Raw genomic sequence first — 56,025 nt, forward strand, 5'->3', positions numbered from 1 at the left:
AGAACGCAAAGCCCGAAAGGGCGACGTCCGTGGCGGGGCACGGTCAGAGCACAAGACCCGTCGACAGGCCCGACCCGGCCGGCACTTCCCGCCTGCCGGAGCCCGCGACGAGCCTGCCGGTCCAGGCCCAGCCGCGCTCCCGCTCCCGGCTGGTTCTCATGGGCGTTATTCGTCCCGAATAACGCCCATGAGAACCAGCCGAAGAGCGTGAGTCGCGGCGGGTGCCTGCCGTGCGACGGGCTCGCGTGAGAACCAGTCGGGCGGGCGTCGTCCGCCGGGCGGGCGTCACTTGACGACGTAGCGGGACAGGCCGTCGATCAGCAGGTCGAGACCCCATTCGAAGCGCTCCTGCACCGTCCCCGACGTCATCGCGTCGGGATGCGCCCGCAGGTAGGGGAACCGGTCGTCGGGCAGCCCAGCGAAGTACTCCTTCAGCTCCGCCCTGACCTCCTGCTCCACCTGCTCCTTGGTCTGCTCGAGGTGCCGCATCTGCGCGCGCCAGATCGAGTTCTCGTACGCGTCCGCCGTGACGTACAGGAAGATCCGCTCGATCGCCCACGAGCCGTAGTGCGGCGGCAGCCCGCCCTTGATCGCCAGAGCGAACATCCACTCCGAGGCGCGCAACGCGTTCGGCCCGGTGGGGATCATGGCGAGCGCGACCTGGGCCAGGTCGTTGTGCGCCTGCAGGATCTCGTGGGTGTGCAGCATCAGTTCCTTGATCTGCTCCTGCCAGCGGTCGGGCTCGTGGGGCGGCAGCTGGATCTCGCCGCAGATCCGGTCGAACATCAGCCGCAGCAGCTCGTCCTTGTTGGACACGTGCGCGTAGAGGCTGGACGGGCCGGTGCCGAACTCGGCGGCGACGCGGCGGGTGCTGACCGCGTCGATGCCCTCGGCGTCGGAGATGCGCAGCGCGGCGTCGATGATCTGCTCGCGGTCGAGCTGCACGCGGGCGGGCCGCCGTTCGGGGATCGGCTGCCAGGGGGAGGTCTTCATCGCGTTCTAATTTAGTTGACATGAACAGTGTTCGCCACTAAAACAGTGTTCGTGACAACGAACAGTGTTCAAACAGAGCGGCTCACGACGGAGCCGTATCGCTATCGGTGGGTCGCGCTCTTCGTGATCCTCGCGGTCGAGGTGATGGACCTGCTCGATTCGCTGGTCACCACGATCGCCGGCCCGGTGATCCGGGCGGAGCTCGGCGGGTCGTACAGCTTGATCCAGTGGCTCGGCGCGGCGTACACGCTGGCCATGGCGATCGGCCTGCTCACCGGCGGACGCCTGGGTGACATCTACGGTCGCCGACGGATGTTCCTGATCGGCGCGGCCGGCTTCAGCCTCGCGTCGCTGGCCTGCGCGCTGGCCCCGATGCCCGGCTTCCTGGTCGCCGCGCGGGCGGTGCAGGGCCTGTTCGGCGCGCTGATGCTGCCGCAGGGCCTGGGCATGCTGCGCGAGATGTTCGCCCCGGCGGAGCGGGCCAAGGCGTTCGGCGCGTTCGGCCCGGTGATGGGCCTTTCCTCGGTGGGCGGCCCGATCCTGGCCGGCTGGCTCGTCGACGCGGACTACTTCGGCGCCGGTTGGCGGATGATCTTCTTCATCAACCTGCCGATCGGGGTCTTCGCGGTGATCGGCGCGCTCCGGTTCCTGCCCGAGTCCCGCCTGGAGCGGGCGCCCCGGCTGGACTGGCTCGGTGTGCTCTTCGCCGCCGGTGGCGCGTTCCTGCTGCTCTTCCCGTTGGTGCAGGGGCGTGAGCTGGACTGGCCGGTGTGGACGTTCGTCATGCTGGCGCTCGGCGTGGTGGCGTTCGGGCTCTTCGGGGCGTATGAGGCCCGGCGCGACAAGCGCGGTCTCGACCCGCTCGTCACCCCGAGCCTGTTCCGCAAGCGGGCGTTCACCGGCGGGCTGGCGCTGGGCCTGATGTTCTTCGCGTCGCTGATCGGGACCAGCCTGGTCTTCACCTTCTACCTGCAGATCGGGCTGGGATACACGCCGCTCAAGGCGGGTCTGACCACGCTGCCGCAGGCGCTCGGCATGGTGGCCGGTTTCATCGTGGCCGGCGCCGGGCTGGCCGAGAAGCTGGGGCGCACGCTGCTCCAGATCGGCACGCTGGTGATGGCCCTGGGGACCGTGGCCTTCGCCGGCACCGTGCACCTGGCCGGGGCGGACATCACGCCGTGGCATCTGATCCCGGCCCTGCTGCTGCTCGGCATCGGCATGGGCCTGGCGATGGCGCCGTTCTTCGGCATCGTGCTGGCCGGTGTCGACGACGAGGAGAGCGGGTCGGCCTCCGGGGCGATCACCTCGGTGCAGCAGCTCGGCGGGGCGTTCGGCATCGCGGTGCTCGGGACCATCTTCTTCGCGCTGCTGCCGGGTGCGGTCGGCCACCACGTGGACTCGTCGGCCGGCCAGTTGCCGGGGATGCCACCGGCGGCGGTCGCCGGGCTGCGCGCCTGCCTGACCGACCGGGTGGCCGAGGAGAACCCGGACGTGACCCCGCCGTCCTGCCAGGGACTCCCGAGCGGCGGCCCGGACCTGTCCGGCTATGTCGGCGAGCAGATCCGTGCCGGGTTCGAGGACACCACGGTCCGTACCTCGGGGGTGTCGCTGCTGCTCCTGATCGCCGCGTTCGGGCTGACCTTCCTGATGCCCCGCCAGGGCAAGCCGGAGGATCCTCACTTGGGGTAGACGACCCCCGATCGCCCGCTGTAGAGGTGGCGGGTGCCGTCGGGCTCGTAGCCCGTGTTGGGCGCGTCGAGCCAGACGATGTAGGCATCGCCCGGGGTCAGCCCGGTGATCGTCGAGCTGACCGTGCAGCCGGTGCCGGCCGGGACATTCTTCCAGGGCGGCTCCGGCTGCGGGCCGCTGACCAGCTTCTGCGGCACCGCGGTGATCCGGTAGTTCGAGTCGTACTGCCGGGGCCACTCGACCTTGAAACCGCCGGAGATCGGGGTCACCTCGACCGGGATCAGCACCTCCTCGGTGCGCGTGAACGTCTTGCTGCAGCTCGGGTCCGGCGACCCGGACAGGGTGGCGGCGCCCATCCGCGGCCGCGATCCGAACGGGGACGGGGTCGGGGTCGGCACCGCGCTGCCCGTGACGATCAGCTGCCAGGTGTCACCGGGGCTGGGCGACGCCGAGGTCTCGGCCTTGCCGTCGCCGCACCCGGCGGCCAGCAGCCCGAGCGCCGCCGCTGCGATGAAGGATCTGAGGTGCCGCACACCTAACGGTTCGGCCGCTCACCCACGATCACTTAGCGGCGGGGCGAACCGCCATCCCGCGGCGAGCAACCGGTCGACCGCCTGGATCGCGCCGGTCAGCCGCTCCCGGTAACCGCCGGTCAGCTCGATCCACGGCACCCCGCGGGTCGCGAGCTCAGCCCGGAAGCGCCCGGTCATCCACTGCCGCAGGTGCTCGCCGTCACGCAGCCCGTCGTCCTCGAACGGCACGCCGGCGTCGTCGGTGAGCAGGTAGAGATCCGGGTCACGGACCAGCTCGCGCACCTTCGCCGAGGTGCTGCCCAGGTACCGCTCCTCCCAGATGGTGGTGGCGAACGCGTCGGTGTCCCCGAAGAGCACCGGCGATCCGGTACGGGCCAGCGCGTCCTCGGCCGCGGCCTGCTCGACGGCGACCGTCACGAAGTCCTCCCGGTCCCAGACGACGTCGAACACTGTCGCGCCGGGACTGCCGCGGCGCAGCTCGGCGAGCTTGCGCTCGGTCAGCTCCCGGCCGAACTCCGGCACCCAGGCGGTCGCCGACCACACTCCGCCACGGGTCCGGTAGTGCCGGGCCAGCGCGCGGGCCATGGTCGTGGTGCCGGTCGACTCGGCGCCGAGGACGATCACGCGGCGGGCCAGCCAGGCACGGGCGCCCGGGCCGAGATGCTCCCAGTGGGCGACCGGGTCGGCCCGGATCGCGGTGCCGGAGACCGGGATCCGCTCGCGTCCCGGGTCGACCAGGACCGGCTCGGCGCCGAACCGGCGGGCCAGCTCCGCGCCGTACGCCTCGGAGGAGAACACCGCGTCGACCGGTTCCGGCCCGGCCGCCTCCCGGAACACCGCCACGTGCAGGTCCCAGACGGCCGGGTCCGAGTAGTCGATCGGGTGGTCGTCGTACACCCCGGCGAACCGGACGTGCGGCTCGTGCGCCTCCCGCAGCCACTGCAGCCGGAGTTCCAGTGGAATGCTCTCCCGCGACGACGGCGCGACCACCACCGTCACCCGCTCGCAGGCGCTCGCGGCGGCACGGATCAGGGCGTGGTGACCGGCGTGCGGCGGATAGAACTTGCCGACGACCAGGCCATGACGGAACGTCACGCGGTCACCGCCCGGCGCCACGAGCGCAGGCCCAGCACGCAGAGGGTGAGGAACACCACGTACAGGATCGCGGTCAGCCAGAGGCCCTTGTAACCGTAGAGCGGGATGTAGATCAGATCGGCGGCGATCCACAGCCACCAGCTCTCCAGCAGCTTGCGCGTCTGCCCGTACGTCGCCAGCAGCGAGAGTGCCGTCGTCAGCGCATCCGCCAGCGGGACCGTCGAGCCGGTCAGCCGATCCAGGAACAGCCACAGTCCGCCGGTCAGCAGCACCCCGGCCGCCGCGAGGCCGAGCCATTCGACGCGGGTGGTGGCTCGCACCACCGGACTCGTCCGGTCCACCCCGCCGTGGAGCCAGGCCCACCAGCCGTAGAAGCCGAGGATCACGTAGACGACCTGCAGGCCCATGTCGGCGTAGAGCCCGGCGGTGCCGAACACCAGCATCAGCAGCAGGACGTTGAGGATGCCGAGCGGCCAGTTCAGGATGTGCCGGCGGACCAGCAGCCCGACGTTGAGCAGGCCGGTGGCGAAGCCGAGCACCTCGGCCCAGGTGGTGCCTGCCCCGAAAGCGGTCAGCGCGATGCTGTTCAACCAGTCGATCATGGGGACAGCATCGCCGAGGAACCGGTCACTCGGGGAGCAGGCGGTGGCCGGCCATTTCCAGCTCACCGTCGTGGACGAGGGTGAGCTGGGTGCTCAGGCCCGACGCGTCGTCGTGCAGGACGACCGCGTCGCCGTCGATGCGGTAGGTGCCGTGCGGGCGACTGCGCCGCCCGGCGACCTCACCGGCGTACGTCCCATCCGTCCTGATCCGCAGTTTGATCATCCCGTCCGAGCTTCGCCAGGCGCCGACCACCGCCGCACCGGTGATCACCCGGGGGCGTTGCGGGGCCACGCCGAGGCCGTCGTCGGTGGTGCGGCCGAGAGCGATGGCGAGCATCGCGGCGGCGTCCAGGATCGTGGTGTCGACTCGCGGAGGGCTGGAGTGCATGACCCTCTCGTTCGGCCCGCGCGTCGGCCGCCGCCAGAAGTCCCTGAGTTGTTTCTAGGTTGCCGCACCGCCCCTGAGCGAGCCGAGCACCGCAGCCGCCATCTTCTCCAGGTAGTCGTCGCTGACCGGCTGCCGGGCGACCGCGAGCCGCCAGTAGAGCGGGCCGAGGATCAGGTCGACCGCGACGTCCGGATCGGTGCCCTCGGGCAACTCACCACGCGCGATCGCCTGCCCGACCAGCTTCTCCCCCACCGACTGCTGGTGCAGGCGCAGCACCCGCTGGAGCGTCTCGGCGATCTGCGGGTTCCGCGCGGCCTCGGCCATCAGGTCGGGGATGATCTGCGAAGCAACCCGGTGCTGCAGCGCACGACTGACGATCATCATCAGCAGGTCGAGGTCGCTGGCGAAGCTGCCGGTGTCGGGCACCGGCACCTTCCTCCCGGCGACATCAGTGATGATCTCCAGTACCATCTCAAGCTTGTTGCTCCAGCGTCGGTAGATCGCGGTTTTGCCGACGCCGGCTCGGCGGGCCACGGCTTCGATGGAGAGACGGCCGTAACCGACCTCTGCCAACTCGCTCATGACCGCGTTACGAATCGCCACGGTGATGTCATTTCGGAGCACCGCCGCTCCGGCCGGTGCGCGCTTCACTGTCGCCACCGGGTAACTATAGCGCTACGACGTAACGGTTGCGTTCCGCCGCATCGTCGGATACCGTTCCTCCGACGTCGATACGAACCCGTACCATCGGCGTCGGCGGACGCCTGTCATGCTTCTACCTGTGCGTGAAGGCGAAACACCGGAGTCCGCCGCCTCGTACCGGCAGACGAGATCGGAGCACCACCCCATGCCAGACACAGCGGTTGCCGATACCGCTCCCGCGGTTCCCCTCAAGGAGCTCGCGCGACGGCACGGCCTCAGCTCTTCCGGACGGCTGGTCGGACCGTTCGAGTACCTCAAGCAGCTCTGGGGTTACCGGCACTTCATCACCGCCCACGCCAAGGCGAAGACCGTCTCCGCGCTGGGCACCACGCACCTCGGGACGCTGTGGCAGGTTCTCACCCCGGCCCTGAACGCGTTCGTGTACTACATCATCTTCGGCGTCATCATCGGCACCGGCGCGAACAGCACGAACTTCGTCGCGTACCTCTGCATCGGTGTGTTCGTCTTCGGTTTCACGCAGACCGTGGTGGGCCAGGGCGCCAACGCGATCACCGGAAACCTCGGCCTGATCCGGGCGCTGCACTTCCCCCGGGGCAGCCTCCCGCTGTCGACCGTGCTGGTCGAGATCCGCAACTTCGTCACCGCGCTCGGCGTGCTGGTGATCATCGTGTTGTTCACCGGTGAGCGGCCGAACGTCGAGTGGCTGCTGGTCATCCCGGCGCTGCTGCTCCAGTCGCTGTTCAACATCGGCCTGGCGCTCTTCTTCGCCCGCCTGGGCTCCCGGATGCGCGACGTCAAGCAGCTGATCCCGTTCATGATGCGCTTCTGGATGTACGGGTCGGCCGTGCTCTACCCGGTCACCCGCTTCACCGAGCACCTGCACGGGTGGAAGCTGCACCTGATCGAGGCGAACCCGATGCTGGTCTTCATCGAGCTCTACCGGCACTCGCTGATGGAGAACGTGACGCTGGCCGGCAGCCCGCGACTGCTGTGGACGGAGGCCGTGATCTGGGCCTTGTTCGCGAGCGTCGGCGGCTTCCTCTACTTCTGGCGCGGAGAGAAGGGCTACGGTCGTGGCTGACAGCGAGAAGATCCCCACCGTCGTCGCGGACGACGCGCACATCGTCTACAAGATCGTCGGTGCGATCGGGGCGAACCAGACGAGCCCGCTCTCCGCCCTCAAGCGGATCGTCACCAAGACCAACTCGACGAATGTGCGCGAGGTGCACGCGGTCAAGGGCGTCAGCTTCGTCGCCTACCGCGGTGAGGCGATCGGCCTGATCGGCAGCAACGGCTCGGGCAAGTCGACCCTGCTGCGCGCGGTCGCCGGTCTGCTGCCGGTGGCCAAGGGCGCGATCTACGCGGCCGGCCAGCCGTCGCTGCTGGGCGTCAACGCCGCCATGATGAACGACCTGTCCGGCGAGCGCAACGTCGAGCTGGGCTGCCTGGCCATGGGGATGACCCCGGCCGAGGTGAAGGAGCGGAAGCAGTCGATCATCGACTTCTCCGGGATCAACGAGCGCGGCGACTTCGCCTCGTTGCCGATGCGGACGTACTCGTCCGGCATGGGCGCCCGGCTGCGCTTCGCGATCGCCGCGGCCAAGAAGCACGACGTGCTGCTGATCGACGAGGCGCTGGCCACCGGTGACGCGAAGTTCCGCCGCCGCAGTGAGGCCCGGGTCCGCGAGCTGCGGAAAGAGGCCGGCACGGTGTTCCTGGTCAGCCACAGCGAGCAGTCGATCCGGGACACCTGCGAGCGGGTGCTCTGGCTGGAGTCCGGCGAGATCCGCGCCGACGGCCCGACCGAGGAAGTGCTCAAGGAGTACGAGAGCTACATGAAGAAGTAGCCGTTGCACGAGAAAGAGCCCGGGCCGTCGGCCCGGGCTCTTCGTGTATCAGGTGACCGACAGATGCACGTGGTTCGTATGGTCCGTCGACGGTGTGCCGCCGGCGCCGCTGTACGACTTCCACCCGCTGCTCGGCAGCCAGATCCGTTTGAACCAGATCACGTAGAGCACGCCGAGCTTGTCCGAGTTGTGGATGAAGTAGTTGGCCAGGTTCGTGCCGTACGTCTTGCTGCTGCCGGTCGCCACCCCGCCGAAACCGTCCTTGTCGGCGGCGAAGTCACAGGCCCGGCCCTTCGGGTGCTCGCCGCTGTTCTGATGCCGGAAGCACGCGACGTAGCGGGTGAAGCCGTCCTTCTGCGCCTGCTTCATGGCGAAGAGCAGTCGCGGGGTGATGCAGCCCGTGGTGGTCGGGTCGTCCTCGGTGCAGCCGCCCGAGAGGCTGCCGGAGGGGCTGTCGGCGTCCGAACTGGCGCCACCGGAACTGCCCGAGTCGTCGTCGCCGCTGTCGCCGCCCTGGTTCGCCGCTTTGAGCGCCTGCTCCGCCTGGGTCTTGCGCTTGGCCATCACGTTGAGCTGCCGCTGCTGGTCGAGGACGGTCGCGTCGATCGCCGTCTTCGCCTTGGCCTGGTTGTCCCGGGTGGTCCGCAGGTCGGTGATCGCCTGGTTCTGCCGCTCCGCGACGGTGGTCAGCAACTGGGCGCTGTCCAGGAAACCGTCCGACGTGTCCGCGCTGAGCAGCGCGCTCAGCGGGCCGAGGCGGCCCATCGTGTACGCCTGGGCGGCGTACTTGTTCAGCGCCTGCTGCTGCGGGCCGATCTGGGCGTCCAGTTCCTTGAGCGTGGCGGCCAGCTTGGTCTGCTGCGTCTTCGACGTCTGCAACTTGGTCTTGGCGGTGACGTAACCCTTGGAGGCCTCGTCGAGTTTGTCGAGCAGGGACTTGGAACCGCCCTCGCCGTCGTCGCCGGACTCCCCGGGCGCGGCGAGGGGCCGGGGTGCCGCGAACGCCGGTGTTCCGGCGCCGGCAATCCCGCATGCGGCGACCAGCAGCGCGAGAACTGCCACCCATCGTCGCCGCGCAGTCACATGCTGCACTGGCTGTTTCCTTCCGTCGGCCGCCGGCCGGGTTAGCTGACGGGTTCGGGACGAAGGAAATCCCTACCGCTGGCGCGGATTCACCCCGGAAGAAATGTGGATCCCCGGCTCGCTCGGTGTTGCGATTAGGCGGCGGTTCCCGGGTGGGAACCGGGACCGACCATACCCACTCGATCGAAGAATCGACAGTTCTCGTACCCATCGCCATGGAGCGGTCACGAGCGGTGACACCATTACGGAAAGTCGTTGACAGGTAACGGTTTTGACGGTTTCTCCGACCCTGATGCCGAGTGATATCTCAGGTAAACTGGCCGCCGGTCCTGCCAGGACGGCACCGCCCCCGAGTTGCCGGCAGGCCGCCGCCCAATCGCCGAAAGGCGAGCCGGGGAACCAGGTAGTTGGGGTGAATCCGCTTTACGCGGTAGGGATAGCTTCCGTCCCGAACCCGTCAGCTAACTCGGTCGGCGGTGACTAGGAAGGATTGTTGATGACCGCACGTCCCCGCCGGTGGCTGATGCTTGCCCTGGCGCCGCTCGTGGCAACCACGATATTTGTGGCGCCCGTCACGCCGGCACTCGCCGCACCCGGCGGCAGCTCGTCGACCCCCGCGGAGGGTGACGAAGGCGACGACCTCTCCGCGCAACTCGAGGTGACCAACCGGCGGTTCGTGAACGCCAAGGCGGCCTACGAGACCTCGGTCAAGAACCAGAAGGCGCTCGTCGCCAAGAAGGCGGACGCCGAGAAGCGCCGGGACGCTCTGGTCCCGGAGGTCAACGCCATCGCCCGCCAGCAGTACGAGTACGGGAGCATCAGCACGCTGAGCTTCCTGCTCCAGGCCGACGACTCGTCCGACTTCATCAAGAAGGCCGTGTCGCTGGAGGAGATCAACAAACTCCACGACGCCAAGCTGAACGAGCTGAACAGCGCACTGGCGACGATCACCGACAGCGAGACCAAGCTCGCCGCCGAGGTGAAGAACCAGAAGAACCAGCTCACCATCCAGCAGAAGCAGCGCGACTCGGCCAAGAGTCAGCTCGAGCTGCTCGGCGGCGGGACCGGCATCAACAAGACGATCACCAACGGATTCGTCGACGCCGTCTCCAAGGTCGCGTCCCCGGCACCGCGCAACTCCGAGGGCGGCTTCTCACCGGAGTCCTGCAATCAGAAGGACCCGACCACCGACGGCTGCATCACCAAGCGCACCCTGCATCTCTATCAGGAGACGAAGAAGGCCGGCTTCAACAGGTTCGTCGGGTGCCACCGCGACGGCGGCCCGTTCGAGCATCCGAAGGGCCGCGCCTGCGACTGGTCACTGCAGAAGAGTGGCTTCTCGGCAGCGCACAACGACGACATGATGCGGTATGGGAACGACCTCACCGCCTTCCTGGTGCGTAACGCCGACAAGCTCGGGATCTACTACGTGATCTGGTACAAGCAGATCTGGTTCCCGGCGACGAACGACTGGCACGCCTACCACGGGCCGAGTGACCACACCGACCACGTGCACGTGTCGCTGTTGTAGCGCTCCACCACAGCACCGAAAAGCCCCCCGGCCGCGTGGCCGGGGGGCTTTCTCGTTCGTACCGATGAATCCTGGTCGTGATCTGTCAGTGGTGCGGGGTGGCCCGGCGAACCGGAGCACGGCCTGCGGGCTGCACCGGCGAGGGCCCGACCGGCCCGGCCGACGGGATCGGCATGGTCACCGGGCGCACCTGGGTGACCTCGATCTCCTTGCCGTGGTGCTGCAGCGTCAGCCGCGCCGAGCCACCACCGTTGCGCAGGGAGTAGGTGACCTCGTCCGCGGTGACGTTGACCCGCAGGCGCAGGCCCCGCCAGAGCAGCGAGAAGTCCAGGTTGTTGATCCGGCTGGGCAGCCGCGGCGCGAACGCCAGCTGACCGTTGAAGTCGCGCATGCCGCCCAGGCCGGCGACCAGCGCGATCCACGAGCCCGCGAGGGACGCGACGTGCACACCGTCCCGCGCGTTCTGGTGCAGGTCGTGCAGGTCCATCAGGGCAGCCTCGCCCAGGTAGTCGTGGGCCAGCTCGAGGTGGCCGGTCTCGGCCGCCATCACCGCCTGGATGCACGCCGACAACGACGAGTCCCGGACGGTACGGGCGTCGTAGTACGCGAAGTTGCGGGTCTTCTCCTCCGGGGTGAACGCGTCGCCCCGGATGTACATCGCCATCACCAGGTCGGCCTGCTTGACGACCTGCTTGCGGTAGAGATCGAAGTACGGGTAGTTCAGCAGCAGCGGGTAGGCCTCCGGCGGAGTGTTCTCGAAGTCCCACTCCTCGAGCCGGGTGAAGCCCTCGCACTGCTGGTGGACGCCGAGCTCCTTGTCGTACGGGATGTGCACGGCGGCCGCCGCGTCCCGCCAGGAGGCGGCCTCCTCGTCGTCGACCCCGAAGCGGCGGGCCAGATCCGGGTGGCGTTTGCAGGCCTCCACCGCGGTCATCAGGTTCTGCTGCGCCATCAGGTTGGTGTAGATGTTGTCGTTCACCACGGCCGTGTACTCGTCGGGCCCGGTGACGCCGTCGATGTGGAACCGCCCGTGCCGGTCGTGGTGCCCCAGCGAGCGCCACAGCCGCGCGGTCTCCACCAGCAGCTCCAGGCCGACCTCCCGCTCGAAGTCGTAGTCGCCGGTGGCCTGCACGTACCGCCGGACCGCGTCGGCGATGTCAGCGCCGATGTGGAATCCCGCGGTGCCGGCCGGCCAGTAACCGGAGCATTCCTGGCCGCGAATGGTCCGCCACGGGAACGCGGCGCCCTGCAGGCCGAGCGTCTGCGCCCGCTCCCGGGCCAGGTCCAGCGTCGAGTGCCGCCAGCGCAGCACGTCCGCCGCGGCCGAGGGCTGGGTGTAGGTGAGCGCGGGGAGCACGAACGTCTCCGCGTCCCAGAACGTGTGACCGTCGTAGCCCGGGCCGGTCAGGCCCTTGGAGCCGATCGGGCGCTGCTCCGCCCGGGCGCCGGCCTGCAACGTGTGGAACAGCCCGAAACGGACCGCCTGCTGCACCTCCGGGTCACCCTCGACGCGCACGTCGGAGTGGTCCCAGAACGCGTCCAGGTACTCCCGCTGCTGCTGGACCAGACCCTCCCAGCCGTCCAGGCGGGCGCTGGCCAGAGCCGCGCCGACCTGGTCGCGCAGGGCCGGCAGCGAGCGGACGCTGGACCAGCCGTAGGCCGCCAGCTTCACCACGCGCAGCTTCTGCCCCGGCTCCAGGCGACAGGCCACCGTGGTGCGCAGCCAGTCGCCGTGCCCCTCGGTGGTGATCGCGTGCCGGCCCGGGGTCTCCACCAGGTGCTCCATGGCCGCGGCCATCCGCAGGTCACTGACCTTGGTGCGGTGCACGAGCAGACCGCCGGAGCGCTGCTCCAGCATCTCCTCCGCCTGCAGCGGCTGGGCCAGCACCGCGGCGACCCGCGGGTCCTTGCTGCTCGGCGGCAGCTGCTCGTTCGCCACCAGCTCGGACTGCAGGATCAGCCGGGCCGACTCGTCGAGCGGCTCCACCTCGTAGAGGAAGGCGACCACCGCGCGCTGGGTGAAGGAGACCAGGCGCACGGTCTTCACCCGCACGCCCTTGCCGGACGGGGAGACCCACTCCACGACCCGCTCCAGGGTGCCGGCCCGCAGGTCGAGGCAGCGCTCGTGGGAGCGCAACTCGCCGTAGCGCACGTCGAACGGCTCGTCGTCGACCAGCAGCCGCATCAGCTTGGCGTTGGTGACGTTCACCATGGTCTGGCCGGACTCGGGGAAGCCGTAGCCACCCTCCGCGTGCGGCAGCGGCCGCAGCTCGTAGAACGAGTTCAGGTACGTCCCCGGCAGGCCGTGCGGCTCGCCCTCGTCCAGGTTGCCCCGTATCCCGATGTGCCCGTTCGAGAGCGCGAACACCGACTCTGACTGGGCCAGCAGGTCCAGGTCCAGCCGGGTCTCCCGGATGTGCCAGGGGTCGACGGGGTAGGCCCGTTCACGGATCACGGTCGTGCCTCTTCTTGGAAGTGAATTAGAGAAGTTCGGAAAGATCGGTGACTACGACGTCGGCACCGTTCTCGCGCAGCGCGTCGGCCTGGCCGACCCGGTCGACGCCGATCACGACGCCGAATCCGCCGGCGCGGCCGGCGGCCACGCCCGCCTGAGCGTCCTCGAAGACCGCACAGCTCTCCGGCGGGAGGCCGAGCAGTTTCGCCCCGTGCAGGAACGTGTCCGGCTTCGGCTTGCCGGGCAGGCCCAGCTCGCGGGCGACGAGCCCGTCCACGCGGGCCTCCAGGAGGTCGGCGATGCCGGCCGCCTCGAGCACGTCCTTGCAGTTGGCGCTCGCCGACACGACCGCGCGGCGCAGGCCGGCGGCCTTGGCGGCCTTCAGGTACTCCACCGAGCCGGGGTAGACCCTGACGGCGCCTTCCTTGATCTTCTGGAGCACGAGGATGTTCTTGCGGTTGCCGACGCCGTTGACGGTGTCCTGGTCGGGATCGTCGTCGGGAGAGCCCTCGGGCAGGGTGATGCCACGGGAGGCGAGGAACGTGCGGACACCGTCGGCCCGCTGGCGGCCGTCGACATATCGGTGATAGTCGACTCCGGAATCGAACGGCACAAACGGTTGATCATGCCGTTCGGCCCACGACTGCAGGAACGTGTCGAACGTTTGTTTCCACGCGGCACTGTGTACAAGGGCGGTGTCCGTCAGCACCCCGTCAAGATCGAAAAGGCAAGCGGTCACCTGGGAAGGAAGTCCGAGCACGCGCCCAATGTAGTCGCACCCGCCGCAGGACGAGAGGCGAAGGGCTCCTTCACATTTCCTGGGTGTTTCATAAGCCTGTCACGCTGCGGTTTCAGCTCTCAGCTCAACGCTCCGAGATCCATCCGCAGGCCGATCGACGTCCCGATCGGGCCGGTCGCGGTGGTCACCTCGTCGCACAGCTGGTGCGCCAGCCACAACCCACGTCCCCCGATCTCGTCAGTGCCGGGGAGCAGATCGCCGTCCATACACTCCTCCGGGATGCCCGGGCCGGAGTCGGTCACCACGCACCAGACCGAGCCGGACTCCAGCCGCAGCACGATCCGGCCGTGGCCACCGGCGTGCAGGACCACGTTGGTGATCACTTCGTTCACCGCGAGCACGTAGCCGGAGAGCCGATCGCCGGTCACCCCGACGGTCGGCAGCAGACGTGCGACCTCGTGCCTGAGGAGGGCGATGTCGCCGTCGGAGAAGGTGCGGTCCATCAGCACCAGGGACAACTGCCGTGGCGGGGCGGCATCGACCCTCGGCTCCCCATTCGGAGCCGAACGCACGGTCTGGCCGATCCTGTCCTCCACCGTCGTGCAGCCTACGCGCTGTGGCCGCCCGGTGGCACTAGGCATCTGCGATCCCGCCCGGAAGTGGGCTCCCTCGTTCACCGATCCGTCCCGCATCCTCGTTTTCCCAAGACCCTTCATTTCCCGGTACGTCGTTGTCACGGCCAGTCCGTGAGCCTCCGCGCCACCTCTGCGCGCTCAGCGGCGGCTCACCCCGGCCCGTCGCGGCCGGCGCCGCCCGGTCCTGATCGGGGTGGCCGTCCCGGTCAGCGCCAGCCCACGTCGATGCGGTCGCCGCGCTCGTCGAAGAAGTGCAGCGCGTCCATCTGCACCGACACGGTCAGCGGATGTCCCGGGTTGACCGCCGGGTACGGCGCCAGCCGCACCGAGAGCTCGGCCGGCTTCCGGTGGTGACGGCCCGGGTCGTTCAGCACACTGACCGGCGCGCTCTTGTCCTCCGACGCCGCGGCGGACGTGCTCTTGGTGAGCCGCTGCAACGCCCCGCCGAGCCGCCTGAGCGCGCCCGTGGAGGACGGCCGCCCGGGAGCCGTGCCACCGATCTCGTCGACCACGATCGCGGTGGCGCCGACGTCCAGGTAGGCCAGCGACTCGTGGCCGTGGTGCTCCAGGTAGCGAATCCGGCCGTGCAGAACGGCCCCGGGTGTGTCGGGCGTGACCGGGGTGAGCGCCTCGGCCCGCACCCCCACCACGATCCGATCGCCGTGATAGCGCGCCACGGCCCGTGAACGCGGGTCGGACCAGGACAGATAGAGGTTCTGCTCACCGAAGTTCAGCGCGACGTAGCGGTCCAGGTGCACGTAGACCTGCGCTTCCAGCAGGTTCATCCGCGGCGAGCCGAGGAAGGCGGCGACGTAGAGCGTTGCCGGGCGCCGGTAGACCTCGGTCGGCGTGCCCAGGTCCTGCAGCACCCCGCGGCGCATGATCGCCAAGCGGTCCGCCATGGTCAGCGCCTCGGCCTGGTCGTGCGTCACGTACACGGTGGTCACCCCCAGCTCACGGGTCATGCTGGTGATCTCCGCGCGCAGCTCGGCACGCAGCCCGCTGTCGAGATTGGAGAGCGGCTCGTCCATCAGGAAGACCCCGGGGCGACGGACCATCGCCCTGCCCATCGCCACCCGCTGGCGCTGCCCGCCGGAGAGCTGGCTGGGGCGGCGGGCGAGCACCTCGCCGATGCCGAGCGCGCCGGCCACCGTGCCGACCCGGTCCGACCGCGGGCCGGGCTCGACGCCGGAGAGTTTGAGCGGGAAGCCGATGTTGTCGGCAACGCTCATGTGCGGATAGAGCGCAAAGTCCTGAAACACCATGGCGATGCTGCGGTCGCGCGGAGGTACGTCGAGCACCGGCTCGCCGTTGAGCAGAATGTCCCCGCCACTGGGGTCCTCCAGGCCGGCGATCATGCGAAGCACGGTCGACTTGCCGCAGCCCGAAGGGCCGAGCAGGACCATGAACTCGCCGTCCTGGACGTCGAGCGACACATGATCGACGGCGATCGTGCCGTCCGGCCAAATCTTGGTGACGTCCTTGAGCGCGACGGTGGACACCGTCAACCTCCCCGATCGACTGTGATTCCGATCCCACGACGGTCGGCAATCGGGTAATGACTTTGCGAGTGCCTTCGATGCTTTGCCATCGGGCGAACGTGCCATTCGCGGATAGTGATCAATCGATTACGGAGATCGGAACTTCCCGGATTTCTGTGCACGTTCCCAGCAAGAACCGACATTTGATCCCACTTCTGTTGACACCGGCTCGCGCCCGGTCGCCACCGTTCCCGCCGAGCCTGAGTAAGCGCCCGGCCGGCGCCGGGAAGCCGCGGTCCGCCGTTCCGGGCCGCCCAGGGGAGCCCACGGCCCGCGCCCGGCCGCCATGTTTCCGGCCGGCCCGAGGGAACGCAGCCGCAGCGCGGCCCGGCAGGCCCACCCGACGGGGGTTAACCACGAGCGACATCCGGGTACGGGTTTCCCCTACGGGAACGCGGTCGCCGCTCTCCGCCTCGCGAATGAGGGACGGCGGCCCGGCCGTACCTACCGTCGAAGTGGTCCAGGGCAGAACGCCCCGGCCACCACTGAAGGAGTGGATTCACGTGACCCGCGCCCTCACCCGCCCACGCGACCGCATGATCGGCGGCGTCTGCGCCGGCCTGGCTCGCCGCTTCGGCCTCTCCACCGGCGTGGTCCGCCTGGCCTTCGTCCTGTCGTGCCTGCTGCCCGGGCCGCAGTTCATCGCCTACCTGGTCCTCTGGGCACTGATGCCCAGCGAGTGACCCGGGAAGCGCCTGGTCCCCCGCCACGAACCGCGACCGACCCGGAAACGGCGGACCGGCCGGCGATCGTCATCGATCCTGATGAGTAAATCGCCGGCCGAGCGGGCACATATCCGGTAAGCGACAACGGACCGCGGATCCACGGCACTTCGGACCCCGCGGCCGCCCGAGATCTCCCGGCCGGGCGGAAGCCGGGCTGGCAATCCCGGCCGGGACCCACCTGATCGGCCCGCGCCGATCTCAAGAGACGTGAATCGCGACCCGGCCACCACCGAGACGCGGTTCCCGGCGCCGCCGCCCTAACCCCCGAGGGCGGCGGCGTCATCTTTTCTCCGGCTCGGGCTGGGCATCGTGATCGCGATCATGCGGCCCTGCGAACCGCCTGCGGCCACCGCGAAGTCCGGTCGCCCGAGGAGCAGCCGACGGCCGCTGGTCCGACCCGAACAGCATCCTCACGCCGCTGACCCGTCCCGGCGACGGGTCAGCAGCCGCAACGACCATCAGGGATTCGTGAAGGTGACCTTGACCGACGTGTAGCCCAGGCGTGCGAACAGGCTCTCCAGCATGAGCTGCGTGTTCTGCTGCGCCCGCTGATCCAGCCCACTCGACTTGGCCGCCTCGGTGATCTTCTGCTGCGCCATCTCGTACACCCGCTGCTGTTTGGCGGTGTCGCTGCGGAAGGCGTCACCGATGCTGGTCAGCAGCCCGCGATCCTCCTCGACCACGTAACTCTTCGACATGTCGAGCGCCGCCTGCGACTGCTGCGGCGGCGGCAGGGTCAGCTCGACGGTCTTCTTCTCGTTGTCGACCTTGAGCGCGTCCCCGCTGAGGGCGCTGAAGTCGATGTAGGTCTCCACGGTGCCCGACCCGACGAAGAGGATTCGCCGGTTTACCAGGAAGTCCGGGATGTTCTCCTTGTTCTGCTGGAGGTCGACGATTACCTGGAAGGTGCCGTCGGCCGCCACGTAACGGTGGAGGTCGCGCATCGACTCCAGCAGCACGGGCTGGCTGCGGTCGACGGTCTGGTCGGAGAACGGGTTGTCGAAGGAGGGCAGCACGTTCATCGCGCGCAGCCCGAAACAGGACGCGACGATCAAGGCGAAGACGAAGCCGATGAAGATCAGCAACCGTGCGAAGAAGCTCGGCCTGTGCTCGGGCGCAACGGCCGGAGCAACCGGCTCGGCCTCCTCGGGCACGGCCGGGTACTCCGACGTCGGCTCTTCGACATCCGGTGAGTGGGCCATGTCTCAACGGTACGGAGGGGGTACGACAATGCGCATTTCGAGTCCCCCGCCGCCCGCGTCTAGCGCGAAAAGGCGTTCAGTCCGGTCAGCTTCTGGCCGATCGACAGCTGGTGGATCTCCGAGGTGCCCTCGTAGGTCAGGACGCTCTCCAGGTTGCTGGCGTGCCGCATCACCGGCAGCTCCCCACGGATCCCGTTGCCACCGAGGATGGTCCGGCACTGCCTGGCGATCTCGATCGACTCCCGTACGTTGTTGAGCTTCCCCACGCTGACCTGCTCGGGCCGCAGCGGTTTCCCGGTGGCGTCCCGCAGCCGGCACAGATGCAGCGCGAGCAGGAACCCCTTCTGCAGCTCCAGCGACATGTCGGCGAACTTGGCCTGGGTCAGCTGGAAGGCGCTGATCGGCTGCCCGAACTGCTCCCGCCCGGCGGCGTAGTCGAGCGTCGCGTCCAGACAGTCCCGAGCCGCGCCGAGCACCCCGAAGATGATGCTCAACCGGGCCTCGGTCAGGCAGGAGAGCGGCGCCATCAGGCTGCGCGCGGCGGGCAGCCGGGCGCTCTCCGGCAGTCGCAACCCGTCGAGCACCAGCTCACCGACGCTGGAGGCGCGCAGCGACATGGTGTGCCGGAACTCCCGGGTGGTGAGACCGGGCGTGCCGGTCGGCACCACGAACCCGGCGATGCCCTTGTCGGCGCGGGCCCAGATCACCGCGACGTCGGCGATCGGCGCGTTGAGGATCCAGGTCTTCACCCCGTCCAGCACCCAGTCGTCCCCGTCGCGCCGGGCGCGGGTGGACATCCCGGTCGGGTCGGAGCCGTGATCAGGCTCGGCCAGGCCGAAGCAGCCGATCGACCGGCCCGCGGCGAGGGCGGGCAGCCAGCGGTTCTTCTGCTCGTCGGATCCGTAACGCCAGATCGCGTACATCACCAGGGATCCCTGCACCGACACCAGGGAACGGATCCCGGAGTCGGCGGCCTCCAGCTCCATGCACGCCAGACCGTAGGAGACGGTGGAGACGCCGGCACATCCGTACCCGGTCAGATGCATGCCGAAGAGGCCGGCCTTGCCCAATTCCAAGGCAAGATCGCGAATTGGCGGATTGCCGTTCTCATACCACTCGGCCACGTCCGGGCGAATATGATCATTCGCTACCTGGCGGGCCAGAGCGCGCGCGGCGCGCTCGTCGTCACTCAGCAGGTCGTCAAGATCCAGCAGGTCAAGCGGTCGAACAACCATGCATGTCAAATTAACGGAGACTTCAGCCCTCTACGACCAATACACGGGCATGAATCTGATTGCGCTGCTGGAGCGCAGCGCGTAATGCACGGTGCAAACCGTCCTCGAGATAGAGGGCGCCCCGATACTCCACGACGTGCGGGAAAAGATCACCGTAGAAGGTCGAATCCTCGGCGAGCAGCTTGTCGAGCGCCAGCTCGCGCTTCGTGGTGATCAGCTCGGCGAGCCGGATCGGCCGCGGCGGGATCTCCGCCCACGCCTTGAGCGTGGTGTGGTGATCAGGGTACGGGGCGCCGTCCCGGACCGCTTTGAAGATCACGGCGGCTGCCCCTTTCCCTGCAAACGTCTTCGTAAGATGTCCAGCCTAGCCGCGATGCGAATCAAGCCTCCGCGGCCGGAGCCCATCGGCCATGATGCACCACCTCGTCCACCGGACGGTGGCCGCGCTTGAGTGACGGAGACAACTTGTCGTCTCTCCGATAGCCCACGCTCAGCACGCCGACCGGATTGAACTCCGCCGGTACCCCGAAAGCGGCCCGGAAATCCGGGATCCGCACCGGCGGGATGCCGAAGAAGCACGAGCCGAGCCCTTCGTTCACCGCGGTCAGGTGCATCAGCAGCGCGGCGAAGCCGGTGTCGACGTCCCAGTACGGCACCGGCCAGCGTGACTCGTCCCGATCCGTCCAGCCCTTGTCCTTCTCCGCGTAGCGATCCAGGTAGACCGACTTGTTGGAGAGCGCGACCACGATCAGCGGGGCGGTCCGCATCCGTTCCAGCCAGCCGCCCGCCTCGAACTCCGGTGAGGCCGTCACCGACCAGTAGAGTTCGCGGTCCGCAGGTTCCGAGAGGACCAGGAAGCTCCAGCCCTGGGAGAAGCCGGCCGACGGCGCGCGCAGCCCGTGGCGGACGATCTTGTCGATCAGCTCGGGTGGCACCGGGCGCTCCGGGTCGTACTCACGAATCATCCGGCGGCGCCGGACCACCTCGTCGAACTCCATCAGGCGCGGATCCCCCACGAGGTGGTCCAGGTCTCGCCCGGCGCCAGCACGATCAGGTCCCGGCCGGAGCGGAACGCGTCCGGCGGGCAGGTCATCGGCTCGACCGCGACGGACCGGCGGTGCCGCTCGCCGTGCAGCGTGTCGCCGGTGAAGACCTGCCAGTACTTGAACTTGTCGTCGGCCCAGACGGTGATCTTCGCGTCCGGGTCCGGGCCCGCGAGGACGACCTCGGTGATCCCGTCCGGCCCGAAGTCGATGTCACCGAACGTGGTGTCCAGGATCGCGGCGCCGATCTTGCGCGGCTCGGAGTAGTCGAACTCCGTCCCGGCGACCTTGACCGCGCCGAGCGGGAGCAGCCGGTTGTCGGCGAGCAGACGGGTCCTGGCCGGCACCCGGAGCACGGTGTCGTCCACCGAGACGCCGGGAAGGCGCAGGTAGGGGTGCACCGAGTAACCCCACGGCGCGTCCGACTCGCTGGTGTTCACGACGTCCTGCACGCAGCGCAGCCCGTCGGCCGAGACCGACCAGTGCGTCCGCAGGGTCAGCCCCCACGGGTAGCCGACCTGCGGCGGAAGGTCGAACTCCAGCGTCACCGACGACGGGGTCTGCTCGGTGGCGTGCCAGCGCGACCAGTTCACCAGACCGTGGATGGCGTTGTGCCGGGCCGCCTCGGAGAGCGCCAGCTGGTACGTCTGCTCCTGGAACGTGTAGCGCCCGTCGCGGATCCGGTTCGGCCACGGGGCGAGGATCTGGCCGGCGGAACCCGGGGATATCTCGTCCGGGCCGAAGCCGTCGAGCAGCTCGTCGCCGCCGGACGAGAAACTGCGCAGCGTGCCTCCGACCTCGGCCAGGACGGCGCTCCGGCCGTCCGCCTCGATCGACCACTGGACCCCGGATTTCGCGGCTCTGTCTGTCATACCCGCGACACTATCGCTCGGCGTTCTCCGCAAGTTCCGGGACGGGCCGGTAACGGATCAGCGCCGGGACGGCCAGCGCCAGCACCACGGCCAGCGCCGCGGCCAGCAGCCCACCGGCCACCCACGAGGTGGTCACGCCGGTGAACTGGGCGGTCGCGCCGGCCCGCAGGTCACCCAGACGGGGGCCGCCGGCCACCACCACGGTGAAGACGCCCTGCAGCCGCCCGCGCAACCGGTCCGGCGCGAACGTCTGCATGATCGTCTGCCGGTAGACCGCGCTGACCAGGTCGGCCGCGCCGGCCACGGCGAGCAGCACGACCGCCAGCCAGAGCTGGTGGGCCAGGCCGGAGAGGGCGATCGCCACTCCCCAGCCGACGACCGCCACGGTCAGTGCGAGCCCCTGCCGGCGTACCCGGCTGATCCAGCCCGAGGTGAAGCCGGCCAGCACCGAGCCGATCGCGATGGCGCTGAACAGCCAGCCGGCCGCGGAGACGCCGCCGAACCGGTCCTCGGCGACAGCCGGGAACAGCGCGCGGGGCATGGCGAAGACCATCGCGATCAGGTCGACCGCGAAGGAGAGGAGCAGCACCGGCTGGGTGACCAGGAACCGCAGGCCGACCAGGATGCCGCGCAGGCCCGCCGTCGGTTTCTCGCCCGAGTCGTCCGGCTCGATCGGCGGGATGGCCGGCAGCCGCCAGGTGGCCCAGAAGGTCACGGTGAAGAGCAGGGCATCCACCGCGTACGCCGCCGCGACGCCGGTGCCGGTCGACCAGATCCCCATGATCACGCCGGCGACCAGCGGACCGAGCACGCCACCGGCCGTGGTGGTCGTGTAGTTCAGGGTGTTCGCCGCCGGGACCATCTCCGTCGGCACGATGCGCGGGATGATCGACTGCCGCGCCGGGGAGCTGATCGCGAAGCCGATCGACTGGACCGCTGTCAGCGCCAGGAGCAGGTGCGGACTCCGTACCCCCAGAATCGCCTGCGCCAGCAGGCCGAGAGTGACCACCCAGGTGAGCGCTGAGCTGGTGAGCAGCAGCCGACGCCGGTCGACGACGTCGGCGACCGCGCCACCCCAGAGCCCGAAGACCAGCAGCGGCACGAGGCCGGCCACGCCGAGCAGGCCGACCCAGAACGACGAGTGCGTGATCGCGAACATCTGCACCGGGACGGCCACCGCGGTGAACTGGAAGCCGAAGAACGACGCGCCGTTGCCGATCCACATCCGGCGGAAGGTGGTCACCCGCAGCGGGGAGGTGTCGATCATCCAGGACTTGCGTCGTTTGTCGTCGACCACACTCACGGGGCGAGCCTCTCCACGATCCAGTCCCCGTCGGCGTCGCGGTACCTCAGGCGGTCGTGCAGCCGATTACTGCGGCCCTGCCAGAACTCCACGGTCTCCGGGATCACCCGCAGACCACCCCAGTGCGGTGGCGCCGGCACCGGCCCGTCGCCGAACCGCTGCACCGCCGCCGCCAGCCCGGCGTCCACCGCGTCCCGATCCGGCAGCACCCGCGACTGCGGGCTGGCCCACGCGCCGAGCTGCGATCCGCGCGGGCGGGAGGCGAAGTACTCCTCGGTCTCGGCACGGGACACGCGTTCCACCCGGCCGGAGACGATCACCTGGCGCTGCATCGGGAACCAGGGGAAGACCAGGCTCGCGTACGGGTTGTCAGCCGCCTCGGTCCCCTTCCGCGACCCGTAGTTGGTGAAGAACACGAAACCCGCCGAGTCGTACCCCTTGAGCAGCACTGTCCGGGATGACGGGCGGCCCTCCGCGCTCGCTGTCGACACGATCATCGCGTTCGGCTCGGGCAGGCCGAACGCGGTCGCGTCGGCGAACCAGGCCGCGAACTGGGCGGTCCACTCCTTCGCCAGCGAGCTCTCCAGCAGCGGCCCGTGCTCGGTGTAGTCGCGGCGCATCGCCGCGGGGGACGGCGGATCGGATGGCATCGGGGGTACTTCCTTTCGGCTGCAAGCACGTTAAGTCCGCAACTGCCCGGTGTCAGTTGAACCAGGATGGGTGTCATCGAGAGCACAACGCCCACGGGTCGACCGCGCAGTCGCCCGGGAGGCAGGATGAATCACTCACCGCAGCTCACGTCTCCCAGGGAGTGCCGTGTCCGACTTCAAGCCGGGGCTCGAGGGCGTCACCGCGTTCGAGACCGAGATCGCCGAGCCCGACCGGGACGGTGGCGCCCTGCGGTACCGCGGCGTCGACATCGAGGATCTGATCGGCCAGGTCTCCTTCGGCAACGTCTGGGGCCTGCTGGTCGACGGCAAGTTCGGGCCGGGGCTGCCGCCGGCCGAGCCGTTCCCGGTGCCGGTCCACTCCGGCGACATCCGGGTCGACGTGCAGTCCGCGGTCGCGATGCTCGCGCCGTACTGGGGGCTCGACCAGCTCCTCGACATCACCGACGAGCAGGCCCGCAAGGATCTGGCCCGGGTCTCGGTGACCGCGCTCTCCTTCGTCGCCCAGGCAGCGCGTGGGCTGGGCCTGCCGGCCGTCCCGCAGAAGGACATCGACAAGGCCGAGACCATCGTGGAGCGGTTCATGCGCCGGTGGCGCGGCGAGCCCGACCCACGGCACGTCAAGGCCGTCGATGCGTACTTCATCTCCGCCGCCGAGCACGGGCTGAACGCGTCCACCTTCACCACCCGCATCGTGGCCTCCACCGGCGCCGACGTGGCCGCCTGCATCTCCTCCGGGATCGGTGCGCTCTCCGGCCCGCTGCACGGCGGGGCGCCCACCCGGGTGCTGAGCATGCTGGAGTCGGTCGAGCGCAGTGGCGACGCCGAGGGATATGTGAAGGACGTGCTCGACCGCGGCGAGCGGCTGATGGGTTTCGGTCACCGCGTCTACCGCGCCGAGGACCCGCGAGCCCGGGTGCTGCGCCGGATCGCGAAGGAGCTGGGCGCCCCGCGCTACGAGGTGGCCGCCGCCCTGGAGAAGGCCGCGATGGCCGAGCTGCGCGAGCGCAAGCCCGGCGGTGAGCTGTGGACGAACGTGGACTTCTGGGCCGCCGTGGTGCTCGACTTCGCCGAGGTGCCGGCGCACATGTTCACCTCGATGTTCACCTGCGCCCGGGTGGCCGGGTGGAGCGCGCACATCCTGGAGCAGAAACGGCTGAACCGGATCCTGCGCCCGAGCCTGCAGTACGTGGGCCCGGCTCCGCGCAAGCCGTCGGACGTCGAGGGCTGGTCCCAGCTCACGCATAATGTGTGACCGTGGCTGACATTCGGATCCCTGACGCGATCAAACCAGTCGACGGCCGATTCGGCTCCGGGCCGAGCAAGGTCCGGCCGGAAGGCGTCGAGGCGCTATCCGCGGTCTCCCGTACCTTCATGGGCACCTCGCACCGCCAGAAAACGGTGAAGGAGCAGGTCGCTCGCCTCCGCCGGGGTCTCGCCGAGTTCTTCTCGATCCCCGAGGGGTATGAGGTGATCCTGGCCAACGGCGGCACCAGCGCCTTCTGGGAGGTCGCCACCTTCGGCCTGATCCGTGACCGGGCCCAGTTCGCCGAGTTCGGTGAGTTCGGCGCCAAGTTCGTGCAGGCCGTCACGGACGCGCCGTTCCTGGCGCAGCCCACCGTGCACAAGGCGCCGGCCGGCCAGGCCGCGTTCCTGACCGCCGAGGCCGGCGTCGACGTCTACGCCTCGGTGCAGAACGAGACCTCGACCGGCGTCTCGGTCCCGGTGCGGCGGGTGGCCGGCGCCGACCCGGGCGCGCTGCTGCTCACCGACGCCACCTCCGGCGGCGGCAGCCTCGACGTCGACCTCACCGAGACCGACGTCTACTACCTGGCCCCGCAGAAGGCGCTCGGCTCGGACGGCGGGATCTGGCTGGCCCTGATGTCCCCGGCCGCGATCGAGCGGGCCTACGAGATCAAGGCGACCAAGCGGTACATCCCGCAGTTCTTCGACCTGGTGACGGCGATCGAGCAGTCCCGGCTGGAGCAGACGTACAACACGCCGGCGCTGGCCACGGTCTTCCTCGCGGCCGAGCAGGTCGACTGGATGAACGCGCAGGGCGGCCTGTCCTGGGCGGTCAAGCGCAGCTCCGAGAGCGCCGCCGAGATCTACGGCTGGGCCGGCCGCTCGTCGTTCGCCGAGCCGTTCGTGACCGATCCCGCCCTGCGCTCCTCGGCCGTGGCCACCATCGACTTCGCCGAGGGCGTCGACGCCGCGGCGATCGCCAAGGTGCTCCGCGCCAACGACATCGTGGACACCGAGCCGTACCGGAAGCTGGGTCGCAACCAGTTGCGGATCGCGCTCTACCCGACCGTCGACCCGACCGATGTGGCGGCGCTGACGACCTGCATCGACTACGTCGTCGAGCGTCTCTGACACCAACTGGGTGACGTGGCTCATTGCGGGGGTAAGGCGTAGTCCGTACCAAGGAAAAGGGCCGGTCGGAGACTGAAGATCATCTCCGCTGGTCAGACACTTTCACGGCGTGGCTTACCCCCATTGAGTGACCTGGGCGCGTACCGTGTTCCGAAACGCGCCCGGGTAACTGACTCTCGGGAGCACAGGCCAACGCGACGAGACGGAGGCAACGCATGCGGCCGGTACGCTTCGTCGCCCTCTCCGAGGATGGACAGGCCCTCGTGCTCGCCGATGAGGTGGGCCGGCTACTCGCGCTTCCCCTGGACGACCGGGTGGCGGGAGTGCTCACCGAGGGTCCAGCGGCGCCGGGCACAGCGGTCGCGGTGATCGCCGCCCCCGACGCCCCGCCCTCCCTGTCCCCGCGAGACATCCAGGCCAAGATCCGCCAGGGCGAGTCCGCCGAGGATGTCGCCCGCATCGCCGGCGTCCCGGTCGACCGGGTGCTGCGCTACGCCGGGCCGGTGCTGCAGGAGCGGGCCATGCTGGCCCAGCACGCGCGCCGCACCCGGCTGAAGACGTCCGATTCCGGTCAGCCGCTGGCCGAGGTGGTCGACAGCCGCCTCGCGCAGCACGGCATCGACACCGAGAAGATCTCGTGGGACGCGTTCCGTAAGGACGACGGCACCTGGCGGATCGTCGCGACCTGGCCGTCCGGCAAAGCCACCGCCCAGGCCATCTGGGATCTGGACAAGGGACGCCAGGTCGTCGCCCCGCACGACGACATGGCGCAGTATCTGTGCGCCGAGCGCCCCACCCAGATCCTCGGCCAGGAGCCGGCCCCCGAGCGTGGCGGCCACGGCCTGCCCGGCCCGGCCCGCAGCTCCGAGCCGACCCGCGGCGGCCACGGCCTGCCCGCGGCAGACTCGCCGGCCCGTCCGACCCGCGACCCGATCCGGGCCGGGCGCGACGCTCTGCTCGCCTCTCTCGACCGTCCGCTCGAGGGCCAGTCCGGCCGCGGGCTGGAGCCGGTCTCCCCGGCCGGCCGGCGCCCGGTCGCCGGTGGTGCCGCGGCCCTGCTCGGCGGCGGTTCCGGCTCGGCCTTCGACGACGACGCCGACCTGCCCAAGGAGGTGCCGGCCGTCCCATCGCTGGCGGTCCTCCGCCCGCGCCGCACGGTCGGGCAGAACACGCAGGCCAGCAACGAGGGCGAGGAGAGCAAGCCGCGCAAGCGCCTCCCGAGCTGGGACGATGTGCTCTTCGGCGGCGGCCCGGCAGCGCGGGAGTCCTCCTGAGCCGACTCTTCGTGGCCGTCTACCCTCCGGTGGCGGCCCGCGAGGATCTGCTGCGCCGCCTGCCGTCCGGGGCGCGATTGACACGTCCCGCCAAGTGGCACGTCACGCTGGCCTTCCTGGGAGAGCTTTCCCGCGGTACGGACGAGGTGGCCGACACCCTGGCGACCGTCCCCGCACCCCCGGCGTTCCCGTTGCGACTGTCCGGTGGTGGCCGCTTCGGATCAGTCGTGTGGGCGGGGCTGACCGGGAACCGCAAAGCGCTCACCTCCCTACGGGAATCGGTCCGGCTCGCCTTGGACAACGCCGGGTTCCCCATCGACCCGCGCCCGTTCCGTCCGCACTTGACGGTCTCCTACCGCGCGGAGCCCGGCGTTCTCCCCGCACTGGAGTCCTACACCGGCCCGTCGTGGCCCGTGACGAGCTTCGCCCTGGTCGAGAGCGTCCTCGGCAACTACCACACCCTCCACGAGTGGCCCCTGCCCACGTCGCCCACCACGTGAACCAGCCGCTCCCCACGCCGCTCCCCCTCGTGAACCAGCCGCTGTCCACGCCGCCCACCACGTGAACCAGCCGCTGCCAACCTCGTGAGCCGGCTGCGGTCTACAGCGCTCCCCCGAGTCCGGCTCGCAAGGCGGTTCCACATCGGGCCGCCACGCGGCCCGGCCTTCCGGGCTGGTTCTCATGGGCGTTATTCGTCCCGAATAACGCCCATGAGAACCAGCCGGGACCGCGACTCGCCCGCGGGCCGCAACCCGCCAGCCTCATCGCGAAGCCTCCAACCCACGAGCGCGCCTCACACCAGGCCACTACGCGACCAATCCTGCCGCGACCGCGCCCCACACCGGATCGCCGCGCGACCAACCCGGCTGGCTGGCTCTCGCCGTGGTCCTTCGTGCCTCATGACTACGGTGGGAACCAGCTGGGACCGCGACCCGCCCGCCCCGGTTTTGGGGTTGGGGTGAGCGTGCCCCGCCACGGAGGCCGCCCTGGAGGGCTTTGCGTTCTGGCCGCGCCAGCGGCCTGCGAAGCCCGCAAGGGTCCCCGCGGGAGCGACGATCCGGACCACAGCGAAGATGGGACCTGAAGATCTTGAAGTTGATCGTCAGTCTCTGAGGGCCAGTCCTGCCGCTTCGAGGCGCGCTTCGAGGCGGAGGCGTTCGATCTCGCGGTCGACGCCGGTCAGCGGCTGCAGGTGCTCCGGGACGCCGAGGCAGCGGCAGGCAAGTCGTAACCGCGCGTCGTAGGCCGCCAGCAACGCCGCCATGCAGGCCTCGGAGGAGCGCAGCGGGCCGCTGCGGCGCTGCCTGTCGAGTCGGCGCAGGTCGAAGGCGAGCTGCTCGATCGGGACGGCGGGCAGCGCCTCCATCCGGGACGCGAGGTCTAGACCTGCCAGGTCACGGTCGAGCCGGCGGAGGTCACGACTGGCCGGGCCGGGCCGGCGAGCCCATTGTGCCTGGGCCGAGCCCTTGCGGGGCTGACGGCTCGGGGCAGGCACCCGGCGGAAGGTGGTGCGTCGCCGGGGCAGGTGGCCCGGGGTGGCCGGTCGGCGTGTCGCCGGCCGGCGGAGCAGGACCCGGGCACACGGCAGGACCAGCAGCGTTACCCACGCCGCCGACATCACAACCAGTTGCGCCATCGCCACGCATTGACGTTATGCCGGGATTTGGCGGGCCGGAACACCCATTCGGCGGACCTGATCTGCCAACTACCTGGCTGCCACGTTCCTGAGCGCCAATGGGCACCATTCACGTGGCACTATCGACCATTGTGAGCGGAAAGCGTAAATCCGCGCCACGCTCGAACGGGTGACGCGGATTCCACGTGGGTCTCAGCCTCTGACGACCGGCTCCGGGGTCCGGGCCGACGGCTCGAGCCGCACCTGGACCGGCAGCTCAGGGGACGCCGCCCCGGGCTCGGCGTGCACCCTGGCGACTTCCGGGACGGCGGGGATCAGGCGCAGCGCCGGCCGCGGCCGCAGCCGGAGCGCCAAACGGTCCCCGCTGACCCGCAGCTGCCAGACCAGCGTCACGACCGCGGCGATGAACGAGACCAGGCCGCCGGCCCAGATGCTGGAGGGCACCCCGAACTGCTCGCCCCACCACCCGGCCAGCGAGGCGCCGATCGGTGTCGTCCCGAGGAAGACCAGCACGTAGAGCGCCATCACCCGGCCCCGGTACTCGCCGTCGACGCCCATCTGCACCCGATGGTTGGCGGCCTGCGCCAGGTAGATCGAGAAGAACCCGGTCGGCACCAGCAACAGCATGGCGACGATGAAGTTCGGCGCGAAGCCGACCGCGAACTCCAGCACGCCGAAGGCGAGGGCTGCGCCGATCACCCGGTACGCCCCGGGGCGGGCCCGCCGTCCGCTGCCGGCCAGCGCGCCACCGAGCGCGCCCACCGCGAGTGCGGTCGTGAGCAGGCCGAACGAGGAGGCGCCGGCGTGGAAGTTGATTTTGGCGAGAGCGGCGAGAGTGACCGGGAAGTTGAAGCCGATCATGCCGACCACGGCCATCAGCGCGATCGGGAGGACCAGGTCGGCGCGCTTGCCGACATACTTCAAACCGTCGAGGACCTTGGCGTTGCCGCGGTCCTTGCGGGCGAGGCCGAAGAGCTCGGCGACGTTCATCCGGGTGTAGGTGAAGATCGGCGCGATCGCCAGCACCGTCGCGATCAGGAACACCACGCGGATGGAGAGCACCGAGAGCAGCACGCCGGCCAGCGCCGGGCCGCCGATCCGGGCTGTGTTGAAGGTGGCCGCGGAGAGCGCCAGCGCGTTCGGCAGCAGCGGCAGCTCGACGAGTTCGGAGACGAACGCCTGCCGGACCGGGGTCTCCACCGAGTTGGCGATGCCGAAGAGCAGGGCGAACATGAACACGTGCCAGAGCTGCACGATGCCGCACGCCACGATGACGGCGAACGCGATGGCGGTGACGGCGAAGGCCGTGTTCGCGGCGACGAGCAGTTTGCGCTTGTCGTACCGGTCGGCCAGGCGACCGCTGTAGAGGGTGAGCACCATCACCGGGACGAACTGCAGGGCGGTGACCACCCCGAGCGCGCCGGGCGAGTTGTGTGACAGGTCCAGGACCAGCCAGTCCTGCGCGGTGAACATCGTCCACACGCCGACCAGCTTGATCAACTGCCCGAGGGAGAAGAGGCGATAGTTCCGGACTCTCAGGGATCGGAATGTCGTGTCCAGCACTGCCCGCATGCGGTGTGCCTCCTCGCCTCGGTCGTACGCGTCATCGTCAGGTGACGAAGCGGAACGACCGACCCCGATCGAGGGTCAGGCGCGGGCGACGCGTTGCAGGATTTCCGCAGCGCGGGCCAGGGTGTCCCGTTCCTCCGGGGTGAGCCGGTCGAGTTGCACGGCGAGCCACTCGTTGCGAGCGTCCTCGTGCACCGCGTAGACCGCGCGCCCCTCGTCGGTGGCGGCCAGGATCACCTGGCGCCCGTCGGTGGGATGCGGGGTCCGGGCCACGAGGCCACGCTCCTCCAGCTTGCCGACGATCTTGGTCATCGTCGGGGGCTGCACCCGTTCCACATCGGCGAGCTCACGGGGAGTCAGCGCACCGTGCAGCTGAAGGCTGGTCAGCGCGGAGAGCTGACTGAACGTCAGATCGCCGACCGGCCGCGCCTGCCGGACCCGCCGGCTGAACCGGATGATCGCATCCCGCAGCGTCTTGGCGAGCGATTCCGCTGTGCGCTCCGTCGTCATCACCCGCTCCGTCACGATACTTAGCCTAGCTAATGAGCATGGCTAACGACATGTATAACCCGATGTAACAGCCGTCACCGGGCACGCTAGCGCACCCGGTGACGGCTTCCGTGGATCAGAGCACCCAGGACTCGAGCGGACCCCGGGCGAAATACAGGATGAAGAGGGCAGCCACGCCGTACAGGATCGGGTGGACCTCCTTCGCCCGGCCCGTGAAGGCCTTCAGCACGACGTAGGAGATGATCCCGGCCCCGATGCCGTTGGAGATCGAATACGTGAACGGCATGATCGTGATGGTCAGGAACGCCGGCACCGAGATCGTCCAGTCCGACCAGTCGATCTGCCGGACCGCCGTCATCATCAGGAACCCGACCACGACCAGCGCCGTCGACGCGGCCTCGAACGGAACCACCTGCACGAGCGGCGCGAAGAACATCGCCAGCAGGAACAGCCCGCCGGTGACCAGGTTCGCGACACCGGTGCGAGCGCCCTCACCGACGCCGGAGGCGCTCTCGACGAACGAGGTGTTGCTGGAGACGCTCGCCGCACCACCCGCGGCCGCCGCGATGGAGTCGACCAACAGGATTTCCTTGGTACGCGGCGGCATGCCCTCGGAGTCGAGCATCTCGCCCTCCTGGCCGACCGCGACCATCGTGCCCATGGTGTCGAAGAAGTCCGCCACCAGCAGCGTGAAGACGAACATCAGCGCGACCAGCCAACCGGCGTGCTGCCACGAGCCGAGCACGTTGAAGTGGCCGAGCAGCGACAGGTCCGGGGTGTCGACGACCTTCTCCGGCAGCTTCGGCACGTTCAGCGACCAGCCGTGCGGGTTCGTGACGACCGAGCCGACGCCGGTGATCGCCTCCACCACGATGGCCAGCACCGTGGTGCCCAGGATGCCGATCAGGATCGCGCCCTTGATCTTGCGGACGAAGAGCACCAGCGTGAACAGCAGGCCGAGCGAGAAGACCAGGGTCGGCCAGGTCAGCAGCTTGCCGCCGAGGCCGAGCTCGACCGGGACGGTGGTGTTCGACGCGTCCGGCACGCGGCGGACGAAGCCCGAGTCGACCAGCCCGATGATCATCAGGAACAGGCCGATGCCCACCCCGATGGCGGTCTTCAGCTGCGTCGGAACGGCCTTGAAGACCGCCGTGCGCAGACCGGTCAGCACGAGCACACCGATCAGCAGGCCCTCGATGACCACCAGGCCCATCGCGTCGGCCCAGGTCATCTGCGGCGCGATCTCGTACGCGACCAGCGCGTTCACCCCGAGGCCGGCGGCCAGCGCGAGCGGGAAACGGGCCACGACGCCCATCAGGATGGTCATCACGCCGGCGACCAGTGCCGTGCCGGCGGCCAGCGCGGCCAGCGGCAGGTGAGCGCCCTTCTGGTCGGCGCCGCCGGCCAGGATCAGAGGGTTGAGAACGACGATGTACGCCATCGTGAAGAACGTGACGAAGCCGCCACGAACCTCCCGGCTCACCGTTGAGCCGCGCTTGGTTATCTCGAAGAAGCGGTCGAAACCGTTCCGCGGCGCGGCGGTCTCTGTAGCTGTTGACATGCTGGCCCTTCCGGGGTGGCACATTGAACGACGCGCGCATGCTTTCAGACGCGATGACCTCGGCAAAAGCGCTGTGATGTTACAACTCTCACGTCCTGCGCCGAGACGTTCCGTAATGGCCTTACCCTGTCGGAGTGAGTGACCTGTCTCCCGTGACCCGGGCTGACGATCCGCCGACCGGTCTGACCGTCGTGACCGGCACCAAGCCGCGCGTCGAGCCGCTCGACCCGCCCATGGTCCCGTTCGCGCTCGCGGGCCTGGCCGCATTCGCCGTGGCCACGCTCATCATGTGGCTGGCCGGTGCACCGGACGACTGGGTCGACACCGGCGTGGCCGGGTTCCTCGTCGGCATCCCCGGTCTGATCACGATGATCGTGCACGACCGGAACCGGAAGCGCCGGAGGGCGCTCTCACATCCGGAGTTCCACGCCTCCTGAGCGCGCCCGGCTCGAGCGCGCTCCGGAGAGACGTCTCTCAGCTGTGCCCGTAATCCTCTGCCGGCTCGCTCGACTCGACCGAGCCGTGACCGCGGCTGACCGCCATGGTCTCGACCTCGCTGTCGTCATAGATCGTGGGCAGCTCTTCGACCGGCTGCTCGACCGTGGCCAGCAGCGCCTCGGAGTGGGCGCCGCAGCCGTGATCGGCGCTGACCGCGCGGCCGTCATCCGGCGCGTAGAGGTTGCCGCACACCCCGAACATCTGCCGCATGGAACCGGCCAGCGGCAGGTAGAAACCGCAGGTGCCGCAGCGGGCGTTGCGCGGCGCGGCGGTCGAGATCGGCGCCTCCGGGCCGGCGTCGCCGTCATACCACCTCTGGGCGGTCTCGATCCGGCCGTCCTTGGACATCACCCGGGACCGGCCGAGGCCGAGCTCCCAGGAGACGGCCTCGACCGCGGAGTCGTCGCTCAGCACATAGCCCGGGGCGAGCCGGTCGTCGTCGGGCGCGGTCGGCATCAGGTCGCCGACACCCAGGTCGCCGGGCTGGACCCGCTCGTTCCACGGCACCCAGCCGGGGGCGAGCAGCGCGTCGGGCCCGGGCAGCAGCACGGTCTCGCAGATCGTGACGTGGCGGCTGCGCGGGACGCGGGTCACCGTGACGGCCCAGCGCCAGCCCCGATAACCGGCCAGGTGGGACTCGAAGAAGTGAGTCACGACACGGTCGCCCTCGGCGATCGCTTCCAGATGCTCACCGATGTCTTCCGGGTCCACATCGGTGATCGCACCACGGGCGATCCCCACAGCATCGGCACAGACCTGGTCGAGTCGGGCAGCGCGGGCGGCGATCCTGGAGGTCACCCGCCCATTGTTGCCTACCGAACCCCACAGGTCGCAACGACTCCCCATATACCTGTGGACAGAGCCCGCCGTTGGTCGCCCGGATCAGTCAGGATGGTTCCCATGCCGCTGCTTCCCACCCTCGGCCGCACCGTCGGCTCCGGCGTCAAAGCCGTGCGCCTGGTGGTGCGTGGATCCGTGCGCGGCGGCGCCTGGGCGACCCAGCGTGTCGGCACCGTCCGGGCCCGCGGCGCCGCCAACGAGATCGGCATGATCCGGCTCTTCGACCTGCACGCGGTCTCCTGCGCCGGCGACGCGCTGATCGCGATCGGGCTGGCCGGCACGATCTTCAGCGTTCCGCTCGGCGAGGCGCGCAGCAAGGTGCTGCTCTACCTGCTCATCACGATGATCCCGTTCGCGCTGCTGGCGCCCGTGGTCGGCCCGCTGCTCGACCACTTCCGCCACGGCCGGCGCTATGCGCTGGCGGTCACCATGCTCGGCCGGGCCTTCCTTGCCTACGTGATGTCGGACAACCTGCTCGGCTGGGGCCTCTATCCGGCAGCGTTCGGCGTGCTCGCGCTCTCCCGGGCCTACGGGGTGGCCCGCTCGGCGGCCGTGCCCCGGCTGCTGCCCGACGGGGTCGGACTGTCCCAGGTGGGCGCGCGCGCCAGCGTCTACGGCACGTTCGCGGGCGCGGTCGTCGCCCCGATCGGCCTGCTCGCCTTCAAGTTCGGGCCACAGTGGCCGCTGCGGGTGGCGACCATCATCTTCCTCGTCGGCATGGTCGTCTCGCTGCGCCTGCCGCCCCGCGCCGACTCCGACCCGCCCGAGGCCATGCCGCGCGCCTGGCGCACCGTGCTCGGCCTCAACCGCGGCTCCGACCGTCCGCTCTCCGGCCGGCTGGTGCTCGCCACCCTGTTCGGCAGCGCGTCCCTGCGCCTGCTCTACGGTTTCCTGCTGCTGTTCATGACCTTCGCGATCATGTCCGGTGGCGTGGACACCAGCATCCTCGGCTGGGATCTCGGCAAGACCACAGCGGTCGGCCTCGTCGGTGGCGCGCTCGCCCTCGGCACGTTCCTGTCCACCGCCGCCGGCACCGGCCTGCGCATCCGCCGCCCGCTCGCGCTGCAGTCCAGCGGCCTGATCATCACCGCCGGCGTGGCGGTCTTCGCGACGATCTTCTGCAACCTGGTCACCATTGCGCTGCTGTCCCTGCTCACCGCCGTCTTCAGCGGCATCGCGAAACTGGCCGTCGACGCCAGCATCCAGGAACGCGTCCCCGAGCGACTGCGGGCGACCGCTTTCGCCCACTCCGAGACCGTGCTGATGCTGGCCTGGGTCGCCGGTGGCGGCATCGGGCTGATCCCGCTCGCCGGGCGGCTCGGGGTCGCCCTGACCGCGCTGCTCGCGATCCTTGCCGCGGGCCGGGCGGCTTGGTCGGCCGCCCGTCTGCGCGGCGAGCGGCTGTCGGGGCGGCCCGGGGAGTCGACGGGGGACGCCGCCGATCCCGGCACGGCCGATTCCAGCGCCGCCCGTGCCGGCACGGCCAACGGCAGCACCGCCAACGGCAGCACCGCCAACGGCAGCACGGCCAACGGTGGCGCGGCCGGCTCCGGTGCACCCACTGCTTCGGGCTCCTCGCGCGCCGACGACGAGGACCTGTTCTACGAGGCGGCCGACCCCTGGCCGGATGCCCCGGCCGTCCCCGAGCGGCCCGGCCACAACACGCCCTACCAGCGGCGACCTGCCGGGTCCCGCTCGGCCGGCACCCTCGACACCGAACGCCTGGTCGACACCACCCTCGTCGACGAGCCCCGCGGCTGGTGGGGCCGCCGCAAGAGCAGGAAGCCCGCAGCTTCCGCACCTGAGCCGGTGGCGTCCCCGCAGGCCACCGATGAGCCCACCCGGCAGTTCGGGGCCGACGTCCCCACCGACGGCGGCTCGTCCGGCGACGGGTCCACGGCCCGGGACGACGCCGACCACTCGGCGGCCCCTCCCGGATACCACGTGTACCGGCCGACCTCCGCCACCCGCAACGGCGACTCCGACGACAGCGAGGACCTATGACCCCGCACCCCGTGCTGGCCGTGACCGCGGTCCCCGCCGAAGCCGACGCCCTGCGCCCGATCCTGGACCCGGAGCTGGTCGTCGTCGAAGCGGTCGGAGTGGGCCCGGCCGCCGCCGCCGCGGGAACCGCACGCCTGCTCGCGAAGCGCGACTACCGAGCGGTCGTGAGTGTGGGCATCGCGGGTGGCTTCCCGGGCCGCGCGGACGTGGGCGGCACCGTGCTCGCCGCCCGGGCCGTCGCCGCCGATCTGGGCGCCGAGTCCCCGGGCGGTTTCCTGCCGATCGAGGAGCTCGGCTTCGGCAGCAGCGTCCTGGAAGCCGATCCCGCCCTGCTCAAAGCCCTTCAGACAGCTCTACCGCACGCGCTCACCGGCGACATCCTGACCCTGAGCACGGTCACCGGCACGGCGGAGACGACGGTTCGCCTCACGACCCGCTTCCCGCAGGCGGTGGCCGAAGCCATGGAGGGCTACGGCGTGGCGATCGCCGCAGCGGACGCAGCCGTTCCGTTCGCCGAGATCCGCAGCATCTCCAACCCCGTCGGCCCTCGTGACCGTGCCGCCTGGCGCCTGCCCGAGGCCTTCGCCGCCCTGCGAGCCGCCGCTCCAGCCCTGCAGTCACTTCCCTGACCTCTACCCGGGCCGCGGTCACTCCCCCGTCGCCGGAACGCGAAGTTCTCCCGCAGCTGTCAGAGCGCGGCGGCCCGGCACGACACCACTCGGCACGGTCAGATCGGCGTGGCTGTTCCGAATTGCCCGCCTTCGACGCACACCCGTACAACAGGAAACGCCACACCACCCAAGAAGGTGAATTTCTTTTACAGGAATCTGTTGCTGTTGGTGATCGTGCCCGGCATGCTGCGCTGAACAAGCATGTGACGTTCGTCGCTGTAGACAGCACCCGGCGCGAGCGAGCCCCACCCCGACAGCCGCGAAGGAGACCCGATGACGGCCGGCGGGAACCCGAGCGAGGCACGATGAGGGACATGAGCGCCGCGGCCCGCGCCCGCCTGATCGGTGCCGGCTACGCGGCCCAGGGGCTGGGATACGCCGCTGTCGTCACCGCGCTCCCCGCCTTCAAAGAGCGCCAGGGCCTGAGCGACGCGTTCGTCTCCGCCATCCTGCTGCTGGTCTGCGTGGCCGCGGCCGGCGGCTCGGTCATCGCCGATCAGGTCGCCGCGCGCCGGGGCAGCCGGTACGCCCTGGCCGCCGGCCTCTTCCTGATCGGCGCGGGTCTGGCCGGCACGACCGTGGCCACCCCCAAGGTCGCCTTCGTGACCATCCTGCTGCTCTACGGCGTCGGGCTCGGCACCGTGGACGCCTCGCTCAGCATGCAGGGTGTCCTGGTCCAGGCCCGGCTGGGCCGCAGCGTGATGAGCCGCCTGTTCGCCGCGTACACCGCTGCCGCAATCGTCGCGGCCCTGCTCATGTCGGGTTCGCTGGCGAGCGGCGGCGGAGCGTCGATCGCGGTCGGCACGGCTGCCGGATTCGCGGTGCTGGTCGGGCTGGCCGGCTGGCGCGGGTTCGAGCCGGGCCGCACGGAACGTTCCCATGTGGTGCACGAGACAGGCAGCCGCGCGGTCCGGCGGGTCATCTGGGTCTGCGGCATGCTGATCTTCACGGCGTTCCTGGTGGACTCCGCGGTCAGCACGTGGAGTTCGGTCTACCTGAAGGACACGCTGCACGCGGCCGCCTCCATCGCCCCGCTGGGCTACGCCGCCTACCAGGCGACGGTGCTGGTCAGCCGCCTGATCGCGGATCACCTAGTGCCACGGGCCGGGCGTCTGGCGATGGCCCTCGGCTCGCTCGTGGTCTCCGGCGCGGGCTGTCTGCTGGTGGTGCTCCTCCCGGTGGAGGCCGCCGCGATCACCGGCTTCGCCATCGCCGGCATCGGCGTGGGCGTCCTGGTCCCGCTCGCCTTCAGCGCCGCCGGCGAGGCCGCCAGGGAGAGCAGCGACGAGGTCATCGCCCGCGTCAACCTCTTCAACTACGGCGGTGCCCTGCTCGGCGCGGTCCTGCTCGGCGCCCTCTCCGACCCGATCGGCCTCCGGATCGCCTTCCTGATCCCGGTCGTCGGCGTCGTGCTCACCCTCCCCCTGGCCCGTCGCCTGCAACATCTCACGGTCGCAGAACCAGCCCCAAGACCTTCTTGAAACCTTTGCCGGTACGACCTAGCGCCCTCCCCAACCGCAAGGCTCCCGCCCTTGGTCCAGGGCCGCGACCCGGTCCCGCCTGAAGCCCGACCAGCGACCGCCGGGTATTCCCGAGGCCACGCGACCGCCCCCGCGGGGCTGACCGGCGTGGCGATCGAACGCGATCGCACGGCAAGCCCCTGCCGCGCCTCCCTGCTCCGGCTGGTTCTCATGGGCGTTATCCGGGACGGATAACGCCCATGAGAACCAGCCGGGAACCGCGACCGCGGCAGGACCGGGAGCGGCGCGAAGTCCGCGCCACGCGCGCGGACGGGCGGGCCCGCTCGGTGATCGCCGGGTCCGCGCCACGCGCGCATGAACTCGCGCGCGGCGTCGAAGGTCTCGCTGCCCGACGCCCGGCCCGCGCCACGCGCGCGGCGTCGAAGGCCCGCCGCCCCACGGTCGGTCCGCGCCACGCGCGCGGTCGAAAGCTCGCCGCCCTGCGGTCGGTCCGCGCCGCGCGCGGCGCTGCCCGACTGTCGGGCAGCGCCGCGCGTGCGGGCGGGTCGGAGGCGTACGCCGGGAGGGTTTCGGGGTCGAATCGGAAACTGGGTGGGCAGTTAAGCTTGGCGGGTGCCGAGGCTGGTCGATCATGACGTTCGCCGGGGGGAGCTTCTTGCGGCCACCTGGCGCGTCGTCCGGGCGCGCGGCGTCGAGGGGACGACGACCAGGGCGATCGCGGATGAGGCAGGCTGCTCGCTGAGCGTTCTCGCGCACTTTCTCGGCGGCAAGGACGACATCCTGGTCGCGGCGCAGAAGGCGGTCTACGACCGGATCGTGGAGCGGGCGTTCCGGATCGGTGGCAGCCTTTACGGGCTGGCGGCGCTGCGGGCGGCGCTGGACGCGGTGCTGCCGATCGACGAGGAGCGGGCCGCCGACGCACACGTGAACGTGGCTTTCGCCGGCGCGGCGTTGTCGCATCCGCTGCTGGCCGAGTCGCGGCGCGAGTCGCACCGGGCGATCCGCGTGCATTTGCGGACGTGTCTTCGCGAGGCGCGTGGGCTGCACGAGCTGCGCACCGGCGTGGAGGACGAAGCGGTGATCGACGACTTCATCATCCTGGTCGAGGGCAGTTCGCTGCTCAGTCTGGTGGACGGCTGGGCCGAGGAGGGCCGGGCAGAACGCCTGACCCGCCTCGCCGACAGCTTCGTCGACCAGCTCCGCCGCTGACACTCGCCGTCATGGTGACCGGCCATCATGAGCCGTCATGGTGACCGGCCATCATGAGCCGTCTTGGTGACCGGCCATCATGAGCCGTCATGGTGACCGGCCACCACGAAGCGGCCGATGCCGATCAGGCGCTCATGACGGGTCAGCGCTGGGATGCGATCAGGTCGCGATACCAGAACCAGGAGTCCTTGCGCGTACGGGCGAGCGTCTCGAAGTCCACATGCACGAGACCGAAGCGCTCGTCGTAACCGGCCGCCCACTCGAAGTTGTCGAACGCCGACCACACGTAGAAGCCGTCGACCCGTACCCCCGAAGTGATCGCCTCTTGAACCGCTCGCAGGTGCGAGTCCAGGAAGGCGATCCGCCGTGGGTCGTGGACCCGGCCGTCGTCGCCGGGTGCCGCGTCGTGGAACGAGGCGCCGTTCTCGGTGACGATGACCGGCGGCAGTGCCGGGTAACGTTCGTGCAGCGTGACCAGGATTTCGGTGAGTGCGGAGGGGACGATCGCCCAGCCGAAGTCGGTGCGTTCGTCGCTCTTCACCGGCACCGGGGAGAACGGCATTCCCTCCGGGATGTCGACCTCCAGCACCCCGGCGTAGTCCTTCCCTTCCCGGGGCGCCTCGATCGCGGTCGGCTCGTAGAAGTTGACGCCGTAGAAGTCGAGTCGCGCCCCGATCAACTCCAGATCGCGGTCGAGTTGCGCGCCGGAGGTGCCGACGCCGGCCCGGATCATCTCGCCGGGATAGTCGCCGAGCAGGATCGGGTCGGAGAAGGTCCAGTTCGTCAGCTCGCGGAACATCTCGGCCGCGTACGCGTCAGCCGGGTCCTCGCTCGCCGGGTGGACCGGGAAGTGCTGGTTGGCGATGCCGATCGCGCCCGCGTCGTGGGTGCGCAGCACCTGCACCGCCAGCCCGTGCGCGAGCAGTTGGTGGTGCGCGACCGGGAGCGCTTCGAGGCCGAGGCCGCGGGCCGGGGCGTGATCGGTCAACGCGTACCCGTAGAGGGTCTGGACGTTCATCTCGTTCATCGTGATCCAGTCCCGGACGCGGTCGCCGAGTCGCAGCACGACCGCGCTGGTGTAGTCGGCGAGCCGGTGCGCGGTGTCCCGGTTCAGCCAGCCACCCTTGTCCTCCAGGTCCTGTGGCAGGTCCCAGTGGTAGAGCGTGGGCACCGGGCGGACACCGGCCGCGAGCAACTCGTCGACCAGCCGGTCGTAGAAGTCCAGCGAGGCCAGTGCCCGCGGCCAGGAGATCGAGAACCGGTAGTCGTGCACCCCGGCCTCGGCGATGTGCGTGACATCCTCGGCGTACCGGTGGTAGTGATCGATGGCGACCTTGGCGTCCTCGCCGTGCCGGATCGTCCCGGGCCGCGCCGCGAAGGTGTCCCAGATGCTCGGGCCCTTGCCGTCGGCGTCCCAGGCGCCCTCGATCTGGTAGGCCGACGTCGCCATGCCGAATCGGAAGCCGGGCGGGAATCGCATGAATGATCCTTTCAGGACAGTGCTCTGAGCCGGGGCAGGCAGACGAGCGCGAGCACCGCGATCGCCGCGGTGAGCAGGTAGAGGGTGGGGTAACCGCCGAGGCGGGTGACGATCGGCGCGGCGATCACCGGGGCGAGCAGCTGCGGCAGCGTGCCGGCGATGTTGGCGACGCCGAGCATGGTGGCGCGGGTCTCGGTGTCCGGGAGCACCTGCGTGATCACCGCCATGTCGACCGCGACGTACGCACCCCACCCCGCCCCGACCAGCACCGACGCCACGATCGCGACGGCCACGACCGGCACCAGGGCGAGCAGCGCGGTTCCGGCGGCGAGCACCACGGCGGCGACCGCCACGAAGATCCTGCGACGTTGCCAGCGGTCCGACAGCACCCCACCGGCGAAGCCGAAGATCCCCGCGAAGAGCACGTTGACCACGGTCAGCACGAGCACCCAGGTGGCCGCGTCGGCGACACCGACCTGGTCCGACAGGTAGTAGAAGAGGTAGACCAGGACGAGCGCATTGACCAGGTTGAGCAGGAAGCGGATCAGCCAGGCCCAGGCGAACTGCGAGCCGGGCCACTTCAGCGAGAGGGCGGTGCGGTCGGAGATCCGCACGGGTTCCCGGTGTATCAGCAACAACGCCGCGCCCAGTGCGGGCACCGCCACGGCCACCGCGAGGTATCCCGGCGCGCCCTGCCCGACCGCGACGGCCAGGGCGGTCCCGAGCACCACCCCGACGATCTGCGCGACGCCGAAGAGCGCGCCGACCGTCCCGCGTTGCCGCTCGGGCACCCGGTCCCCGATCATCGCGGCCAGCGCGGCCAGCGGCCCGTTCAGTCCGATCTGGACCAGCACCCAGCCGCCGATCATCAGCGGGCGGCTGTCGGCGGCGGACAGGACCAGCAGGCCCGCGACGCCGACCACGGTGCCGGCCACGAAGATCGGCCGGCGGGAACCGAGCCGGTCCGACAGCGCGCCCCACAGCGGGTTCGCCACCAGGGAGGCCGCCGCCCCGATCGCGGTGACCAGGGCGAGCAGCGATTCCTTGCCGTCCCCGCCGGCGAGGCGCGCGGCCTGTTCGGGCAGGAGGATCTGGATCGGGCCGAACCAGCCGGCCGCCACCCCGATCATCGCCAGTGCGTACGCAACCATCCAGCGCGTACGCACCGGCGCCTCGACCAGCGTCACGAGCGAGCCTTTTCCCACATCTGCACGTACGCCTCCGCCCCGCTCATCAGTTGCCTGGTGAGCAGCGCCTTGTCCGAGCCGGCCTGGTTCGTCAGGTCGGTGATCCAGTCGGAGTAGAGGCCGTACTGCGCGACTCCGTCGGTGTTCAGGTCGAACGTGCGGGTCCCCCACACCTGCTTGGCCACCTGGGTGCCGTTGAGCGCGGTGAACGGATAGGTCAGCGGGCTCGTTCCGGCGTTCAGGCGCGGCTGCGCCTGGGTGCCCAGCCCGTTCACGTCGGTGCCGACGCCGTACCCGGTGATCCTGGAGCCGTTGGCCAGCGCCCTGTTGGCCCGCCACTCGTCGAGGAAGGTCGGGGTGCCGGAGCCGTCGTCGGTGGCGGCGAAGGCATAGGAGGCGACGAACCCGCCGACCCCGAGCACCCGGTTGACCAGGGCCCGGTCGGCCCAGGTGTGGACCGAGGTGACCCCGGCGTAACGCCGCTGCTCGGCCAGGTCGAGCACGGCCGAGGCGGTTTTCACGCTCATGTGGTCGATGTGGACGATCATGCCCCGGTCCATCATCTTGCCGACCAGGTACGACCCGAGCGTGGTGAGCCCGCGGACGTTGCAGATCTTGCCGCTGGGGTAGACCGGGAGGATCGTGCCGGCCGGCAGGTCGACGCCGAGCGCCAGCAGCTTGGCGAAGTCGTCACTGACCAGCGGCTGCTCGTTGTCGGACGGGCCGGTGCAGCTCGTCGCCTGCCACCAGTGGCCGCTGGAGAGCAACTGGCCGACGTTGATCGCGGCGCCGGTGACACCCTCGTCGAAGCGGGTGCCGCCGAACGCGTTGTCGAACTTGTGCACCGGGTAGAAGCCGCTGACGCCCATGCCCTGCAGCTCGTCGAGCCCCCTGTCGATGTCCGCGGTGGTGCACTGCGCCACGTCCTTGACCTCGCGGCAGCCGAAGATCTCCGAGTTCTCCACCCCGATGGTGACGGCGAGCTTTCCCTGAGCGGCTATCGCCCGTACCTGGGCAGGGGTCGTCGCCAAGCGGAACCAGCCGCGACCCGGACCTCCGCTGCGAGCGTCGATGTAGTCCTGCATCCGGTGCAGGTAGGTGGATTGCGCGCGGATCTGGTCCATCTCGTCGCACGAGGTGTGCTGAACGGTCAGCTCGCAGATCACCCGGTTCGCCACCAGCAGCACGTTGAGCACCCGCTGGCCGGACTGCCAGGCCCGTTCCAGGCTGCGGAAGTACGACGCCTCGTGCAGCATCGTGTCGGTCTGCGGCCAGTCGGTGAACGACGGCCAGCCGTGCTCGGACGAGTTGATCGGGTCGGTGCCCGCGATGATCGCCTCGAGCAGCGCACCCCAGCCCAGGGTCGCGTGTGAGGCGCAGCCGGCCAGCGCGACCGGGGCGCCGCCGGAGGCCCACGCGTCGCCGCAGTGCATCGAGCCGCCGAACGCCTCACCCGCGGTGATGTGCGCGTGCGCGTCGATCCAGCCGACGAGTTTCCCACCGGAGTCGACGGCCGGAGCGGGGGTGCCGGTCACGCCGGTGGCGATGTCCGGGATCGCGGCGCATCCGGTGGCCGGGGTGAGCTTCATTGTCGCGCTTCCGGCGCCGAGCCCACCGAGGTACGACCCCATCTGCTGACCGGTCGACGTCGAGACGAGCTTGTACGAGCCGGAGGACCCGCTGCTCACGGTCCAGTCGGCGCGATCACCGTAGGAGTCGCCGGCCCACACCCAGCCGAGGGTGCTCTGGTACGGCGGGGCGCCGGTGTGGTCGCGGAGCAGGTAACGGCCGAGTTGGGTGGCCTCGAAGCGGAACGGTTCGGCCTTCGACGCCGTGCCGGTGAAGCCGTACCCGGCGGAGTCCTTGAACACGTACCCGAGCGCGGTGGATCCGTTGTACGCCTGAAGGGTGACGCACGCCCCCTCCAGACCGGTGGCCGACGTCCAGGTCTCGGCTGCTCGGGCGGGCGCGGACAGCCCACCGACGAGGCCCAGCACCAGGACGCCCGCGAGCAGGTGACGACGCACGGGACACCCCCTTGGTAGATCAGATGATCCGACAAAGGGAGTGTAGAAAGTCACACCCGTTCAAATCCAGAGGTGAATGTGAATATCTTTTCGGCGCTGTGGCGAACCGGACAAGCCGCCGTCCGAGCGTCGCACCCTGACCAGGAGCTAGCGTGGTGACGTGGCGCTATCCCTCGCGGTCTCTCCCTGCCCGAACGACACGTTCGTCTTCCACGCGCTGATCCACGGGCTGGTCCCCGGCGCGCCCGCCGTCGACCTGACCTTCGCGGACGTCGACGTGACCAACACGGCTGCCGAGCGTGGCGACTTCGACCTGGTCAAGGTGAGTTACGCGGCGCTGCCGTGGCTGCTCGACCAGTACGATTTGCTGCCCTGCGGCGGCGCCCTCGGCCGGGGTTGCGGGCCGCTGGTGCTCACCCGTGGGCAGCGCGCCGACCTGTCCGGCGCGACGGTGGCGGTGCCCGGGGACCGGACCACGGCGTACCTGCTGATGCGGCTCTGGGCGGCGGAGAACCCGCCGGCCAAGATCGAGGTGGTGCCGTTCCACAAGATCATGCCCGGCGTGGCCGACGGGACGTTCGACGCGGGCCTGGTCATCCACGAGGCGCGGTTCACCTACCAGCGCTATGGGCTGACCGCGCTGGCCGACCTCGGCGAGTGGTGGGAATCGGACACCGGCCTGCCGATCCCGCTCGGCGCGATCCTCGCGAAGAAGGGCACTGTCGACCCGGAGCAGGCCGCCGAGTGGATCCGCGAGTCGCTGCGCAGCGCCTGGCTCGACCCGGCCGCCAGCCAGGATTTCATCCTCGCCAACGCGCAGGAGATGGAGCCGGCCGTGGTGACGCAGCACATCGGGCTCTACGTCAACGAGTTCACCCTGAACCTGGGCCAGGACGGACTCGCCGCCGCCGACGCCCTGCTCGGGCGTGCGGCGGCGGCGGGTCTGACACCTGCTGTGCCCGCGCTTCGCTGAAGCCGCGTCGCACCGGCGGCAAGGTGATCACCGTGGGGCGGGCAGAACCGGCCGGCTAGGCCCGGTCGAACTCGTCAGCGATCGCGTGCAGCAGCTGCGCGATCTTCGCGGCGGATTTCTTGTCCGGGTAACGACCGCGCTGCAAGGTCGGCTGCACGGAGGTCTCCAGCACCTTGATCATGTCCTCGATCATGCTGGCGGTCTCCTCGGCCGGCCGGCGACGCGCCTCGGCATCCCGCGCCGCCAGCGACGGCGGCGCGTCCAGGAGCTTCACGCCGAGCGCCTGAGCGCCCTTGCGGCTGTCCACCACGCCGAACTCGATCCGCTGACCCGTTTTCAGCTCGGTGACCCCCGCCGGCAGCGCACCCTTGGGCAGGAACACGTCGCCGCCCTCATCACTGGTGACGAATCCGAATCCCTTCGTCGCGTCGTACCACTTCACTCGACCCGTGGGCACCGCTGACCTCAACTTCACTCAATGGACACAACCGCTCACGGGGAGCCTATCCAGCTCCAGGCCCGGACCCAACTGCAATCTCATCCAGCAGGGCTGGGAAGGCGGTCAAGTCGGACAGTACGTACGTGGCGCCGGCCCGCCACAGCTCATCGGCCGAGCACGGGCCGGTGGTCACGCCGATGCCCGGCACCCCGGCCGTGCGAGCGGCGACCATGTCCGCCGTGTGATCACCGACATACCACCCCACACCGTGCTCCACCAGGGCGGATGCCTTGCCCTCGGCGAACAGGTCACCGGCGAGCTCGTCGTACCCCATACCGAGATGGTCGAGATGCAACTGCGCCAGCCGGCCCAGTTTCGAGGTGACCACGACGACCCGCAGACCGGCCGCACGAACCGCGGCGAGCACCTCGACGGCTCCCGCGGCCGGGACGGTCGGCTCGATCGCGAAGTCCGGGTAGAGCGCGCGGTACGTGACGACGGCTTCCTCGACGTCCTCGGCCGGGAACCAGTGACTCAACTCGGTCCGCAACGGCGGGCCGAGACGGGTGACCGCGAGATCGGCGTCGACGAAGACGCCGGTCCGCTCGGTCAGCGCCAGGTAGGCCTCCCGGATCCCGGGCCGGGAGTCGATCAGGGTCATGTCCAGGTCGAAACCGACAGCGCCGGTCATCACCGGCACCGGCCGGCGGCTGTGCCGGCCGTCACTGACCGTGGGACTCGTGGTACCGCAGGCTCTCCACCGGCAATGGGAAGGTCTGGTCGTCGCCGAACGGCGACGGCGCGGCAGCCCGGTCCGAGACCAGCTCCGAGACGTGCATGTGACCCTTCATGTCGACACCGGGAGCCGCGCCACCGCGGGTCTTCTTCACCTCGGTGCCCGGCATCTTGCCCTCTGTCGCCACGTTCGGTCCCTCCTCTGATCGGGGTCCGGCCACGCCCGGACCCGTCACCATCGTCCCATGAACGTTAGCGTTGAAGACGATGGCCACCACATTTGCGGATCAACTCCGGTCGCTGCCCGACGAGGCGCTGGGCGCACTCCTTCAGCTGCGCCCTGACCTGGTCGTTCCGGTGCCCGCCGACATCTCGGCGCTGGCCGTCCGCGCGCAGTCGCGCGGATCGGTCGCCCGCTGCCTGGACGGGCTGGACGAGTTCACCCTGACGATCCTCGACGCCGCCCGGGTGACCCGGGCCGCGGACACCGCTCTGACCTCCGTGGACGCCATCCTGGAGCTGGCCTCGAGCGTGGCCGCGGACGATGTGCGGATCGCGATCGACCGGCTGCGGGCGCGGTTCCTGCTGCACGGCCCGCCGGAGGCGCTGCAGCTGGTCAGCGCGGTCGACGAGGTGACTTCGCCGTACCCGGCCGGCCTGGGCCGCCCCGCCGACTACCTCGACCCGCACGCCGCCGCCCTGGTCGCCGACCGCGCCCGCCTGCGCCGCACGGTGCTGGCCGCGCCGCCGGGCGCCCGCGCCGTGCTCGACCGGCTCGCCGCCGGCCCACCGGTCGGGTCGCTGAGCCGGAACGCGGCCGACCGCGTCGACGGGGGCGTCGCCGAGCCGATCCGCTGGCTCGTCGAGGAGCACGTGCTGGTGCCGATCTCCGAGGCCGGCCGGGCCCCGCGCGCCGACGGCGAGCTGGTCGAGCTGCCCCGCGAGGTGGGGCTGCTGCTGCGGCGCGACACCGGGCCGCTGGGCGCGCTGCGGCCGTTCCCGCCGATCCCCGAGGCGACCGTCCGCGACCTGAAGGCCGTCGACTCGGCCGGCGCCGGGCAGACGATGGAGGCGGTCCGGGCCGCCGAGGCGGTGCTGGAGTCGCTCGCGGCCGAGCCGGCCCCGGTGCTCAAGACCGGCGGGCTGGGCGTGCGGGACCTAAAGCGGCTGGCCCGGGCCGCCGGCGTCGACGAGGTCGGTGCGGCGCTGCTGGTCGAGGTGACGTATGCGGCCGGGCTGCTCGGCGAGTCCGAGACCTCGGTGCACCGAGCGCCGGGCGCGGTGCAGGACATCTTCCTGCCCACCGCGGCGTACGACCTGTGGCGCGCGACCGGCATGGCCCACCGCTGGACCGTCCTGGCCCGTGCCTGGCTGACCATGACCCGTCAGCCCGGCCTGGTCGGCAAGCGGGACGAACGGGACCGGCCGATCAACGCGCTGGCCCCGGACGCCGAGCGGGCGGGTGCGCCACAGGCCCGGCGCGAGGCCCTCGACGCGCTGGCCGACCTGGAACCCGGCTCGGCGCCCGCGGTCGACGATCTGCTGGCGTTGCTCGCCTGGCAGGCGCCGCGGCGGGCACGTGGACGCGAGCTCGGGCACCGGGACGGGTACACGGGGGCCGCTGCTCTCGGGATCACCGGGCTCGGGGCCGTCACGTCGTACGCGCGGCTGTTGCTCACCGATCCCGAGCTGACCGAGGACGATCCGCTGGGCCTGCACCCGGAGGAAGCCCCCGCTGACGCCGTACGGGCCCTGGACGTGCTCCTGCCCGCGCCGGTCGACCACATCCTGGTGCAGGCCGACCTGACCGTGGTCGTGCCCGGCCCCCCGGAGCCGGAGCTGGCCGGTGAGCTGGAAGTGATCGCCGAGCCCGAGTCGGTCGGCGGGGCCAGCGTCTTCCGGATCACCCCGGCCAGCGTCCGGCGGGCGCTGGACGTCGGTTACACCGCCACCGACCTGCACGCCGTGTTCCGCCGGCGGTCCCGCACGCCGGTGCCGCAGACCTTGGAGTACCTGATCGACGACGCCGCCCGCAAGCACGGCGGGCTGCGCACCGGCTCCGCCGGGTCCTACCTGCGCAGCGACGACGAGGCGCTGATCGCCGAGGTGCTCAGCGATCGGCGGCTGACCGTTCTCGACCTGCGCCGGATCGCGCCGACCGTGCTGGTCAGCCCGCGCCCGGTGGCCCGGCTGCTGGGCGCGCTGCGCGAGGCCGGGTTCGCCCCGGTCGCCGAGGACGCGGGCGGCGCCGCCGTCCTGACCAGGCCGAAAGCGCGGCGCGCGCCGTCCCGGACGCCGCGCGTCGCCGAGCCGGCCGGGCCGCCGACACTGGTCGGGCCACGCCTGGCCGGCGTCGTCGAGCAGTTGCGCCGCGGCGACATCGCGACCCGGGCGGCCCGGCGCGCGCCGGTGACCGTGCGGGCCGCTCAGGGCCAGGCGGTGCCCGGGCTGACCGCCGTGCAGCAGCACAGTCAGGCGATGGCGGTGCTGCAACAGGCCGTACGGGACCGGGCGAGGGTCTGGGTGGGATATGTGGACTCGCACGGCGCGACGCTGTCCCGGCTGGTCCGGCCGGTGTCGCTGAGCGCGGGCTATCTGCGGGCCGAGGACGAGCGGGGCGAGAGCCTGCACACGTTCGCCCTGCACCGGATAACCGCGGCCGTCACCGAGGAGTAAGTCCGCAAGGGGGATCTTTTCTGCCGGGCCGTGAACGTCCCCGTCGCGTCACGACCCGGCCGGGAGCGGGACGAGATCCGGCCGAGTGCGAGGCCGGCCGGATCCCACCCCACATCCGGTTACACGCGCCGGCGCGCGGAAACGTTGCACCCGACTTCCGTGGCACACTGAATGGTTGGCTTTTTCCGTTCGGTGAAGGACATTCGTGTGACCAACGGACCACTGATCGTGCAGTCGGACAAGACCCTGCTCCTCGAGGTCGACCACCCGGACGCGCAGGCCTGCCGGATGGCGATCGCTCCGTTCGCCGAGCTCGAACGGTCGCCGGAACACGTCCACACGTACCGGCTGACCCCGCTCGGGCTGTGGAACTCGCGCGCCGCCGGCCACGACGCGGAGAGCGTGGTCGACGCCCTGATCAAGTTCTCGCGCTACCCGGTGCCGCACGCGCTGCTGGTCGACGTCGCCGAGACGATGGATCGTTACGGGCGGCTGCAGCTGCTCAACGATCCGGTGCACGGGCTGGTCCTGCGCGGGCTCGACAAGATCGTCCTGCTCGAGGTGTCGAAGTCGAAGAAGCTGGCCGGGATGCTCGGCGCGCGTGTCGACGACGAGACGATCGCGGTGCACGGCTCCGAGCGCGGCCGGCTCAAGCAGGCGCTGCTCAAGCTCGGCTGGCCGGCGGAGGACCTGGCCGGTTACGTCGACGGCGAGGCCCACGAGATCGACCTGGCGCAGGACGGCTGGACGCTCCGGTCGTACCAGCAGGAGGCGGTCGACGGTTTCTGGGCGGGCGGCTCCGGCGTCGTCGTGCTGCCCTGCGGCGCGGGAAAGACCCTGGTCGGCGCGGCGGCGATGGCGACCGCGAAGGCCACCACCCTGATCCTGGTGACCAACACGGTCGCCGGCCGGCAGTGGAAGCGGGAGCTGATCGCCCGCACGTCGCTGACCGAGGACGAGATCGGGGAGTACAGCGGCGAGCGCAAGGAGATCCGGCCGGTCACCATCGCGACGTACCAGGTGCTCACGTCCCGCCGCGGCGGCGCGTTCACCCATCTGGACCTGTTCGGCGCGCGGGACTGGGGCCTGGTCATCTACGACGAGGTGCACCTGCTCCCGGCGCCGATCTTCCGCTTCACCGCCGACCTGCAGGCCCGTCGCCGGCTCGGGCTGACCGCGACCCTCGTCCGGGAGGACGGCCGTGAGGGCGACGTCTTCTCGCTGATCGGCCCGAAGCGCTACGACGCCCCGTGGAAGGACATCGAGGCACAGGGCTGGATCGCCCCCGCCGAGTGTGTCGAGGTGCGGGTCACGCTGACCGAGGCGGAACGGATGGCGTACGCGGTGACCGAGGCCGAGGAGCGTTACCGTGCCGCCGCCACCGCCCGGACCAAGCTGCCCGTGGTGAAGGCTCTCGTCGACAAGCACCCCGACGAACAGGTGCTGGTCATCGGCGGCTTCCTCGACCAGTTGCACACCCTCGGGGAGTATCTTGACGCGCCGATCGTCGAGGGCTCGACCACGAACAAGGAGCGTGAGCGGTTGTTCGACGCGTTCCGGTCGGGGGAGCTGCGTACGCTCGTCCTGTCGAAGGTCGGGAACTTCTCCATCGACCTGCCGGAGGCGGCGGTGGCGATCCAGGTTTCCGGCACGTTCGGCTCCCGGCAGGAGGAGGCGCAGCGGCTCGGCCGGGTGCTGCGGCCCAAGGGCGACGGGCGGCAGGCGCACTTCTACACGGTGGTGTCCCGCGACACCATCGACACGGAGTATGCGGCGCACCGCCAGCGCTTCCTCGCCGAGCAGGGCTACGCCTACAAGATCGTGGACGCCGACGACGTGCTCGGCCCGCCGCTGCCGCAGGTCGACTGAGGCGTGCTCCGGCCCGCCGAGGCGAGGCCGGAACGGGCCGCATGCCGGAACGCGGCCTACCGCGCTGAGGGGGGCGTCGCCGGGGATGGCGCGGCCGGCGCGGCCGGCGCCACCGTCGCCTCGGCCGGCTGCGGCGCCTGCTCACCGCCCCGGGCCAGAGCGAGGAAGCCGCAGATGAAGATCAGGAAGCCCACGATCCCCAGCACCACGACGAGCACGAGGCCGGTCTTCGCCCCGCGCGCCGGCTTCGCGGGCGCGGGCGGCGACGAAACCCCGAACGGCTGCTGGGCCCCGAACGGCTGCTGCGCGTCGGGCGGCACCGTGGCGAAGGGCGGCGGGTAGGCCGCCGGCGGCACATAGGGGCCCGGCGGCGGAACCGACGCGGCCATCCGCGGCGCCCCGGCCTCCTCATAAGCCGCCGCGGCCACCACCTCCGGGCTCCCCAGCCGCTCGAGGATCTCGATCAGCTGCTCCTCGGTCTGCACGTTGCGCTCGGTCCGCTCGGTCGCGATGTGCGCGGCCAGGTCGGCCAGCAGCTCCCGGCGCTGCAGCAGCGGCAGGCCGCTCAGCCGCAGGTCGATCTCGTGCAGGTATTCACCGACCAGGTCGGGCTGGTTGGGCTTCATGCGATCTCACCGGTTCCCACGAGACGGTCGACGGTCTGACGGAACGACACCCATTCGGTGCGGAAGTGCTCGAGCGCGGACCGCCCGGCCGGGGTGAGGCTGTAGTAGCGCCGGGGCGGGCCGCTGGGTGACTCCGCCCACTTGCTGTCCAACATGCCGCCCCGGCGCAACCGGGACAGCAGCGGATAGATCGTGCCCTCGGTCGCGGCGAGCGTCTGCTCCTCGGCGAGCCGCCGGACGATCTCGGTGCCATAGCGGTCCTCGAACTCCACCATCGCGAGCACGCAGAACTCCAACGTCCCGCGCCGGAGCCCGGAGGCCAACTGCGCTCCCTCTGCCATGCGCAACAGAGTACCTTGCGCCGCAAGGTACGTTCGCCTACCGCCTCCAGAGCCGGGCGATCCCAATCCCCACCAGGGCGCCGACGGTGTTGTGCAGGACGTCGACGGCATCACCACCGCGACCGATGAACGCCTGCCACAGCTCGATGCCGAAGGCCAGCGCGGCCAGCGCCGCGAGCACGACGAACGGCCGCGGCCAGAGCCGCGCGGCCAGCAGACCCAGCGGCAGGAAGAGGCCGAGGTTCGCGATCTTCTCGCGACTGGTTCCAAAACCATCGATCACGTACGCGGGGTCAGCGAACCCGCCCAGATACGACCGCATGCCGCTCAGGGAGGGCCGCAGCTCCCCGGTCGTCGTGGTCGCCGCCAGCACCGCCCCGAGCGTCAGCACGAACAGCACGCCGAGGCGCCTGTGCCCGGGGCTGAGCCGCGTCCCGATCGGCCAGGCCACCAGCACAGCGACCCCGAGCAACACCAACAGCCGCGGCTGGCTCACCACCGCCCAGACGACCCCCGAGTCCAGCACCCCGCCAGCCAATCAGACCGGGGCCACCCACAGACGAAACCGCCCCGGGCACGTGGCCCGGGGCGGTCAGCGGTTCGATTCAGCCGCGGCGGTAGGTGCGGGTGGTGGTGGAGACGTAGTTGCCCGCCCGGTCGTACGCGCGAAGCTGCATCTTGAAGGTCTTGCCGTACTTCGCCGTGTTGATCGAGAAGGCGTAACCGGCCCGGTAGTCGGTGGCCACGAGCTTGCCGTTGATCAGCAGCTGGACCTTGGCGACGCCGTTCTTGTCGCTCGCGGCGGCCGTGACGGCGACCTTGCCCTTGACCTTTGCCAGGTTCTTCGGCGCCTTGGTCAGCTTCAGCCCCGGCCGCGTGTTGTCCACGATCACCGTGCGGGACGCGAGCGACTCGTTGCCCAGCTTGTCCACATACCGCCAGGTGAACGTCAGCGGGCCGTCCTTCGTCGGGTAGATCGCGAGACCCGCGGGCGCGTTGGCGATGCTCGGCAGCCCGACGAGTTCCGCGTCGACGAGTTCGGAGGGATCCTCGACCCTGCTGTCGGTTACGAAGTACGAGCCGCGGACCAGCGCGTTCTGCGCCGGCGTGAGCGATGTGACCACCGGGCCGGTCCGGTCGATCGTCACCGGGAACACCTTGCTGGTGGTCTGGTCGAGTGCGTCGGTGGCACGGATCTCGACGGTGGCGGACGTCCGCGTCGAGGCCCGGTCGTCCCAGTTCAGGGTGGAGCCGGTCGACTTCAGCTCGCCGTCCACGTACCACTCGGTCTTCCGCAGCGTCTGATCGGTGGCGGTGGCGGTCAGCGTGCCGACCGGGCCGATCGTGGCGCCCGCCGTGGTGACCTTGACGTTGATCGGGACCCCGCTCACGACGGGCCCCCGGCTGTAGGCCACGTCGGAGATCACCGGCGGGGTGTCGTCGATGTCGTAGGTGGCACCGGCATAACCGACGTTGCCGTTGGCATCGGTCATCCGCACGTTGATGAACTCCGCGCCGGGCACGGTGGTCAGGTTGAAGGTCCACGGCGCCTCGGTGCGGACGTCCAGGTCCTTACCGGTGCTGGTGCTGTACAGAGCGACCTTCGCGATGTCCGCCGGCAGGTCACTCACCGTGACCTTGAGCGGTCCGCTGTGCATCACCGTCAGGGTCGCCGGGGAGATCGTCCCGGTCGGCACGTGCACGTCGGCGATCACCCGGACGGTCTTCTCGGCGACGTTCCCGGCCGCGTCGTAGGCCAGCAACGTGATCTCCGCCGGCGTGCCGTCCGGCACGCTCAGGAGGTCCGCCGAGGCACGCATGCCGGTCTTGGCGACCGAGAACTTGCGGCTGTGCGCGCCGTCAACGAGCGTCTCCAGCGTGACCACACCGGTGTCGTCATGCACCCTCGGCACGAACGGCGTTGTCGCCCGGGTGTAGATCTGGCCCTCGGTCAGGCCGATGCTGTCGATCACCGGTGCGGTGGTGTCGGCCGGAGCGTCGTCGGCAAGAGCCGGCGAGCCCGCGGTAAGGATCAAGGAACTGGACAGTGCCGCGATCGCGGCAGCGCGAAGCGTCTTCAACGCCGCATCCCCCATGGCGAGAACAATGCGACGACGGTACGGCGCCGGATCGACGGTGTCCACCAGCGAAGAGATAAAAGTTGATCACGAAGTGGGCACGGCCGGGCCAGGGTTGCGCAGGCCGTCGAGGAGGTCGCCGAGCTCCTCCGCGCGCTCCAGGGCCTCGGACGCGGAAAACTGGCGGGCCTCGGCATCGCCGGTGGCCATCGCCTCGGTCTCCTCCCAGGTCAGTGGGGTCGAGGCGGTCGGCGTCGCGCCGGCCCGCAGCGAGTACGGCGTCACCGTCGTCTTCGCCGCGTTGTTCTGACTCCAGTCGATGAAGATCTTGCCGGGCCGCAGTTGCTTGGCCATCTTCGCGGTGATCGACCCGGGCACGAGTCTCGCCAGTTCCTCGGCGACCCGCTTGGCGTAGCCGGAGACCACCACCGCGTCCTGCGTCCCGGAGATCGGGCAGCAGAGTTGCATCCCTTTCTTGCCCGAGGTCTTCGGGTACGCCGTGATCCCGTCCTCCGCGAGCCGATCCCGCATCAGCACCGCCACCGCCCCGCACTCACGCAACCCTGCCGGCGCCCCGGGGTCGAGGTCGACGACGAGCATGTCCGGCTCCGCCCCGATCCGCCACTGCGGGGTGTGCAGTTCGATCGCCGCGAGGTTGGCCAGCCAGACCAGTGTCGGCAACTCGTCGACGACGACGTAGTCGATCGTCTCCCGGCTCTTGGTGGAGCCCGGCGCCGGCAGGGTCTCCAGACGCACCCAATCCGGCGTACCGGCCGGCTTGTTCTTCTCGAAGAAATGCACCCCGTCGACGCCGTTGGGGAAACGGATGCGGGTCACCGGCCGGTCACGCAGGTGCGGCAGCAGGACCGGGGCGATCCGGGTGTAGTAGTCGATGACCTCACCCTTGGTGAATCCGGCCGCCGGGAACAAGACCTTGTCCAGGTTGGACAGCTCCAGGTCCCGGTCCTCCAGCCGCACCACGAATCGGTCAGGCATCGTCGGAACACTCCTCCGGCGACTTGTCGTCACGCAACCGGAGGAACCGCGGGAAGCGGAGCCGACGGTCGGGCGTCTGGTTGCCGTAGCGAATCTCGGCCACGAGCTCAGGTCGTACCCAATGCGCGCCTTTGGCATCCTCGCGGGGCACCGCGCCGGCGGCGAACGGCGAATCCGTGGTGGCGAGCGGCGCCAGCCGGGAGAGCAGTTCCTTCTCGGCCGCCGCGCCGATGCCGCCACCGACGCGCCCGCGGAAGGCGAGACCGTCCGGGGTCGGCACACCGATCAGCATGCCGCCCAGTTTGCGGGCACCGGGCCGCCAGCCGCCGATCACGTAGTCGCCGGTCCGGTCGAACTTGACCTTGACCCAGTCCGGCGAGCGCTGGCCGGGCAGGTAGACGGAGTCGGAGCGTTTGGCCATCACGCCCTCGAGACGGTTCTCCCGGGCCGCGGCCGCGGTCGCCGCGCCGTCGCCGAACGACGGCGGCACCATCCAGCACGACCCGGCCAGGTCCAGCTCCTCCAGGCGTTCGCGGCGGGCCAGGTAGGGCAGGCCGGTGTAGTCGATGCCGTCGAGATAGAGCAGGTCGAAGATCAGGTAGGTGGCCGGGAGGGTGACGGCGAGCCGCGCGGCGCGGTTCTTGTCCCGCACGTGCATGCGTTCCGCCAGCGCGGTGAAGGAGGGCCGCCCGTCCGCGTCGAAGCAGACCATCTCGCCGTCGAGCAGTGTCCCCTCAGGCAGCTGCAGGCCGGCGATCTCCGGGTACGCCGCCGTGACCACCGCACCCGACCGCGCGAACAGCTGTGGCGCACCGCCGCCGAACAGCGCGAGAACGCGAACCCCGTCCCATTTGAACTCATAGCTCCAGTCCGCGCCCACGGGCAACTCGCCCGTGGTCGCGAGCATCGGGGACAGCGGCGATCCCGTCACCCGATCACCATAGGCAAAAGCGTTCACCTTACGCAGGCGTCTCACTAATGCCATCCTGATCAGGTGCCGTCAGTCCGTCATTGGAGTTGATCATGCGAGCGATCTGGAAAGGTGCGGTTTCGTTCGGTCTGGTGTCGATCGCGGTACGCCTGTTCTCCGCCACCGAGGAGAAGGACATCCGCTTCCACCAGGTCCATCGCACCGACGGCGGGCGGATCAAGTACCAGCGCACCTGCTCGGTCGACGGCGAGGTGGTCAGTTTCGACGACATCGCCAAGGGTTACGACATCGGCGGCGGGGAAATGGTGATCTTGACAGATGACGATTTCGCCGAGCTCCCGCTGAGCACGTCCCGCGCCATTGACGTGCTGGAATTCGTGCCGGCCGAGCAGATCGACCCGATCCTGTTCGCCAAGGCGTACTACCTGGAGCCGGACGGGCAGGCCGCGAAGCCGTACGTGCTGCTCCGCGACGCCCTGCGGGACGCCGACCGGGTTGCCATCGTCAAGATCGCCCTCCGGCAGCGGGAGCAGCTCGCCACCCTGCGGGTCCGCGACGACGTGCTCGTGCTCAACACCATGCTCTGGCCGGACGAGGTGCGCACCCCCGAGTTCGGCTTCCTCGACGACGACATCGAGACCCGGCCGGCCGAGCTGGCGATGGCGAGCTCGCTGATCGACTCGATGGCCGCCGACTTCCAGCCGGACGAGTTCACCGACAACTACCGGGCGGCGCTGCAGGAGGTCATCGACGCCAAGGTGGAGGGCCGTGAGGTGGTCCAGCCGGAGGAGGCCGAGGAGGCTGCACCGGCCGCGATCGACCTGATGGCGGCCCTCAAGGCGTCGGTCGAGCGGGCCAAGAAGGCGCGCGGCGAGACCGTCGAGGAGAAACCGGCGGCGAAGACCGCGGCAAAACCGGCCAAGAAGGCCGTGAAGAAGGCCACACCCGCGAAAAAAGCCGCGAAGGCCGCCACACCCCGCGCCACGAAGGCGGCGAAGAAGTCGGCATAAGTAGTCTCGTTCCGTGGCATTGACATGGGCTGAGTCGTACCTGGGCAAGGTGCGCGCGAGCGTCGGCGACACCGACACGATCTTCTTCGTCGGCGCGCGCACCGTGGTGCTCGACGAGCAGGGCCGGCTGCTGCTGATCCAGCGCTCGGACAATCACCGCTGGGCGATCCCGGCCGGGGCGATGGA

General features: G+C 70.1%; 54 protein-coding genes and 2 riboswitches (1 of these 56 only partly in view). Of the genes, 19 read left to right on the plus strand and 35 right to left on the minus strand.

The window, feature by feature from the left end; all coding sequences use genetic code 11:
- Positions 1-285: 285 nt before the first annotated feature.
- The gene (locus Acy02nite_RS31225) at positions 286-993 is read right to left on the minus strand and encodes a TetR/AcrR family transcriptional regulator (RefSeq protein WP_203748107.1); all 708 of its coding nucleotides are present in this window, start codon (positions 991-993) and stop codon (positions 286-288) included.
- Between the two features lie 51 nt (positions 994-1,044).
- Between Acy02nite_RS31225 and Acy02nite_RS31230 the strand changes: the two genes are divergently transcribed.
- Positions 1,045-2,682: an MFS transporter gene (locus tag Acy02nite_RS31230; RefSeq protein ID WP_203748110.1), complete on the plus strand. Its 1,638-nt coding sequence runs from the start codon at positions 1,045-1,047 to the stop codon at positions 2,680-2,682.
- Here the strand turns inward: Acy02nite_RS31230 and Acy02nite_RS31235 are convergent.
- From Acy02nite_RS31235 to Acy02nite_RS31255, 5 genes are read right to left on the minus strand one after another with little or no spacing between them, the layout of a single operon-like run.
- On the minus strand, positions 2,670-3,215 hold the full coding sequence (locus tag Acy02nite_RS31235; RefSeq protein WP_203748113.1) for a hypothetical protein: 546 nt from the start codon (positions 3,213-3,215) through the stop codon (positions 2,670-2,672). The genes Acy02nite_RS31230 and Acy02nite_RS31235 overlap by 13 nt on opposite strands.
- An 18-nt stretch (positions 3,216-3,233) precedes the next feature.
- Positions 3,234-4,310 carry an AAA family ATPase gene (locus tag Acy02nite_RS31240; protein ID WP_203748116.1) on the minus strand — a complete coding sequence of 359 codons (1,077 nt, stop codon included), beginning with the start codon at positions 4,308-4,310 and terminating at the stop codon, positions 3,234-3,236.
- Complete coding sequence (pnuC, locus tag Acy02nite_RS31245) at positions 4,307-4,912, minus strand: nicotinamide riboside transporter PnuC (protein WP_203748119.1); 606 nt, start codon at positions 4,910-4,912, stop codon at positions 4,307-4,309. Before pnuC ends, Acy02nite_RS31240 begins: the two co-directional genes overlap by 4 nt.
- Before the next feature lie 25 nt (positions 4,913-4,937).
- Positions 4,938-5,300 carry an Atu4866 domain-containing protein gene (locus Acy02nite_RS31250; RefSeq protein ID WP_203748122.1) on the minus strand — a complete coding sequence of 121 codons (363 nt, stop codon included), beginning with the start codon at positions 5,298-5,300 and terminating at the stop codon, positions 4,938-4,940.
- Positions 5,301-5,354: 54 nt separating this feature from the next.
- Positions 5,355-5,960: a TetR/AcrR family transcriptional regulator gene (locus Acy02nite_RS31255; RefSeq protein WP_239175390.1), complete on the minus strand. Its 606-nt coding sequence runs from the start codon at positions 5,958-5,960 to the stop codon at positions 5,355-5,357.
- 187 nt (positions 5,961-6,147) lie between these two features.
- Here Acy02nite_RS31255 and Acy02nite_RS31260 point away from each other — a divergent pair, with 187 nt between their 5' ends.
- Both Acy02nite_RS31260 and Acy02nite_RS31265 read left to right on the plus strand, forming a co-directional pair.
- On the plus strand, positions 6,148-7,044 hold the full coding sequence (locus Acy02nite_RS31260; RefSeq protein WP_203748124.1) for an ABC transporter permease: 897 nt from the start codon (positions 6,148-6,150) through the stop codon (positions 7,042-7,044).
- On the plus strand, positions 7,037-7,810 hold the full coding sequence (locus Acy02nite_RS31265; RefSeq protein ID WP_203748126.1) for an ABC transporter ATP-binding protein: 774 nt from the start codon (positions 7,037-7,039) through the stop codon (positions 7,808-7,810). Before Acy02nite_RS31260 ends, Acy02nite_RS31265 begins: the two co-directional genes overlap by 8 nt.
- A 48-nt stretch (positions 7,811-7,858) precedes the next feature.
- Here Acy02nite_RS31265 and Acy02nite_RS31270 read toward each other — a convergent pair whose 3' ends face one another.
- Entirely contained in the window at positions 7,859-8,902 is a 1,044-nt protein-coding gene (locus tag Acy02nite_RS31270) for a coiled-coil domain-containing protein (protein ID WP_203748129.1), read from the minus strand.
- A 5-nt stretch (positions 8,903-8,907) separates the two neighbouring features.
- Positions 8,908-9,044: riboswitch (cyclic di-AMP (ydaO/yuaA leader) on the minus strand.
- A gap of 208 nt (positions 9,045-9,252) precedes the next feature.
- A riboswitch (cyclic di-AMP (ydaO/yuaA leader) is annotated at positions 9,253-9,384 on the plus strand.
- A 5-nt stretch (positions 9,385-9,389) separates the two neighbouring features.
- On the opposite strand from Acy02nite_RS31270, the gene Acy02nite_RS31275 reads away from it, so the two are divergent.
- Entirely contained in the window at positions 9,390-10,424 is a 1,035-nt protein-coding gene (locus Acy02nite_RS31275; protein ID WP_203748131.1) for a coiled-coil domain-containing protein, read from the plus strand.
- 85 nt (positions 10,425-10,509) lie between these two features.
- Here the strand turns inward: Acy02nite_RS31275 and Acy02nite_RS31280 are convergent, their stop codons facing one another.
- From Acy02nite_RS31280 to Acy02nite_RS31295, 4 genes are all read right to left on the minus strand, one after another.
- Entirely contained in the window at positions 10,510-12,879 is a 2,370-nt protein-coding gene (locus tag Acy02nite_RS31280; RefSeq protein WP_203748133.1) for a glycoside hydrolase family 65 protein, read from the minus strand.
- A 25-nt stretch (positions 12,880-12,904) separates the two neighbouring features.
- Positions 12,905-13,639 (minus strand): beta-phosphoglucomutase family hydrolase, encoded by a 735-nt coding sequence (locus tag Acy02nite_RS31285; protein WP_203748135.1) that lies wholly within the window; start codon positions 13,637-13,639, stop codon positions 12,905-12,907.
- 98 nt (positions 13,640-13,737) lie between these two features.
- On the minus strand, positions 13,738-14,214 hold the full coding sequence (locus Acy02nite_RS31290; RefSeq protein ID WP_203748137.1) for an ATP-binding protein: 477 nt from the start codon (positions 14,212-14,214) through the stop codon (positions 13,738-13,740).
- A gap of 245 nt (positions 14,215-14,459) precedes the next feature.
- Positions 14,460-15,755, minus strand: coding sequence for an ABC transporter ATP-binding protein (locus Acy02nite_RS31295; RefSeq protein WP_203748150.1), 1,296 nt, complete (start codon positions 15,753-15,755; stop codon positions 14,460-14,462).
- Positions 15,756-16,291: 536 nt separating this feature from the next.
- Here Acy02nite_RS31295 and Acy02nite_RS31300 point away from each other — a divergent pair.
- Positions 16,292-16,477, plus strand: coding sequence for a PspC domain-containing protein (locus tag Acy02nite_RS31300; protein WP_425548227.1), 186 nt, complete (start codon positions 16,292-16,294; stop codon positions 16,475-16,477).
- A 500-nt stretch (positions 16,478-16,977) separates the two neighbouring features.
- Here Acy02nite_RS31300 and Acy02nite_RS31305 read toward each other — a convergent pair whose 3' ends face one another.
- From Acy02nite_RS31305 to pdxH, 7 genes are all read right to left on the minus strand, one after another.
- Positions 16,978-17,721 (minus strand): DUF4230 domain-containing protein, encoded by a 744-nt coding sequence (locus Acy02nite_RS31305; RefSeq protein ID WP_203748156.1) that lies wholly within the window; start codon positions 17,719-17,721, stop codon positions 16,978-16,980.
- A 59-nt stretch (positions 17,722-17,780) separates the two neighbouring features.
- Positions 17,781-18,956 carry an acyl-CoA dehydrogenase family protein gene (locus Acy02nite_RS31310; RefSeq protein WP_203748157.1) on the minus strand — a complete coding sequence of 392 codons (1,176 nt, stop codon included), beginning with the start codon at positions 18,954-18,956 and terminating at the stop codon, positions 17,781-17,783.
- 22 nt (positions 18,957-18,978) lie between these two features.
- Positions 18,979-19,275 (minus strand): type II toxin-antitoxin system VapB family antitoxin, encoded by a 297-nt coding sequence (locus Acy02nite_RS31315; RefSeq protein ID WP_203748159.1) that lies wholly within the window; start codon positions 19,273-19,275, stop codon positions 18,979-18,981.
- Positions 19,276-19,336: 61 nt separating this feature from the next.
- The gene (locus Acy02nite_RS31320; protein ID WP_203748162.1) at positions 19,337-19,954 is read right to left on the minus strand and encodes a nitroreductase family protein; all 618 of its coding nucleotides are present in this window, start codon (positions 19,952-19,954) and stop codon (positions 19,337-19,339) included.
- Positions 19,954-20,871 carry an aldose 1-epimerase family protein gene (locus Acy02nite_RS31325; RefSeq protein WP_203748165.1) on the minus strand — a complete coding sequence of 306 codons (918 nt, stop codon included), beginning with the start codon at positions 20,869-20,871 and terminating at the stop codon, positions 19,954-19,956. The genes Acy02nite_RS31320 and Acy02nite_RS31325 overlap by 1 nt, the downstream gene beginning before the upstream one ends.
- Before the next feature lie 10 nt (positions 20,872-20,881).
- The gene (locus tag Acy02nite_RS31330) at positions 20,882-22,138 is read right to left on the minus strand and encodes an MFS transporter (RefSeq protein WP_203748500.1); all 1,257 of its coding nucleotides are present in this window, start codon (positions 22,136-22,138) and stop codon (positions 20,882-20,884) included.
- 32 nt (positions 22,139-22,170) lie between these two features.
- Positions 22,171-22,824: a pyridoxamine 5'-phosphate oxidase gene (pdxH, locus tag Acy02nite_RS31335; RefSeq protein WP_203748168.1), complete on the minus strand. Its 654-nt coding sequence runs from the start codon at positions 22,822-22,824 to the stop codon at positions 22,171-22,173.
- 166 nt (positions 22,825-22,990) lie between these two features.
- Between pdxH and Acy02nite_RS31340 the strand changes: the two genes are divergently transcribed.
- The 4 genes from Acy02nite_RS31340 to thpR all read left to right on the plus strand — a co-directional run bounded on the left by Acy02nite_RS31340 (position 22,991) and on the right by thpR (position 26,992).
- The gene (locus Acy02nite_RS31340) at positions 22,991-24,097 is read left to right on the plus strand and encodes a citrate synthase 2 (RefSeq protein WP_203748170.1); all 1,107 of its coding nucleotides are present in this window, start codon (positions 22,991-22,993) and stop codon (positions 24,095-24,097) included.
- A 2-nt stretch (positions 24,098-24,099) separates the two neighbouring features.
- Positions 24,100-25,218 carry a phosphoserine transaminase gene (gene serC, locus Acy02nite_RS31345; RefSeq protein WP_203748173.1) on the plus strand — a complete coding sequence of 373 codons (1,119 nt, stop codon included), beginning with the start codon at positions 24,100-24,102 and terminating at the stop codon, positions 25,216-25,218.
- Between the two features lie 215 nt (positions 25,219-25,433).
- Positions 25,434-26,492: a septation protein SepH gene (gene sepH, locus Acy02nite_RS31350; RefSeq protein WP_203748176.1), complete on the plus strand. Its 1,059-nt coding sequence runs from the start codon at positions 25,434-25,436 to the stop codon at positions 26,490-26,492.
- 11 nt (positions 26,493-26,503) lie between these two features.
- Positions 26,504-26,992 (plus strand): RNA 2',3'-cyclic phosphodiesterase, encoded by a 489-nt coding sequence (gene thpR, locus Acy02nite_RS31355; RefSeq protein ID WP_203748179.1) that lies wholly within the window; start codon positions 26,504-26,506, stop codon positions 26,990-26,992.
- A gap of 602 nt (positions 26,993-27,594) precedes the next feature.
- Here thpR and Acy02nite_RS31360 read toward each other — a convergent pair.
- The 4 genes from Acy02nite_RS31360 to Acy02nite_RS31375 form a co-directional block, all read right to left on the minus strand.
- Positions 27,595-28,128 (minus strand): hypothetical protein, encoded by a 534-nt coding sequence (locus Acy02nite_RS31360; protein WP_239175391.1) that lies wholly within the window; start codon positions 28,126-28,128, stop codon positions 27,595-27,597.
- 192 nt (positions 28,129-28,320) lie between these two features.
- Positions 28,321-29,700 carry an MFS transporter gene (locus Acy02nite_RS31365; RefSeq protein WP_203748185.1) on the minus strand — a complete coding sequence of 460 codons (1,380 nt, stop codon included), beginning with the start codon at positions 29,698-29,700 and terminating at the stop codon, positions 28,321-28,323.
- 75 nt (positions 29,701-29,775) lie between these two features.
- Positions 29,776-30,222, minus strand: coding sequence for a MarR family winged helix-turn-helix transcriptional regulator (locus tag Acy02nite_RS31370; RefSeq protein WP_203748188.1), 447 nt, complete (start codon positions 30,220-30,222; stop codon positions 29,776-29,778).
- Between the two features lie 100 nt (positions 30,223-30,322).
- Positions 30,323-31,768, minus strand: coding sequence for an NCS2 family permease (locus tag Acy02nite_RS31375; protein ID WP_203748190.1), 1,446 nt, complete (start codon positions 31,766-31,768; stop codon positions 30,323-30,325).
- A 233-nt stretch (positions 31,769-32,001) separates the two neighbouring features.
- Here Acy02nite_RS31375 and Acy02nite_RS31380 point away from each other — a divergent pair, with 233 nt between their 5' ends.
- The gene (locus tag Acy02nite_RS31380; protein WP_203748503.1) at positions 32,002-32,205 is read left to right on the plus strand and encodes a DUF2530 domain-containing protein; all 204 of its coding nucleotides are present in this window, start codon (positions 32,002-32,004) and stop codon (positions 32,203-32,205) included.
- 37 nt (positions 32,206-32,242) lie between these two features.
- Here Acy02nite_RS31380 and Acy02nite_RS31385 read toward each other — a convergent pair whose 3' ends face one another.
- A complete protein-coding gene (locus Acy02nite_RS31385) occupies positions 32,243-33,112 on the minus strand; it encodes a DUF3027 domain-containing protein (RefSeq protein WP_203748193.1) in 870 nt (289 codons plus the stop codon).
- Between the two features lie 54 nt (positions 33,113-33,166).
- Here Acy02nite_RS31385 and Acy02nite_RS31390 point away from each other — a divergent pair, with 54 nt between their 5' ends.
- From Acy02nite_RS31390 to Acy02nite_RS31405, 4 genes are all read left to right on the plus strand, one after another.
- Positions 33,167-35,110: an MFS transporter gene (locus Acy02nite_RS31390; protein ID WP_425548226.1), complete on the plus strand. Its 1,944-nt coding sequence runs from the start codon at positions 33,167-33,169 to the stop codon at positions 35,108-35,110.
- Positions 35,107-35,739 carry a futalosine hydrolase gene (locus Acy02nite_RS31395; protein ID WP_203748199.1) on the plus strand — a complete coding sequence of 211 codons (633 nt, stop codon included), beginning with the start codon at positions 35,107-35,109 and terminating at the stop codon, positions 35,737-35,739. Before Acy02nite_RS31390 ends, Acy02nite_RS31395 begins: the two co-directional genes overlap by 4 nt.
- Positions 35,740-35,984: 245 nt before the next feature.
- Complete coding sequence (locus Acy02nite_RS31400; RefSeq protein WP_264653349.1) at positions 35,985-37,262, plus strand: MFS transporter; 1,278 nt, start codon at positions 35,985-35,987, stop codon at positions 37,260-37,262.
- Positions 37,263-37,874: 612 nt separating this feature from the next.
- Entirely contained in the window at positions 37,875-38,471 is a 597-nt protein-coding gene (locus tag Acy02nite_RS31405) for a TetR/AcrR family transcriptional regulator (RefSeq protein WP_203748205.1), read from the plus strand.
- Positions 38,472-38,613: 142 nt separating this feature from the next.
- Here the strand turns inward: Acy02nite_RS31405 and Acy02nite_RS31410 are convergent, their stop codons facing one another.
- From Acy02nite_RS31410 to Acy02nite_RS31420, 3 genes are read right to left on the minus strand one after another with little or no spacing between them, the layout of a single operon-like run.
- Positions 38,614-39,951: a GH1 family beta-glucosidase gene (locus tag Acy02nite_RS31410; RefSeq protein ID WP_203748208.1), complete on the minus strand. Its 1,338-nt coding sequence runs from the start codon at positions 39,949-39,951 to the stop codon at positions 38,614-38,616.
- Positions 39,952-39,962: 11 nt separating this feature from the next.
- Positions 39,963-41,138 carry an MFS transporter gene (locus Acy02nite_RS31415; protein ID WP_203748211.1) on the minus strand — a complete coding sequence of 392 codons (1,176 nt, stop codon included), beginning with the start codon at positions 41,136-41,138 and terminating at the stop codon, positions 39,963-39,965.
- Positions 41,135-43,165: an amidohydrolase family protein gene (locus tag Acy02nite_RS31420; RefSeq protein ID WP_203748214.1), complete on the minus strand. Its 2,031-nt coding sequence runs from the start codon at positions 43,163-43,165 to the stop codon at positions 41,135-41,137. Before Acy02nite_RS31420 ends, Acy02nite_RS31415 begins: the two co-directional genes overlap by 4 nt.
- 160 nt (positions 43,166-43,325) lie before the next feature.
- Here Acy02nite_RS31420 and Acy02nite_RS31425 point away from each other — a divergent pair, with 160 nt between their 5' ends.
- On the plus strand, positions 43,326-44,138 hold the full coding sequence (locus tag Acy02nite_RS31425; protein ID WP_203748217.1) for a 1,4-dihydroxy-6-naphtoate synthase: 813 nt from the start codon (positions 43,326-43,328) through the stop codon (positions 44,136-44,138).
- Between the two features lie 55 nt (positions 44,139-44,193).
- Here the strand turns inward: Acy02nite_RS31425 and Acy02nite_RS31430 are convergent, their stop codons facing one another.
- The 3 genes from Acy02nite_RS31430 to Acy02nite_RS31440 are packed head-to-tail and all read right to left on the minus strand — an operon-like array spanning position 44,194 to position 45,500.
- Complete coding sequence (locus tag Acy02nite_RS31430) at positions 44,194-44,595, minus strand: cold-shock protein (protein ID WP_203748220.1); 402 nt, start codon at positions 44,593-44,595, stop codon at positions 44,194-44,196.
- A gap of 46 nt (positions 44,596-44,641) precedes the next feature.
- The gene (locus tag Acy02nite_RS31435) at positions 44,642-45,268 is read right to left on the minus strand and encodes an HAD family hydrolase (RefSeq protein ID WP_203748223.1); all 627 of its coding nucleotides are present in this window, start codon (positions 45,266-45,268) and stop codon (positions 44,642-44,644) included.
- Between the two features lie 31 nt (positions 45,269-45,299).
- On the minus strand, positions 45,300-45,500 hold the full coding sequence (locus Acy02nite_RS31440) for a hypothetical protein (RefSeq protein ID WP_203748226.1): 201 nt from the start codon (positions 45,498-45,500) through the stop codon (positions 45,300-45,302).
- 79 nt (positions 45,501-45,579) lie between these two features.
- Between Acy02nite_RS31440 and Acy02nite_RS31445 the strand changes: the two genes are divergently transcribed.
- Together Acy02nite_RS31445 and Acy02nite_RS31450 are read left to right on the plus strand one after the other, a co-directional pair.
- Positions 45,580-47,988, plus strand: a complete 2,409-nt coding sequence (locus Acy02nite_RS31445) for a helicase-associated domain-containing protein (protein WP_203748229.1) — start codon at positions 45,580-45,582, stop codon at positions 47,986-47,988.
- 207 nt (positions 47,989-48,195) lie between these two features.
- Positions 48,196-49,857 (plus strand): DNA repair helicase XPB, encoded by a 1,662-nt coding sequence (locus Acy02nite_RS31450; RefSeq protein ID WP_203748233.1) that lies wholly within the window; start codon positions 48,196-48,198, stop codon positions 49,855-49,857.
- Between the two features lie 56 nt (positions 49,858-49,913).
- Here the strand turns inward: Acy02nite_RS31450 and Acy02nite_RS31455 are convergent, their stop codons facing one another.
- The 6 genes from Acy02nite_RS31455 to ligD (Acy02nite_RS31480) form a co-directional block, all read right to left on the minus strand.
- A complete protein-coding gene (locus tag Acy02nite_RS31455) occupies positions 49,914-50,483 on the minus strand; it encodes an HAAS signaling domain-containing protein (RefSeq protein ID WP_203748236.1) in 570 nt (189 codons plus the stop codon).
- Positions 50,480-50,824, minus strand: a complete 345-nt coding sequence (locus Acy02nite_RS31460; protein ID WP_203748238.1) for a PadR family transcriptional regulator — start codon at positions 50,822-50,824, stop codon at positions 50,480-50,482. Before Acy02nite_RS31460 ends, Acy02nite_RS31455 begins: the two co-directional genes overlap by 4 nt.
- Before the next feature lie 37 nt (positions 50,825-50,861).
- Positions 50,862-51,224, minus strand: a complete 363-nt coding sequence (locus Acy02nite_RS31465; protein WP_203748241.1) for a VanZ family protein — start codon at positions 51,222-51,224, stop codon at positions 50,862-50,864.
- A 205-nt stretch (positions 51,225-51,429) separates the two neighbouring features.
- The gene (locus Acy02nite_RS31470; RefSeq protein ID WP_203748244.1) at positions 51,430-52,968 is read right to left on the minus strand and encodes an Ig-like domain-containing protein; all 1,539 of its coding nucleotides are present in this window, start codon (positions 52,966-52,968) and stop codon (positions 51,430-51,432) included.
- Positions 52,969-52,989: 21 nt separating this feature from the next.
- Positions 52,990-53,898, minus strand: coding sequence for a non-homologous end-joining DNA ligase (gene ligD / locus Acy02nite_RS31475; protein WP_203748247.1), 909 nt, complete (start codon positions 53,896-53,898; stop codon positions 52,990-52,992).
- Positions 53,891-54,829: a non-homologous end-joining DNA ligase gene (gene ligD, locus Acy02nite_RS31480; RefSeq protein ID WP_425548223.1), complete on the minus strand. Its 939-nt coding sequence runs from the start codon at positions 54,827-54,829 to the stop codon at positions 53,891-53,893. The genes ligD (Acy02nite_RS31475) and ligD (Acy02nite_RS31480) overlap by 8 nt, the downstream gene beginning before the upstream one ends.
- Positions 54,830-54,921: 92 nt before the next feature.
- Between ligD (Acy02nite_RS31480) and ku the strand changes: the two genes are divergently transcribed.
- Both ku and Acy02nite_RS31490 read left to right on the plus strand, forming a co-directional pair.
- A complete protein-coding gene (gene ku, locus Acy02nite_RS31485) occupies positions 54,922-55,839 on the plus strand; it encodes a non-homologous end joining protein Ku (RefSeq protein WP_203748263.1) in 918 nt (305 codons plus the stop codon).
- 13 nt (positions 55,840-55,852) lie between these two features.
- Positions 55,853-56,025, plus strand: the 5' end (the start) of a protein-coding gene (locus Acy02nite_RS31490; RefSeq protein ID WP_203748266.1) for an NUDIX domain-containing protein. It continues 316 nt past the right edge of the window; the window shows 173 of its 489 coding nt (coding positions 1-173); its start codon is at positions 55,853-55,855; its stop codon lies beyond the right edge, outside the window.

Source organism: Actinoplanes cyaneus (assembly GCF_016862095.1).
In the GTDB taxonomy this organism is placed as follows: domain Bacteria; phylum Actinomycetota; class Actinomycetes; order Mycobacteriales; family Micromonosporaceae; genus Actinoplanes; species Actinoplanes cyaneus.

Excerpts from the sequence above, each read along its gene's own strand:
- Acy02nite_RS31225 (WP_203748107.1), bottom strand. The coding sequence starts at position 993 with ATGAAGACCTCCCCCTGGCAGCCGATCCCCGAACGGCGGCCCGCCCGC.
- pnuC (WP_203748119.1), bottom strand. The coding sequence starts at position 4,912 with ATGATCGACTGGTTGAACAGCATCGCGCTGACCGCTTTCGGGGCAGGC.
- Acy02nite_RS31250 (WP_203748122.1), bottom strand. The coding sequence starts at position 5,300 with ATGCACTCCAGCCCTCCGCGAGTCGACACCACGATCCTGGACGCCGCC.
- Acy02nite_RS31260 (WP_203748124.1), top strand. The coding sequence starts at position 6,148 with ATGCCAGACACAGCGGTTGCCGATACCGCTCCCGCGGTTCCCCTCAAG.
- Acy02nite_RS31275 (WP_203748131.1), top strand. The coding sequence starts at position 9,390 with ATGACCGCACGTCCCCGCCGGTGGCTGATGCTTGCCCTGGCGCCGCTC.
- Acy02nite_RS31305 (WP_203748156.1), bottom strand. The coding sequence starts at position 17,721 with ATGGCCCACTCACCGGATGTCGAAGAGCCGACGTCGGAGTACCCGGCC.
- Acy02nite_RS31310 (WP_203748157.1), bottom strand. The coding sequence starts at position 18,956 with ATGGTTGTTCGACCGCTTGACCTGCTGGATCTTGACGACCTGCTGAGT.
- Acy02nite_RS31320 (WP_203748162.1), bottom strand. The coding sequence starts at position 19,954 with ATGGAGTTCGACGAGGTGGTCCGGCGCCGCCGGATGATTCGTGAGTAC.
- Acy02nite_RS31325 (WP_203748165.1), bottom strand. The coding sequence starts at position 20,871 with ATGACAGACAGAGCCGCGAAATCCGGGGTCCAGTGGTCGATCGAGGCG.
- Acy02nite_RS31330 (WP_203748500.1), bottom strand. The coding sequence starts at position 22,138 with ATGATCGACACCTCCCCGCTGCGGGTGACCACCTTCCGCCGGATGTGG.
- pdxH (WP_203748168.1), bottom strand. The coding sequence starts at position 22,824 with ATGCCATCCGATCCGCCGTCCCCCGCGGCGATGCGCCGCGACTACACC.
- sepH (WP_203748176.1), top strand. The coding sequence starts at position 25,434 with ATGCGGCCGGTACGCTTCGTCGCCCTCTCCGAGGATGGACAGGCCCTC.
- Acy02nite_RS31360 (WP_239175391.1), bottom strand. The coding sequence starts at position 28,128 with ATGGCGCAACTGGTTGTGATGTCGGCGGCGTGGGTAACGCTGCTGGTC.
- Acy02nite_RS31365 (WP_203748185.1), bottom strand. The coding sequence starts at position 29,700 with ATGCGGGCAGTGCTGGACACGACATTCCGATCCCTGAGAGTCCGGAAC.
- Acy02nite_RS31375 (WP_203748190.1), bottom strand. The coding sequence starts at position 31,768 with ATGTCAACAGCTACAGAGACCGCCGCGCCGCGGAACGGTTTCGACCGC.
- Acy02nite_RS31380 (WP_203748503.1), top strand. The coding sequence starts at position 32,002 with ATGGTCCCGTTCGCGCTCGCGGGCCTGGCCGCATTCGCCGTGGCCACG.
- Acy02nite_RS31385 (WP_203748193.1), bottom strand. The coding sequence starts at position 33,112 with ATGGGGAGTCGTTGCGACCTGTGGGGTTCGGTAGGCAACAATGGGCGG.
- Acy02nite_RS31390 (WP_425548226.1), top strand. The coding sequence starts at position 33,167 with ATGCCGCTGCTTCCCACCCTCGGCCGCACCGTCGGCTCCGGCGTCAAA.
- Acy02nite_RS31395 (WP_203748199.1), top strand. The coding sequence starts at position 35,107 with ATGACCCCGCACCCCGTGCTGGCCGTGACCGCGGTCCCCGCCGAAGCC.
- Acy02nite_RS31410 (WP_203748208.1), bottom strand. The coding sequence starts at position 39,951 with ATGCGATTCCCGCCCGGCTTCCGATTCGGCATGGCGACGTCGGCCTAC.
- Acy02nite_RS31435 (WP_203748223.1), bottom strand. The coding sequence starts at position 45,268 with ATGACCGGCGCTGTCGGTTTCGACCTGGACATGACCCTGATCGACTCC.
- Acy02nite_RS31445 (WP_203748229.1), top strand. The coding sequence starts at position 45,580 with ATGGCCACCACATTTGCGGATCAACTCCGGTCGCTGCCCGACGAGGCG.
- Acy02nite_RS31455 (WP_203748236.1), bottom strand. The coding sequence starts at position 50,483 with ATGAAGCCCAACCAGCCCGACCTGGTCGGTGAATACCTGCACGAGATC.
- Acy02nite_RS31460 (WP_203748238.1), bottom strand. The coding sequence starts at position 50,824 with ATGGCAGAGGGAGCGCAGTTGGCCTCCGGGCTCCGGCGCGGGACGTTG.
- ligD (WP_203748247.1), bottom strand. The coding sequence starts at position 53,898 with ATGCCTGACCGATTCGTGGTGCGGCTGGAGGACCGGGACCTGGAGCTG.
- ku (WP_203748263.1), top strand. The coding sequence starts at position 54,922 with ATGCGAGCGATCTGGAAAGGTGCGGTTTCGTTCGGTCTGGTGTCGATC.